This is a genomic window from Acinetobacter sp. NIPH 2100, assembly GCF_000369805.1.
GTDB lineage: Bacteria > Pseudomonadota > Gammaproteobacteria > Pseudomonadales > Moraxellaceae > Acinetobacter.
In genome coordinates this window covers 3,207,021-3,264,691 of record NZ_KB850224.1, presented here as the reverse complement: position 1 = coordinate 3,264,691, position 57,671 = coordinate 3,207,021, and the positions used below count along the sequence as shown (strand labels likewise).

General features: G+C 41.6%; 54 protein-coding genes and 1 riboswitch (1 of these 55 only partly in view). Of the genes, 28 read left to right on the top strand and 26 right to left on the bottom strand.

Translation table 11 applies throughout. The annotated features are described in order from the left end of the window. Window positions 1-59, bottom strand: partial view of a hypothetical protein gene (locus F887_RS03015; RefSeq protein WP_005296727.1) — the 5' portion only. 316 nt of this gene lie to the left of the window's left edge; the window shows 59 of its 375 coding nt (coding positions 1-59); the start codon lies at window positions 57-59; its stop codon lies beyond the left edge, outside the window. Window positions 60-190: 131 nt separating this feature from the next. Between F887_RS03015 and baeS the strand changes: the two genes are divergently transcribed. Together baeS and F887_RS03025 are read left to right on the top strand one after the other, a co-directional pair. Then, window positions 191-1,861 (top strand): sensor histidine kinase efflux regulator BaeS, encoded by a 1,671-nt coding sequence (gene baeS / locus F887_RS03020; protein ID WP_005296726.1) that lies wholly within the window; start codon window positions 191-193, stop codon window positions 1,859-1,861. Between the two features lie 45 nt (window positions 1,862-1,906). After that, a complete protein-coding gene (locus F887_RS03025; RefSeq protein ID WP_005149936.1) occupies window positions 1,907-2,593 on the top strand; it encodes a response regulator in 687 nt (228 codons plus the stop codon). Window positions 2,594-3,382: 789 nt separating this feature from the next. On the opposite strand, the gene F887_RS03030 is transcribed toward F887_RS03025, so the two are convergent. The 3 genes from F887_RS03030 to F887_RS03040 form a co-directional block, all read right to left on the bottom strand. Continuing rightward, complete coding sequence (locus F887_RS03030; RefSeq protein WP_005296723.1) at window positions 3,383-3,964, bottom strand: L,D-transpeptidase family protein; 582 nt, start codon at window positions 3,962-3,964, stop codon at window positions 3,383-3,385. 71 nt (window positions 3,965-4,035) lie between these two features. Next, window positions 4,036-5,478 (bottom strand): protein adenylyltransferase SelO, encoded by a 1,443-nt coding sequence (locus F887_RS03035; RefSeq protein ID WP_032862979.1) that lies wholly within the window; start codon window positions 5,476-5,478, stop codon window positions 4,036-4,038. Window positions 5,479-5,613: 135 nt separating this feature from the next. After that, window positions 5,614-6,783, bottom strand: coding sequence for an acyl-CoA desaturase (locus tag F887_RS03040; protein ID WP_005206167.1), 1,170 nt, complete (start codon window positions 6,781-6,783; stop codon window positions 5,614-5,616). Between the two features lie 211 nt (window positions 6,784-6,994). Between F887_RS03040 and F887_RS03045 the strand changes: the two genes are divergently transcribed. Further along, entirely contained in the window at window positions 6,995-7,522 is a 528-nt protein-coding gene (locus F887_RS03045) for an META domain-containing protein (protein WP_005296717.1), read from the top strand. A gap of 33 nt (window positions 7,523-7,555) precedes the next feature. On the opposite strand, the gene F887_RS03050 is transcribed toward F887_RS03045, so the two are convergent. The 3 genes from F887_RS03050 to F887_RS03060 form a co-directional block, all read right to left on the bottom strand. Then, a complete protein-coding gene (locus F887_RS03050; protein ID WP_005296715.1) occupies window positions 7,556-8,272 on the bottom strand; it encodes a glycerophosphodiester phosphodiesterase in 717 nt (238 codons plus the stop codon). Between the two features lie 22 nt (window positions 8,273-8,294). Continuing rightward, window positions 8,295-8,882: a cob(I)yrinic acid a,c-diamide adenosyltransferase gene (locus F887_RS03055; protein WP_005296712.1), complete on the bottom strand. Its 588-nt coding sequence runs from the start codon at window positions 8,880-8,882 to the stop codon at window positions 8,295-8,297. 103 nt (window positions 8,883-8,985) lie between these two features. After that, window positions 8,986-10,833, bottom strand: a complete 1,848-nt coding sequence (locus F887_RS03060; RefSeq protein ID WP_005296709.1) for a TonB-dependent receptor plug domain-containing protein — start codon at window positions 10,831-10,833, stop codon at window positions 8,986-8,988. A 36-nt stretch (window positions 10,834-10,869) separates the two neighbouring features. Next, a riboswitch (cobalamin riboswitch) is annotated at window positions 10,870-11,084 on the bottom strand. A 119-nt stretch (window positions 11,085-11,203) separates the two neighbouring features. Between F887_RS03060 and F887_RS03065 the strand changes: the two genes are divergently transcribed. Genes F887_RS03065 through F887_RS03075 form a run of 3 tightly spaced genes read left to right on the top strand, consistent with a single transcriptional unit; the run spans window position 11,204 to window position 13,610 of the window. After that, a complete protein-coding gene (locus tag F887_RS03065) occupies window positions 11,204-11,863 on the top strand; it encodes a phosphoribosylanthranilate isomerase (protein WP_005296707.1) in 660 nt (219 codons plus the stop codon). Beyond that, window positions 11,844-13,088, top strand: a complete 1,245-nt coding sequence (gene trpB, locus F887_RS03070) for a tryptophan synthase subunit beta (RefSeq protein WP_005296704.1) — start codon at window positions 11,844-11,846, stop codon at window positions 13,086-13,088. Before F887_RS03065 ends, trpB begins: the two co-directional genes overlap by 20 nt. Before the next feature lie 9 nt (window positions 13,089-13,097). Then, complete coding sequence (locus tag F887_RS03075; protein WP_005296701.1) at window positions 13,098-13,610, top strand: DUF1543 domain-containing protein; 513 nt, start codon at window positions 13,098-13,100, stop codon at window positions 13,608-13,610. Window positions 13,611-13,671: 61 nt separating this feature from the next. On the opposite strand, the gene F887_RS03080 is transcribed toward F887_RS03075, so the two are convergent. Further along, window positions 13,672-15,450: a bifunctional metallophosphatase/5'-nucleotidase gene (locus F887_RS03080; RefSeq protein WP_005296698.1), complete on the bottom strand. Its 1,779-nt coding sequence runs from the start codon at window positions 15,448-15,450 to the stop codon at window positions 13,672-13,674. A 214-nt stretch (window positions 15,451-15,664) separates the two neighbouring features. Between F887_RS03080 and F887_RS03085 the strand changes: the two genes are divergently transcribed. Next, entirely contained in the window at window positions 15,665-16,660 is a 996-nt protein-coding gene (locus F887_RS03085; RefSeq protein WP_005296695.1) for a DUF2804 domain-containing protein, read from the top strand. Window positions 16,661-16,715: 55 nt separating this feature from the next. On the opposite strand, the gene F887_RS03090 is transcribed toward F887_RS03085, so the two are convergent. Further along, the gene (locus tag F887_RS03090; RefSeq protein WP_005296693.1) at window positions 16,716-17,591 is read right to left on the bottom strand and encodes a metal-dependent hydrolase; all 876 of its coding nucleotides are present in this window, start codon (window positions 17,589-17,591) and stop codon (window positions 16,716-16,718) included. Between the two features lie 116 nt (window positions 17,592-17,707). Here F887_RS03090 and F887_RS03095 point away from each other — a divergent pair, with 116 nt between their 5' ends. Beyond that, window positions 17,708-18,730: an AraC family transcriptional regulator gene (locus F887_RS03095; RefSeq protein WP_005296691.1), complete on the top strand. Its 1,023-nt coding sequence runs from the start codon at window positions 17,708-17,710 to the stop codon at window positions 18,728-18,730. A 268-nt stretch (window positions 18,731-18,998) separates the two neighbouring features. Here F887_RS03095 and F887_RS03100 read toward each other — a convergent pair whose 3' ends face one another. Beyond that, entirely contained in the window at window positions 18,999-20,330 is a 1,332-nt protein-coding gene (locus F887_RS03100) for a Na+/H+ antiporter NhaC family protein (RefSeq protein ID WP_005296688.1), read from the bottom strand. Between the two features lie 275 nt (window positions 20,331-20,605). Here F887_RS03100 and trpA point away from each other — a divergent pair, with 275 nt between their 5' ends. The 5 genes from trpA to F887_RS03125 all read left to right on the top strand — a co-directional run bounded on the left by trpA (window position 20,606) and on the right by F887_RS03125 (window position 25,679). Next, a complete protein-coding gene (gene trpA, locus F887_RS03105) occupies window positions 20,606-21,409 on the top strand; it encodes a tryptophan synthase subunit alpha (RefSeq protein ID WP_005149961.1) in 804 nt (267 codons plus the stop codon). Continuing rightward, window positions 21,406-22,302, top strand: a complete 897-nt coding sequence (gene accD, locus F887_RS03110; RefSeq protein WP_005296685.1) for an acetyl-CoA carboxylase, carboxyltransferase subunit beta — start codon at window positions 21,406-21,408, stop codon at window positions 22,300-22,302. The genes trpA and accD overlap by 4 nt, the downstream gene beginning before the upstream one ends. Then, window positions 22,299-23,585, top strand: coding sequence for a bifunctional tetrahydrofolate synthase/dihydrofolate synthase (folC, locus tag F887_RS03115; RefSeq protein WP_005296683.1), 1,287 nt, complete (start codon window positions 22,299-22,301; stop codon window positions 23,583-23,585). The genes accD and folC overlap by 4 nt, the downstream gene beginning before the upstream one ends. After that, complete coding sequence (locus F887_RS03120) at window positions 23,576-24,652, top strand: SPOR domain-containing protein (RefSeq protein ID WP_005149969.1); 1,077 nt, start codon at window positions 23,576-23,578, stop codon at window positions 24,650-24,652. The genes folC and F887_RS03120 overlap by 10 nt, the downstream gene beginning before the upstream one ends. A gap of 91 nt (window positions 24,653-24,743) precedes the next feature. Continuing rightward, on the top strand, window positions 24,744-25,679 hold the full coding sequence (locus F887_RS03125; protein ID WP_032863179.1) for a DUF6929 family protein: 936 nt from the start codon (window positions 24,744-24,746) through the stop codon (window positions 25,677-25,679). A gap of 136 nt (window positions 25,680-25,815) precedes the next feature. On the opposite strand, the gene F887_RS03130 is transcribed toward F887_RS03125, so the two are convergent. The 3 genes from F887_RS03130 to F887_RS03140 all read right to left on the bottom strand — a co-directional run bounded on the left by F887_RS03130 (window position 25,816) and on the right by F887_RS03140 (window position 28,230). Further along, window positions 25,816-26,400 carry a dual specificity protein phosphatase family protein gene (locus F887_RS03130; RefSeq protein ID WP_005149973.1) on the bottom strand — a complete coding sequence of 195 codons (585 nt, stop codon included), beginning with the start codon at window positions 26,398-26,400 and terminating at the stop codon, window positions 25,816-25,818. Further along, window positions 26,397-27,215, bottom strand: coding sequence for an MBL fold metallo-hydrolase (locus F887_RS03135; protein ID WP_005296678.1), 819 nt, complete (start codon window positions 27,213-27,215; stop codon window positions 26,397-26,399). The genes F887_RS03130 and F887_RS03135 overlap by 4 nt, the downstream gene beginning before the upstream one ends. Window positions 27,216-27,594: 379 nt before the next feature. Continuing rightward, entirely contained in the window at window positions 27,595-28,230 is a 636-nt protein-coding gene (locus F887_RS03140) for a peroxiredoxin (RefSeq protein ID WP_005296677.1), read from the bottom strand. Window positions 28,231-28,592: 362 nt separating this feature from the next. Between F887_RS03140 and secA the strand changes: the two genes are divergently transcribed. Together secA and F887_RS03150 are read left to right on the top strand one after the other, a co-directional pair. After that, window positions 28,593-31,316 carry a preprotein translocase subunit SecA gene (secA, locus tag F887_RS03145; protein ID WP_005296675.1) on the top strand — a complete coding sequence of 908 codons (2,724 nt, stop codon included), beginning with the start codon at window positions 28,593-28,595 and terminating at the stop codon, window positions 31,314-31,316. 146 nt (window positions 31,317-31,462) lie between these two features. Next, entirely contained in the window at window positions 31,463-31,867 is a 405-nt protein-coding gene (locus F887_RS03150; protein ID WP_005296673.1) for a thioredoxin domain-containing protein, read from the top strand. Between the two features lie 64 nt (window positions 31,868-31,931). Here the strand turns inward: F887_RS03150 and lpxO are convergent, their stop codons facing one another. The 3 genes from lpxO to trhA form a co-directional block, all read right to left on the bottom strand. Then, window positions 31,932-32,837 (bottom strand): lipid A hydroxylase LpxO, encoded by a 906-nt coding sequence (gene lpxO / locus F887_RS03155; protein ID WP_005296671.1) that lies wholly within the window; start codon window positions 32,835-32,837, stop codon window positions 31,932-31,934. 163 nt (window positions 32,838-33,000) lie between these two features. Beyond that, window positions 33,001-34,311, bottom strand: a complete 1,311-nt coding sequence (locus F887_RS03160) for an MFS transporter (protein WP_005296669.1) — start codon at window positions 34,309-34,311, stop codon at window positions 33,001-33,003. A gap of 101 nt (window positions 34,312-34,412) precedes the next feature. Then, entirely contained in the window at window positions 34,413-35,054 is a 642-nt protein-coding gene (gene trhA, locus F887_RS03165) for a PAQR family membrane homeostasis protein TrhA (protein ID WP_005296668.1), read from the bottom strand. A 101-nt stretch (window positions 35,055-35,155) separates the two neighbouring features. Between trhA and F887_RS03170 the strand changes: the two genes are divergently transcribed. Both F887_RS03170 and F887_RS03175 read left to right on the top strand, forming a co-directional pair. Further along, window positions 35,156-36,373, top strand: a complete 1,218-nt coding sequence (locus tag F887_RS03170) for a class I SAM-dependent methyltransferase (protein ID WP_005296666.1) — start codon at window positions 35,156-35,158, stop codon at window positions 36,371-36,373. Window positions 36,374-36,390: 17 nt separating this feature from the next. Beyond that, window positions 36,391-36,819, top strand: coding sequence for a GNAT family N-acetyltransferase (locus tag F887_RS03175; RefSeq protein WP_005296663.1), 429 nt, complete (start codon window positions 36,391-36,393; stop codon window positions 36,817-36,819). 14 nt (window positions 36,820-36,833) lie between these two features. On the opposite strand, the gene F887_RS03180 is transcribed toward F887_RS03175, so the two are convergent. The 5 genes from F887_RS03180 to F887_RS03200 all read right to left on the bottom strand — a co-directional run bounded on the left by F887_RS03180 (window position 36,834) and on the right by F887_RS03200 (window position 41,936). After that, entirely contained in the window at window positions 36,834-37,070 is a 237-nt protein-coding gene (locus F887_RS03180) for a hypothetical protein (protein WP_005296662.1), read from the bottom strand. A gap of 202 nt (window positions 37,071-37,272) precedes the next feature. Beyond that, window positions 37,273-38,127 (bottom strand): patatin-like phospholipase family protein, encoded by an 855-nt coding sequence (locus F887_RS03185; protein ID WP_005296660.1) that lies wholly within the window; start codon window positions 38,125-38,127, stop codon window positions 37,273-37,275. A gap of 65 nt (window positions 38,128-38,192) precedes the next feature. Next, complete coding sequence (locus tag F887_RS03190) at window positions 38,193-38,417, bottom strand: hypothetical protein (protein ID WP_005296658.1); 225 nt, start codon at window positions 38,415-38,417, stop codon at window positions 38,193-38,195. A gap of 167 nt (window positions 38,418-38,584) precedes the next feature. Further along, window positions 38,585-40,720, bottom strand: a complete 2,136-nt coding sequence (locus F887_RS03195) for a 3-hydroxyacyl-CoA dehydrogenase NAD-binding domain-containing protein (protein ID WP_005296655.1) — start codon at window positions 40,718-40,720, stop codon at window positions 38,585-38,587. 10 nt (window positions 40,721-40,730) lie between these two features. Then, complete coding sequence (locus F887_RS03200) at window positions 40,731-41,936, bottom strand: acetyl-CoA C-acetyltransferase (RefSeq protein ID WP_005296653.1); 1,206 nt, start codon at window positions 41,934-41,936, stop codon at window positions 40,731-40,733. Between the two features lie 226 nt (window positions 41,937-42,162). Here F887_RS03200 and F887_RS03205 point away from each other — a divergent pair, with 226 nt between their 5' ends. From F887_RS03205 to F887_RS03215, 3 genes are all read left to right on the top strand, one after another. Beyond that, window positions 42,163-43,260 carry an agmatine deiminase family protein gene (locus F887_RS03205; protein ID WP_032863178.1) on the top strand — a complete coding sequence of 366 codons (1,098 nt, stop codon included), beginning with the start codon at window positions 42,163-42,165 and terminating at the stop codon, window positions 43,258-43,260. A gap of 67 nt (window positions 43,261-43,327) precedes the next feature. Then, entirely contained in the window at window positions 43,328-43,873 is a 546-nt protein-coding gene (locus tag F887_RS03210) for a P-loop NTPase family protein (protein WP_005296648.1), read from the top strand. Further along, a complete protein-coding gene (locus tag F887_RS03215; RefSeq protein WP_005296645.1) occupies window positions 43,870-44,298 on the top strand; it encodes an NUDIX hydrolase in 429 nt (142 codons plus the stop codon). Before F887_RS03210 ends, F887_RS03215 begins: the two co-directional genes overlap by 4 nt. A 14-nt stretch (window positions 44,299-44,312) precedes the next feature. Here F887_RS03215 and F887_RS03220 read toward each other — a convergent pair whose 3' ends face one another. Next, window positions 44,313-44,783 (bottom strand): GNAT family N-acetyltransferase, encoded by a 471-nt coding sequence (locus F887_RS03220; protein ID WP_005296642.1) that lies wholly within the window; start codon window positions 44,781-44,783, stop codon window positions 44,313-44,315. 92 nt (window positions 44,784-44,875) lie between these two features. Then, on the bottom strand, window positions 44,876-45,889 hold the full coding sequence (locus tag F887_RS03225) for an AraC family transcriptional regulator (protein WP_004652394.1): 1,014 nt from the start codon (window positions 45,887-45,889) through the stop codon (window positions 44,876-44,878). Between the two features lie 213 nt (window positions 45,890-46,102). Between F887_RS03225 and F887_RS03230 the strand changes: the two genes are divergently transcribed. The 7 genes from F887_RS03230 (at window position 46,103) to F887_RS03260 (ending at window position 54,300) form a co-directional block, all read left to right on the top strand. Beyond that, a complete protein-coding gene (locus tag F887_RS03230; RefSeq protein ID WP_005296640.1) occupies window positions 46,103-47,221 on the top strand; it encodes a CaiB/BaiF CoA transferase family protein in 1,119 nt (372 codons plus the stop codon). Between the two features lie 144 nt (window positions 47,222-47,365). Beyond that, entirely contained in the window at window positions 47,366-48,589 is a 1,224-nt protein-coding gene (locus tag F887_RS03235) for a carbohydrate porin (protein WP_171067490.1), read from the top strand. 140 nt (window positions 48,590-48,729) lie between these two features. Continuing rightward, on the top strand, window positions 48,730-51,135 hold the full coding sequence (locus F887_RS03240) for a glucose/quinate/shikimate family membrane-bound PQQ-dependent dehydrogenase (protein ID WP_005296636.1): 2,406 nt from the start codon (window positions 48,730-48,732) through the stop codon (window positions 51,133-51,135). Between the two features lie 173 nt (window positions 51,136-51,308). After that, window positions 51,309-52,952, top strand: coding sequence for a nitrite/sulfite reductase (locus F887_RS03245; RefSeq protein ID WP_005296633.1), 1,644 nt, complete (start codon window positions 51,309-51,311; stop codon window positions 52,950-52,952). Then, a complete protein-coding gene (locus F887_RS03250) occupies window positions 52,945-53,430 on the top strand; it encodes a DUF934 domain-containing protein (RefSeq protein WP_005296630.1) in 486 nt (161 codons plus the stop codon). The genes F887_RS03245 and F887_RS03250 overlap by 8 nt, the downstream gene beginning before the upstream one ends. 79 nt (window positions 53,431-53,509) lie before the next feature. Then, entirely contained in the window at window positions 53,510-53,950 is a 441-nt protein-coding gene (locus tag F887_RS03255; RefSeq protein WP_005296628.1) for a hypothetical protein, read from the top strand. Then, a complete protein-coding gene (locus F887_RS03260) occupies window positions 53,947-54,300 on the top strand; it encodes a DMT family transporter (protein WP_005296626.1) in 354 nt (117 codons plus the stop codon). The genes F887_RS03255 and F887_RS03260 overlap by 4 nt, the downstream gene beginning before the upstream one ends. A gap of 54 nt (window positions 54,301-54,354) precedes the next feature. Here F887_RS03260 and F887_RS03265 read toward each other — a convergent pair whose 3' ends face one another. The 3 genes from F887_RS03265 to F887_RS03275 all read right to left on the bottom strand — a co-directional run bounded on the left by F887_RS03265 (window position 54,355) and on the right by F887_RS03275 (window position 56,734). Further along, window positions 54,355-54,798, bottom strand: coding sequence for a VOC family protein (locus tag F887_RS03265; protein WP_005296624.1), 444 nt, complete (start codon window positions 54,796-54,798; stop codon window positions 54,355-54,357). A gap of 134 nt (window positions 54,799-54,932) precedes the next feature. Next, a complete protein-coding gene (locus tag F887_RS03270) occupies window positions 54,933-56,108 on the bottom strand; it encodes a thiolase family protein (protein ID WP_005296622.1) in 1,176 nt (391 codons plus the stop codon). Between the two features lie 110 nt (window positions 56,109-56,218). Further along, complete coding sequence (locus tag F887_RS03275; protein WP_005296619.1) at window positions 56,219-56,734, bottom strand: GspH/FimT family pseudopilin; 516 nt, start codon at window positions 56,732-56,734, stop codon at window positions 56,219-56,221. A gap of 365 nt (window positions 56,735-57,099) precedes the next feature. Between F887_RS03275 and F887_RS03280 the strand changes: the two genes are divergently transcribed. Then, window positions 57,100-57,671: outer membrane beta-barrel protein (locus tag F887_RS03280; protein WP_005296617.1), on the top strand; the 572-nt coding region annotated here is incomplete at its 3' end.

Sequence of the window (57,671 nt, the reverse complement as noted above, 5' to 3'; positions counted from 1 at the left end):
GCCAAGCCTAAAACAGAACCGAGTAGGGTGGTCATCATTACGATTTTTGTCTTGTTCATTGTTTTATCCAGCATTGTCAGTGTTGATTTGATGGTTAAAGATTAGATAATAAAGATGAAGAAACAATGGAGAGTTTTTTTCGACCATGTTGGTTACAATCCACAAATAGAACACTATTGAGAATCTGCTTTTGAATGTTCGTCGCGTACCTTTAGCCTTACGTTTGTTTTTAACGGTATTACTTACGACCTTGTTAATCGCTACGATTAGCTTGGGGGTGTTGCATTGGACCATGCAAAAGAACTTTGCACGTTATGTGGCCGATGTCGAAATGCAGAAACTGGACCGTTTAATTGCGAATTTAGGCAATGTCTATACGGTTTACCATGACTGGGGTAATGCGATTCAGGCACAGATTCTACAAATTGAGGGAAGTGCAGCCCCTGACGACTATGATCGATTGTCACAATGGTGGCTGCGTCGTCAGTATGATATTGCCTTACAGCAACGTTATTTTAATGACCATACCTTGTTAAGCCTGTCTCCAACCTTGGCGCAAAATAATGTCGAAATCAAAAATCGCCAAATCTTTAATGATGAAGAATTAAAAATTCTGAAACAGAATTTGCCTTCAGAATATCAGCCCTTTGAAGGTTTGCGTTTTCCTTTAAGTCAAAGTCAATTCCGTTTAAAGAAAGAGAGTAATGACGCTAAGCAAGAAAACAAACTGAATACCCCTGCAGAACATGGCAAAAAGCGTTTTGTCTCGATTCCTGATCGGTTGGGCCTAAGCTCGCGTTTGTCTTTATATGATGAAAAACAGCAGTTTATTGTGGGTGAACCTGCAACGGATCAAATTGCCTTCCGTCCAATTATCGTAGGGCAAAAGGTGGTTGGCTATTTAGGCTTGAAGCCTGTTTTAGATCAGGATGATGCATCGAGTATTAATTTCTTTAGCAATCAGAAACGTTATTTACTTTTGGTCTATGCACTTACGGTACTTTCAAGTCTGGTTGCTGCCTTGCTAATGGCGACTTATTTTAAAAAACCGATTCAGCGTTTGCTGAACGCAACTCGCGAACTCACGCGCGGTAATTATCAGCATCAAGTGAAGATCAGACGGAATGATGAATTAGGTGATTTGTCCAATCAGCTCAACCATTTGGCTGATATCTTGCATCATCATGAAGAATCGCGCCGTCAGTGGGTATCTGATACCTCACATGAATTAAAAACACCATTGGCGGTCTTGCAGGCACAGATCGAGGCGATGCAGGATGGCATTCGTAAAGCCACACCTGAACATCTCGATTCCATGATGCGTCAGGTCAGCAGCCTGAAAAAGTTGACTCAGGACTTGGCTGATTTGGCACAAGCTGATGCACAACAACTGAAGTGCTATTTTGCTGATGTCAACCCGTGGGATGTCGTGCTGCAAGAAGTTGAAAACTTTAGATCTACATTTGAGCAAAACCAACTCGAGGTAACATTGTCTGGAGAAGGTGCTGTCCTATCTTTAGACCGAGATCGTTTTAAACAGATTATTGTCAATTTGCTGGGTAACTGTGTTCGCTATACCGAGCAAGGTGGAAAAATACAGATTCACACTCAACAAAATGAGCAACAATGGATAATGTATGTGGATGATAGTCCATTGGGTGTGAATGATGAGCAGCTTTCACGCTTAGGCGAGCGTTTCTATCGTGTCGATGATTCGCGTACTCGAAGTACGGGCGGTACCGGTTTAGGCTTGGCTTTGTCATGTAAACTGGCACAGGCTTTAGGTGGTTCACTGACTTTTGACCATTCACCTTTGGGTGGATTGCGTTGTGTACTGACGTTTCCAAAACAGATTAAATAACTTTTAAATCCTCTTTTAATGGGGATGATGGATAGGATGAAGACCATGAAACATATTATGTTGGTTGAAGATGAAGTTGAACTCGCACAGTTGGTTCGTGACTATTTAGAAGCTGCTGGGTTTGAAGTCAGTATGTTCCATGATGGTCAAGATGCTTATGCTCAGTTTCAGCAACGTAAACCAAGTTTGATGATTTTAGACTTGATGGTCCCACGTATGGATGGTTTGACCATTTGCCGTAAAGTACGTGAGCAGTCTGATCTGCCGATCATTATGGTCACCGCTCGTACTGAGGAAATTGACCGCGTCTTAGGCTTAAATATGGGCGCAGATGACTATATCTGTAAGCCATTTAGTCCAAAAGAATTGGTTGCCCGTGTGCAAGCTGTTTTACGTCGTTTGGAGCGTAAAGCTGAGCCTGAACAAAATGATTTGTTCCGTATTGATAAAGCACAACAACGGATTTGGTATCAACAAAAAGCATTGACGTTGACACCAACCGAATTCCGTTTGCTGGAGTTGTTTTTAGAACATTTAGGTCAGGTGTATTCACGTGCACAATTGCTTGATCATATCAATCCAGATAGCTTTGATGTTGCGGACCGTGTGATTGACAGTCATATTAAAAACCTGCGCCGTAAAATTACTGAAGCTGCGGATACGGGTAATCGCCATGAGTGGATTCAAGCAGTTTATGGGGTTGGATATCGCTTCGAATATCCTGATGAGTAATTGAGTTTACGTTATCCTGTGATCGCCCTTGCGCAGCTACAATACCGCTCATATCCAAGAAAATGTGGAACAGTTTCTACAGATGAACTTATCTCTTTCCCTTCGTATAGAGAGGCTGATATGAGATGAGTTTTGATGAGGATAAAGGGTGAAGCATTGCAAAAAATTTTATCCTGTGGATAACCCTTGCGCTGCTTTAGTCGCTCTTGCGCCGCTACAGCGCGGCTCATATCCAAGAAAATGTGGAACAGTTTCTATAGATAAACTTATCTCTTTTTCCGTCGTATTGAGAGGCTGATATGAGATGAGTTTTGGTGACGATAAAAGGTTAAGCACTGTAAAATTTTTTATCCTGTGGATAACCCTTGCGCTGCTTTAGTCGCCCTTGCGCCGCTACAATACGGCTCATATCCAAGAAAATGTGGAACAGTTTCTACAGATGAACTTATCTCTTTCCCTTCCTATAGAGAGGCTGACATGAGATGAGTTCTGATGAGAGTAAAGGGTGGAGCACTGCAAAAAGTTTTATCCTGTGGATAACCACAGCGTTATCCACAGAAAATGTGGATAGTTTCGCAAAGATTTTGTAGAAATTATCCGCTGTTAGGTTGTTCAGTGAAAAATTGACATCTTATCCATCCAAAAATATTACATTACTTTACAAAAGGTTGTGATGATCTTGGGAGCCTAATTGAGATCAATTCTCTTTATATAACTTATCCCCTGCATAAGCCTTGCTCGGTTTAATCACCGACTTTATCCGCAAAGCCAGCCTAAACGTTTAACTCATTATGGATGAATAATAATAGAGGTATGATCAGAGACCAATTGCCATATCTCATCCATATCAGAATTGGTCACCGCAATACAACCTAAGGTCCAGTCTTTACGTGGCATATAGCCTGCACTTGTAGGTATCGAGGTTACTTGTGTTGGCACACTGCCATGAATCATGACATCGCCCCCTGCCGAACGCTGATGTTGTTTCGCATAAGCTCTATCTTCTTGGTTGGGATAGGAGATGTGCAAAGACTTGTAATACGCGCTCTGTGGATTGCGCCAATCAATAGAATAAACACCTTCCGGGGTTTTACCATCACCTTCAAACTGTTTATGTCCGATGGGATCAAAGCCTAACCGCATGGGATAGCTGCGAATGACTTCCTGTTGATGTTTCAATTGCAGAATGCGCTTGCTTTTAAAGACTTCAATTGATGTGACGGGTTTGCTTTGTTTTAGTTGCTGGATTTCTTCGGCTGAAAGCGCTTTGTGGGGGGAGGTCAGGGTCGGCAAAAATTTACCATATTGGTAAAAAGCCAACCCCAATAAAATTACCGGAATCGCAGCTACAACAAGTAATCCAATTTTCATTATTTTCTTCTTTTAAAATGAATACGCCCTGAGTCGCGATAGCGTTGCAAGGGAGCCAAAACGATTCAAAATTAAGATGAACAACTCACCATGACCTCAGGTACATCGCTTGGTAAAGGTGTGGTATCTTGTTCCGTTTCTAAATTAGGTTGCTTTTGATAAGGCTGATTCAATAGCTTAAATAGCCGATCAACCTCACTAAAATCACCACGCTCTGCACGCTCAATAGCCTTCTGTGCCATATGATTGCGCAGAATATACTGTGGATTGACTTGCTGCATGGTTCGATTTAATTCATCAGTATCTTGATGCTGTCGGATGTTTTGATAGCGTGTCAGGAAATCATCAAATTGCTGTACATGAATACAATCATCTCTCAATGCCTTGTAATCCTGCTGTTGCAAGCGAAGAAAACTCTGGGTGTAATCCAGTTGTTCAGTTTGCAAAATTCCAAGAAAGGCAAAACTACAATCAAGACTGTCTTTATGAAATTCTGGTAGCCCCATTTTTTGGCATAGACCTTGGCCATAATGATGCAAGAAGCTGGGTTCAAATTTTTCTAAACATGCGGCTAAATCGAGTTTAAATTGTTCTTTATCCTCAACTGATGCCAAAGGAATCAAATTATTTAGCCATGTCCATAGATTCCAGTGTCCGATACTCGGCTGGTTTTGATAGGTATAACGACCTTGGTAATCGGAATGGTTGTTGATCCAATTTGGGCGGAATCGCTCCATAAACCCGTACGGGCCAAAGTCCAGTGTTGAGCCAGTAATGTTTAAATTGTCGGTATTCATGACGCCATGGGCAAAACCAACCAGTTGCCATTTGGCAATCATGATGGCGGTTCGCTCAATCACGGCTTCAGCAAAAGCGAGTATTGGGTTTTCAGCATCTAAACATTGCGGATAATGCCATTCGATACATTTTTGGGTGAAATCAGCTAAGAGCTCAGGTGCGTATTGATTGATCCATTCAAAATGACCGAAACGAATATGACATTCGGAAGTACGTAATAGCATTGCACCCAGTTCTAAGGTTTCGCGCTGTACGCCCTGAGTCGAGGTTGTGAAACCCACTGCATGACTGGATGCAACGCCCAAAGCATTTAATGCATGTCCCGCTAAATATTCACGAATCACGGAACGTAGCACAGCACGACCATCACCCATGCGTGAATAGGGGGTAGAGCCTGCACCTTTTAGATGGAGATCGATGGTTTCACCGTGCTGATTCAGGATTTGCCCGATCAATAAACCTCGACCATCACCGAGTTGTCCCGCCCATTGTCCAAATTGATGCCCTGCATAAACCATGGCGAGAGGAGGAAACTCAGCAAAGGTTTTTTGTCCGCTACAGATTTCAACCCAGTTGGCTTTATCTTCGTCGCTCCACTGCAATTCATTGGCGAGTGCTTCATTAAAATGACCTGCTTTGGCACCACGCAACGGACTTGGCTGTTGTTGGTGATAGAGCTTGGAATTGAGGGAAGCATAGCGAGGATTGAATTGCATAACTGAAACATCGTGTCGAGCTGAATCATGACTATAGCAAATATAACGGTGAAAGAGTGAATCGTTGGGAGCAGGGAACACGATCTGCAGACCTAAAAAATGGCCTCTAAAGAGACCATTTTTCACAACTATCTTTTATTCAGAAACAGGCGCTTTTTTGATGTTGCGCATCAAGGTTTCTAAACATTCACGGTGGTGACTTAAGCGATGTTCAAGCAATTGGAAATCAACTTTAAGTTTGTGATCCATTTGATGGATTTTTTCAGCCATCGCTGCTTTTTTCGCTTGAAGCTCTTGTTCTTTTAACTTTGCCCAATCATTTAAGGTATGGGTGAAAGCTTCATATTCTTGTGCAATGCGTTGTTTCATTTGCACGATGTCGGTATTTACATCATGACCATAAATCGCCAAGTCACGTTCAGCATATTTAAACTTCATCGCAAGTTCAGCTTTCTTGATATTGAAGCTTGGAATACGACGTAAATTTTTAGCTAAGCCTAGCTTTGAACTGGTCCAAATCAACCATTTGGTTGGGTCATATTGCCACCATTTCACTCCATTACGATAGTCGTATTGGAAAATGTGGTGGTAGTTATGGTAGCCCTCACCCCAAGTGAAAATAGCCAAGACAAAGTTGTCACGCGCCGTATTTTCATCGGTATAAGGACGTTTGCCCCACATATGACACAGTGAGTTGATGAAGAAGGTGACATGATGGCTGATGATCAAACGTAATAAACCACCGAGTAGGATTACACCCCAGATATCGCCAGTTGCCCAACCAATTAAGCCTAATACACCCACGTGAACTGCGATCACCATTGGGACATAGTAGTTGTGTTGGAACATCACTAATTTATCATTCATCAAATCAGGTGCATTTTTAAAATCTGGTTTAGATGGAGAGTGATCGCGAATCATCCAACCTAAATGTGCATACCAAAAGCCACGTTTGATTGAATACGGGTCTTCATCAACATCATCGACATGGCGGTGATGGGTACGATGACCTGAAGCCCAGAACAGAATACTGTTTTGAACAGCAAAGGTGCCGCCAATCATGAGTAAAATTTTAAGCGGTAATGCCGCTTCATAAGCACGGTGTGCCCAAAGACGGTGATAACCTGCTGTAATTCCTAGGCTACTAAGTGCCAATAGGAAAATCATACTCACCCATGCACTTACACTAAAATCATAATAATAGGCGTACAAAGGAATTAATATAGCAGCAAGAATTGGTGTTCCAATTAAGGTAATGCTAGCAGTCCAGTTAATGGGTGCTTTTTTGAGTGGGGCGGAAGTCATATCCGTCAGCGCTCCTAAAAACCTTGTTTGCACAAGATAATAAAACTAAACGAGATAGCAAAACCAATCATGACGATATATTGCTATTTTATCACCGATATTAGCATGTCCAAATCAAATAGCACTAGCATTATTCTACAGTTGTATCGAAAGAACAGTAACAGAATTCATTTGTACAATTAATCAATGAATTAAAAGGTGAAATAAATCAATGTCTGAGCAAATTATCGTGAAAAATCCTATTTTTTCTTTGAAGGCATTTTTTAACAAAACTTTAATATTCTCTGCAGCAATCATGCTTGCTGCCTGCCAAAGTCAGCCGAAACCCGTACAAAAAAACACCTTGCAGCCCAAGCGAGTAACTCAGCCACCGGCAATGCAAGTGCGTAAGAGTATAGATGGTGTTCAGGATGTCGAATGGCAGATTACAACGATTCAGGGCAAGCGAGCATTGTTCTTTAACCAGTATCCGAGTTTCTTGCTCAACTCTGTCTCAAAAATGGTGACGGGTCATACAGGCTGCAACAATATTTATGGTCGTTATAAGTATGATTTTGCTCAACGTAAACTGGATTTTGATGTGATGGCACAACATCAAAGCTGTAATCGCGCTTTGGCGCAAGAGGCAGATTTGATGGATGCGATTCAACGGGTTGAACGTTTTCAGTTAGATGGCGCAAATTTATATTTATTAGATGCGAAAGGGCTACGTCTCATTCAGGCACAACGTAAAAAGTAACATAAAAAAGGCGGAATTTATTCCGCCTTTTTCTTACTTCAAATGCTGTAGCATCGTGGTGGGTAGATCGGTAATTAAACCCTGAATACCCAATTGCTGTAGGTGCTTGGCACGTTCAACTTCATTGACCGTCCAGACGCTGATTTCAAGATCTGCCTGCTGGGTACGTTGAATGATTTCATCTGTCGCCAGTGCATCTCCCCAACCAATTTGACAGCAGCCATATTGCTGGGCAAGTTCAATCGCATATTCCCCAATTGGAATTTCAACCAGCAACCCACGCTTAAAATGACTTTGATGACGCTGTAACGCAGCCAAAATTTTGATATCAAAACTGGTAATGGTTACCGTTTTTTCAAAGCCCTTCAAATCGTGATGTAACTGATGAATTAAGCGTTCAGCTGCGGTATCATCTGTAACCGCTTTGACTTCTACTTCAATATGCTCAAAGTCAGTAAGGCAATTCAAAACATGCGGCAGGCTCGGTGTGTACTCTTCAAAAGCCCATGCTTGCCATTGATGGCGATGATCGAATTGCTGAGCTTCGAATAAACTACAGCTTTCAACCTGTTGCGATCGGCCAGCGGTACGGACAAAGTCATCATCATGAATGACCACCAATTGACCATCTTTCAATTGTCGCACATCAAATTCGACTGCACGCACACCTAAATCGTGCAAATAGCGAAAACCACCTAAAGTGTTCTCAGGCGCTTCACCACGTGCACCACGATGACCAATAATTCGCATTCATTTCTGCCTTATTGAAAAGTTATGCTTGATCGATACTGTCGTTAATATTTTTTTGCCAAAGTACTTCGCTACCCCCTTCAGCACGTTGTAGAGCACGTGAGGCAACAAATAACCAGTCTGACAAGCGATTGAGTAATTGTAATGCGGTTGCCTGAATGTTTTGGTCGCGATTATGTACTGATAATAAAGCACGTTCAGCACGACGACACACTGCACGGGCTTGATGTGCATAGCTGCATGCCAAACTACCTGATGGCAAAATGAAATCTTTCAGCATCGGTAAAGATTCATTCATGTGATCAATTTCTTTTTCCAGAAACTCGACGCATACAGGTTGAAGTAAGTGATAATTTGGAATACACACTTCGCCGCCTAAGTCGAACAGCCAATGTTGAATAAGACTTAAGCTTTTATCCCACTCAGCTTTATTTTCAACTTGGCTGGCACTGATTTGTGCACGCAGTACACCAATGGTTGCATTGAGTTCATCGACATCACCTAGCGCAGCAATACGTAAATCATCTTTGGCAACACGTGAGCCATCTCCCAGACCTGTCGTGCCTGAGTCACCTGTACGTGTATAGATTTTACTTAAACGATGTCCCATAGTTCTGTTTCTCTGATCCTGAAAATAAAAAGGGGATAATGTCGGTCAGAACATTACCCCGAAACTGGAGTTAAGAAAATATTTTTATTATGTTAGCGCGTGATTAATAACGGAATGTGACACCCGCAGAAGCTAGGCGACCGCTGGCGATGTAATAAGATTTTACTTCATTGTTCCAAGCAGTTGGGTAAATAGTATCAGTCAAATTGATGATATTGCTAAAGACTTTAACATTTGGGGTGATTTGCCAATATGCATTGACATCCAGACTGACATGTCCTGCAATATCTTGTAAATCTTTTGACTTGCCTTTTGCCTCCATCGCTGTGGAGAAACCATAAACACCATTATCCCAACCTGTGCTTAAACTAAAGTTTTGGCGTGAACGGTTTGGTAAGTCTTGATCGGTTTTATCATCTTTAGGACGAATATAAGCATATTCACCATTTATAAACCAATGGTTGTAGTTCCATTTTAAACCAAGTTCTGTGCCTGTTAATGTTGCTTTATCAATGTTATAGAATTTATAACCTGTTTTAGCCGATGAGACTTGTAAATCATCGATTTTGGTTTGATAAACCGAGCCGTAGACTTGCAATCCAGCATTTAACTGTTGATCAAAGCCAAGTTCATAACTGATACTTTCTTCAGGTTTTAAATTAGGATTTCCACCCCACCAAGACGGTTCAGTGATGAGTTGTCCGACAATAGGGGCTTTAAATGCCGTACCAATATTGGCATAAATACTGGTTTGAGGAGCAACTTGGAATCGTCCTGCCAATTGTCCAACAGTATGTGTACCAAATTGATGATTATCTTCAACTCGGATACCTGCTTGTGTACTGATACCATTTTGTTGATATTGGTGTTGTAAATAATAGCCGATCGTCTCGTTGTGATCTTTAAATGTACTGTCACCCACATAAGCTACCGCTTTCTCAGCGGTTGTATCGTTATATTCTATCCCTGCCAAAATATTTTGTGATGGCGTAAACTTCCATTGAATATTAGAATCAACTTCTTGTTGCTTGGTCTTTACAATAGAAGGAAAGGCTGCTTGACCTACACTATTATATTGATCATCAAATTGCGATAAGCGAGTATTTAAAATCACATTATCATTTAAGTTCATACGAGCTTTGACATTATATAAACGATTTACAAAATCATAACCCTGTGCCGCACCATAAGAAAAATAATCACCATGTCCTTTATTTTCTTTAGCTTCTGCTGAAAAAGCATATTGCTCTTGTTCTACACCAACTTTTGCAGCATAACCTTTTTGATCATAACTGGCTTTACGGTCTTCATTGCTGATATTTTTATCACCATCCGTTTCAAAGCGTTGCCCACGAAGTTGGGCATAGTAGCCATCTTGTGCAAGATCGATGCCTAAAATAGATTTATAGGTGTTTTTCTCACCTGCTTCAATGGTGGTGAAAATTTGATTTTTTTGCGGTGTTTTTGAAATCAGTTGAATCACACCGCCAATTGCGTCTGTTCCGTATTGTACAGAGGCTGCGCCTTTTAACACTTCGATTCTTTCAATATCTGTTAGATCAAATAAATGTAAGTTTGTTCCTGTGACAGTTGCAATATTTGAACGCATTCCATCTTGCAAAAATAAAGTTTGCGATGGATTTGCCCCACGAATTGAAACAGATGCAGTTTGTCCAAACCCTCCAGTTTGTTTGACATTTAAACTGGCTTCTTGAGTTAAAATTTGAGGCAGTGTTTTTAGTGATGATTGAGCAATATTCTTTTCATCAATCACAGAAATACGAGCAGGTACGTTTTTAATTGCTTCAGGTGTTTTTGATGCCGTAACAACAATCGTATCTAGCGCCGCAGTTTTATCGCTTGATTGATCTTGAGCAAAAGCAGGTGAAGAAAACCCCATCGCAATAGCGATAGCACCAACTAAACGAGTCGGTTGAAAAGCAATAGACATGATGTCGCTCCAGACATTCACCCTTCGTGAATGATAATGTGGAAATACGCAACAAGCAGGTCTCCGGACTCCACTATAATCATCAAATAAATGATGTTACTCATCATCTTCCCACATCATACCGATGCAGTGATTTGGCGTTGAGCTGAGATGAGTGATTCGGTGTTACCGTTGCGAGGGCAGTGTTGGAATTCCACCAACTTCCCTATAAGCAAAAGAATTTGCTTTAGACTTGTTGCAAGATTACGCAAAGTATAAAGTGATAACGTTTTTTAAACAATTGCATTTCAGAATGAACTTTGCCCAAAGTGGGCCAAATTGCATTACAATGCGAGAGTTTCAAAAATATTCAGTTTAAATTGGACAGCTCATGCGCCAAAACCAGATGCGAACTCGCGCCAAGATTTGTGGAATTACCCGAGTACAAGATATTCATGCAGTTGTACAATCAGGTGCAGATGCAATCGGTTTTGTATTTTTTCCGCCAAGTCCACGTCATGTCAGCATTGAACACGCTCAAATATTGGCACAACAAGTTCCTCCTTATGTACAGTTGGTAGGCTTATTTGTAAACGCAAGCGCTGAAGAAATTCAAACGGTGCTTGATTCAGTTCCTTTGGATGTATTACAACTACATGGCGATGAAACGCCAGAACAATGCCAATTCATTGCAGCACAATGCAAACGCCGTTGGTATAAGGCTATTCAGGTTAAACCCGATTTAGATGTTGTGGCTGAAATCCAGCGCTATCAAGCAGCGGGCGCCAGTGCAGTTTTATTAGATGCATGGCATCCTGAGCTAAAAGGCGGTACAGGGCATCGCTTTGATTGGGAGCAATTTCCCCAACTCAATATTCCACTAATTTTGGCAGGCGGATTAACCCCTGAAAATGTGAGTGAAGCTATTGATACTACAGCCGCTTTTGCTGTGGATGTCAGCGGAGGCGTCGAATCCGCAAAAGGTATAAAAGACCAACAACTCATTGAAAAATTTATGCAAGGAGTCCAACGTGGATCAGCAAAACTCTAATCAAGAAAATCAGGTTATTGATTACACCCAGTTTCCAGATGCGCAAGGGCATTTCGGTATTCATGGTGGACGTTTTGTATCAGAAACGCTGATGGCTGCACTTGAAGACCTCGAAAGTCTTTATGGTCGTATGAAGAATGATGCTCAATTCTTGGCAGAGTTTGATCGTGATCTTGCGTTCTATGTTGGTCGTCCTAGTCCGCTTTATTATGCTGAGCGATGGTCTCAGCACCTCGGCGGTGCGCAAATTTACCTGAAACGTGAAGACTTAAACCATACGGGTTCGCACAAGGTCAATAACACCATTGGTCAGGCTTTATTGGCAAAGCTTTCAGGTAAGAAGCGCATCATCGCGGAAACAGGAGCAGGTCAGCACGGTGTGGCGACGGCTACCATTGCAGCACGTTTGGGGATGGAATGTGTGGTGTACATGGGCGCTGAAGACGTGAAACGTCAGGCTATGAATGTATATCGTATGCGTTTGTTGGGTGCGACGGTTGTACCAGTACAAAGTGGTTCAAAAACATTGAAAGATGCCATGAACGAAGCGATGCGCGATTGGGTCACCAATGTCGATAGTACCTATTATGTGATTGGTACTGTTGCCGGTCCACATCCATATCCACAACTCGTTCGTGATTTCCAGTCGATTATTGGTCGTGAAGCTCGCCAGCAAATCCAAGATCAAGCAGGACGTTTGCCTGATGCTTTAGTGGCGTGTGTCGGTGGAGGTTCAAATGCGATGGGCTTGTTCTATCCATTCCTGAATGATCAGGATGTGAAAATGTACGGTGTTGAAGCGGCAGGTTATGGCATTGAAACGGGGAAACACTCAGCGCCATTAAATGCAGGACATGTGGGTGTGTTACATGGTAACCGTACGTATTTGATGTCGGATGAGCAAGGCCAGATCATTGAAACACATAGTATTTCAGCTGGTTTGGACTATCCAGGTGTAGGTCCTGAGCACAGTTTCTTAAAAGATATGAACCGTGTGGAATATGTGCCAATCAATGATGATGAAGCCTTACAAGGTTTCCGTGATCTCACTCAAATCGAAGGGATTATTCCTGCGCTTGAAAGCTCACATGCGATGGCTTATGTCACTAAGCTGGCACCAACCATGTCGAAAGATCAAATCATTATTGCCACGGTTTCAGGTCGTGGTGATAAAGATTTAATGACGGTTGCACGCATTGATGGCGTTGAAATGGTCGAGATGTAAGCTGTTCCTATGCCAAGTTTGTTTATGGTGATGTTGGGTGGCCGACATGCCAAAGCCAATATGGAAGTACATGATGTGGTGATGGCGATTGGTGAGACATTGCCAGAGCTTACACCACAGTTGAAACAGGCTTGGTTTGGTGAACTCAAAGGTTTACATATTGATGCTTGGGCTCAGCTTACGGGTGTGCAATCGCAAGGTGCGAATTATCAAATTCAGTTCTCAGACGCTGCACCATCAGCGTCTGATGCAAAACTATATTTAATAAATTTGGGTGGATATACACCAGATGCATTTGGTGAGTTACATCGCTATCATCTTGTCGTTGCGTCTGATGCTGTGACTGCAAAACAGTTAGGTAAACAATTTATCGAGCAACACTGGGATAAGCCGCATACGGATCGTGTCGTAGATGTCGACGACTGCATTCCGATAGATCATATTGCAGGACGTTATATCCATTTAGTTCAAGGTGAGTTTAGTCCGATGATTTGGGAAAATACCTATCTGACTTTGGATTAATCCAATATGAAATGAAAATAGGGAAGCAGTGGCTTCCCTATTTTTTTATTATGGATACAGCTTATGGCAGTAATTTGATTCGATCTGTTTTTGGTGCAGTTAATGGAGAATACTGAGACACATATTTTTCTAGTGCATCAATATCTTGTCCACCACCGACAGGATTTTTACCTTCTTTTAATACCGTAAAGTTATCACCGCCATCGGCAAGGAAACTGTTCACCGTAACACGATAAACCTTCGTATCATTTAAAGCTTGTCCTGCAACTAAAATATTGCTGGCACGCGGTGACGTCGAATTGTCTTTCTTATAGGAATAACTGAACTCTTTGGATGGCTGTAAGATACGTACCGTGGCTGTATTGGCGCCAGACCATTGCTGTTCTAACACATCGCGAATCTGTTTGCCTGTTAGGCTGAGAGTCACAATCGAATTGCCAAATGGCTGTACTGTAAAGACATCACCAAAAGTGATCTGATTACTGCTGTTCACCAATAAGTCGGCACGAACACCACCCGGATTCATCAGGGTAAAGTCTGAACCTTGATTACTCGCAGTTAAAGCCATGGCTTGTTGTGCATCGGCAATTAAATTACCGAGTGCGCTTTCACCACTTTCTGTTGCATTACGATTAATGACACCATTGGCTGTACCAACGACACGTGCCGAAATGGTGGTGACAGCTTGGCGATATTTATCAAGGATCGCTTCAATGCTTGGCGTTTTATTAAACTTCTCATATAGATCCGTTAAGTTCACTGTGGTTGAGCCAGAGGTATAGGCTTCACTTTGAATCGGAACTTGTTTGGCATCCTTTTTAATGACATTACCCGTTTTGCCGTCCAGTTCTAATTGGATGTTGGTAATCGCCGTGCCATATTGTCCCGCAGACGTTAGTAAGAACGGTTTTTGTGGATTCTTGGTTGAGTAATCACAAATATAAGATTGGTGCGTATGACCAGAAACGACCACATCAACCGCAGGATCTAAACGATCAAGGATCCCGAGTAACGGACCGCTGAGACCATCACAGGTTTTTTTATTAAATTTGGTACTTGGTGCAACACCTTCATGCACCACCACCACAATCGCTTCAATGCCTTGTTTCTTTAACTCTGGAATTAAGGCATTCACCGTATCCGCTTCATCATTAAAGTTGACATCTTTAATACCCGCAGCCGACACAATGCTCGGCGTCGCTTTCAACGTCATGCCAATAAAGGCAACAGGAATGCCACCATAGGTTTTGACTTTATAAGCAGGGAATAATGTTTTGTTTGGATCCGTCTTCATCGAGACATTGGCAGCCAAGAAATTGAATTTAGCGCCAGGAAATTCTTTATTAATTTGACACGGTTTCGCACTGGTATATTGCTGACAGCCACCATTTTGCAAACGACGAAGTTCATCGGTTCCACGGTCGAATTCATGATTACCCACCGCATTGAAATCAATCTGGATATCGTTCATGGTTTCGATGGTCGGCTCATCTAAAAACAGTGATGAAGTGAGGGGGGAGGCGCTAATCAAGTCACCTGCAGAAACCACAGCATTGTTGGGGTATTGGGAGCGTAACTTTTTTATCGCATCTGCAAAGTAACTGACCCCACCAACAGGAATACGTACTGTTTTACTACTATCGCTTGGATCATCTGCTTCGATAAAGCGTTTTGGTGGCTCCAGATTACCGTGAAAATCATTGAAAGCGAGGATATTGATACTTTGGTTTTTGCGTTCTGGCGTTGGTACTTCGTTATTATTATTGTCATCATTACACGCCGTTAAAGACAGCATCATGAGACAGAGTACATTTGCTTTTAATAATTGTTGAGTCATCATGGTTTTTTGATCGAGTGGTATAAGATTGTTTTTAAAATAAAACTTCTGTATGAATTTTTGATGAAATGATGAGCTAAAAAAGTTCGTTAGGAGCTTGGCTTATTCGGATAAAAGGTGAAGTACGAGGTATTTAAAAATATAAAAATAGTAGTAAATTTGATCACTTACCGTCTATTATGGGCATAGATGCGACCTAGCAATCATGGAATATAAAATGGATTTGATACAAGCCAATGGTCAACCTCGTTATGGACGTTTTGATCAAGTACCTTCGCGGATTAACTTGGAGGACTATATCTATAAAACGCCTTATGGACAGATACTCAAAGGTTGGCGCAAACAGCTTAAATATAAGAAGTTTAAATTCTGTGGTTTGCAACATGAGCATTACAGCATTGGCGTGGCGATTGTTGATTTATCTTGGGCAGGACATGGTTTCTTTTATGTTTATGATCATCAAACCCAGAAAGTGATTGAGTGGAATGCGATTCAGCCACTGGCATTCAAAACACAGCTTGATGAGCAACCATTATTTAGTCAAAGCTATTTTAAGAAATCAGCCTATCAATTCGATATGCAACATGCCAATGGCGTGCGTTATATCCAAGTGACTAAACATGGTGAAATTCAGTTAAAAGCACGGATTTTTTGCGCAGGTACCGATGCACTCAGTTTATGTAGTCCGACGGGGATTAATGGTTGGACCTATACCCAGAAGCAAACCACGCTGGCAGTTGAAGGGTTCTTTATCAGTCCTGATCAACAACAGATTGAATTCAATGCGCATAGCCTTGCAGCATTAGACGATACCTGTGGTTTTTTGCGACCTGAAACGGCTTGGTTTTGGCTATCTTGCCAGTTTCGTGATGCGCAGGATCGGCGTATTGGCCTTAACCTTGCTTCAGGTGTGAATGAAAGTTTTGGTAATGAAAATGCTTTGTGGGTGAATGGACGTTTGTATCCACTGACGGATGTTCTATTTGAACAGCAAAATGAAAACACATGGTCGATTCGTTCTTTGGGGGGATGTTTAAATCTAGTAGTGGAAACAGGTTGGTGTCGTTTTGAGAATATTAACTTGCGTTTGATTGGCAGTCAGTTTAATCAATGGCAGGCCAAAGTCAGTGGGACGATTGCGCATGAACAGGTCGAATTAGTGTCATTAGATAGCCAATATGGTTTGTTAGAACAACATTACGCGAAGTGGTAACAACGGAAATAAAAAATCCCCTCAATCGAAAGGGGATTTTTTTATGGGCAATGAACTAAATTCCTGCTTGCCAAAAAGCTTCACCCGCAGCAATAGGATCATTGGTTTTAGCCAAAGTATCAATCCAGACATCGTATTGGCGAATCACTGGGTGTTGATTTGGATGGAAATCTTTTTTAAACCAGTCGCTATATTGTGCTCTTTTTGCAGTCAAAATACCGTTACGACCAAAGAACCACGGTAAACCTTTACGTGCCATATCAAAACGTTGTCTCAAGTTGAAACCATCTGTTTTGAGCATCACATCTGTACGATACAAGGTAAAACCAAACATCATCACTGTGGTAAAGACCAAGGCAAAGCGACGGGTTGCTTCGGGCACTTCACCAACTTCGCGCATCACATCAAATGCCACATCACGATGTTCCATTTCTTCAATCGCATGCCAAGCAAAAAGTGCGCGAACAAAAGGATCTGCTTCTGCTAAAGTTTCCTTTTTACTATAAAACGTATCTGCCATCAGTGCGGTTAAATGCTCGGCTGCTGCGGTCATGGCAATGTTGTATTGGGGAGAGCGATTGTTAAGTTCAAATCTAAAAATTTTCTTTAAGCGAGTGGTGAATTGATCCACAGGCATGCCTTGATCTTTCATGACCTGATTCATTTTGTCATGTGCAATGCCATGCTGTGCTTCCTGACGGATAAAATCAGCGACACGTTCCTGTAAGTCTGGATCATCAATTTTGTCACGGAATAAACGGACAGATTCAATAAAATAACGTTCGCCATCAGGGAAGGTTAGGCTGAGTGCATCAAACATACGGGTGCGGAACGGGTCTCCCCCAAACCAGAAGCGTGGTGCTTGATCGAGATGGAAGTCCAACTTTGTTCTCACCACAGGATCAACTTGATAGGAAACATGTGCATTCATCTTGACTATTCCTTGTTTTTCTTCATGAACTCAGTATGAAAAAACTCCGATGAAATGTTTTGACAGTTACAGCCAAGTTTTATACAAATAACGACAGATCAGGATGAGATTGGCGTATGTCAGTTAAAATAATCATTGGATATTTGCGATTGTTTAATCGTGTTTTACAACAGGAACAAATTGATTTGTCTAAAGTTGTTGCGCCTGAACTTTGGCAAGCCTTTCAAGCCTGTTTAGAAAATCCAGATGAAAAAGACTTTGATGTTGAACGCTATGCCTTATTGCTACAGGCTGCTCAGCCACACTTTACTCGTCCAATTACGTTGGTACTGGCGGAACATGCCAACTTACAAGATTTGGGGTTAATGGGCTATTTGGCATCGACCAGTATTGATCTACAGCAAGCCCTGCAATTATTACAACGTTATTATTCTTTGGTGTTTAAACAGACCAATTTAGAGCAGCTCGATGTACAACAATTTTCTGAATATATTCAAATCGTTTGGAGTGCATCCTACAGTGATTATCGGGAAATGTATGAGTTGAATCTGGCCTTGATCTTTAAAATTTCACAATCGATTGTGCAAGATGCTTTGGTTCCCCCTCAGATGATTCAATTTGGTTATGCACCGCATACTGCGCTTTATCATTTTGAAAAATTTTATGGTTGTCCGATTCAAATTCAGCAGGGGCAATATGCCATCCGCTTTTCCAATCAAATTTTAAAGGCAAAAAGTATTGCCGCGGATCAGCAATTGAACCATGTGTTATCCACTCAGGCACAACAGTCATTGAACAGTGTCAGTTCTTTTGAGGTTCAGCAGCAGCAGTTTCGTCAGAAGATACATAGCTTTATTGATCAAGGTTTAGTGCAGCAGGAAGAGGTGTTGCAAAGTTATGTCGCCAAACGTCTGCATTGTTCGGAGCGGACTTTACAACGTCAGCTTAAAGCCTATGAACTGAATTTTCAGGATGTGCTGGATCAGTATCGTTTGGAGCAAAGTAAGCTGTATTTGCAACAAGGTAAGTCTTTTTCAGAGATTGCAGAGCGGCTTAATTATGCAGATCAGAGTGCGTTTGGAAGGGCATTTAAGCGTTGGACAGGAATTACTCCCAAGCAGTTTTTAAAATCTCTGTAGATTTAAAATGAATCTTTTCACTAGATCCTTATTTAAATGGGGGAGGCTCAACGGAGTCATGTTGTATTCTCATCTAATTATTGGATAAACCTTAGGTTCGACCTACTTTTGTTTTGGCAAAAGTAGGCAAACCATTGTCATTCACATGAGGAGCGATTGAAGCTCCGCAAGGTTCACTTCCTCATTCTTGCGCTTCACCAAAGCTTTAGTCGCTTTGGCTTGCTCAGGTTGTGAACGACATTTTCGAGTCTCATATTCGTACAGGATTTTAACGTGTTTTTAGGCGTGGATAATTAAAGACGATGGCAAGGACTGCGCAAATCGCAAGAATCCAGCAATAGTAGATATTGCCAATCAATTCAACGGGTGAGAGTTTGGCAATTGAACAGGCAAGTAGTAACTGCGCGCCGTAGGGAATAATCCCCTGAATGACACAAGAAAAAATATCGAGGAATGCTGCACTACGTTTGGGGTCAACGCCATATTCTTTTGCCACTTCACGTGCCATATCGCCAGAGAGAATAATTGCAACGGTATTATTGGCCACAAATAAATTCGAGAAGACCACCAGAAAACTGATACCGAATTCACCTGCACGTTGTTTGCCGAATTTAAACAGGCGAGTAATGGCATAGATACGTTGAATCAACCACTGCAAACCGCCTTCTTTTTGCATCAAAGTTGATAATCCGCCCAGTAACATGGAAAGTAATGCCACCTCAAACATGCCAACAAAACCATCATAAATCGCGCTATTTAACTTGAGTAAGTCAAAGTCTGGCTTTTCAATCAGTCCCATCAAGCCCGATAAAATCACACCGATCATCAGCACTGCCAGAACATGTAAACGGGTAAAAGCAAGAAAAAATACAGCCAAATAGGGCAGAATCAGCCAGATATCATAAGGGGTTGATTGAATTGCCTCCGCTTGATGGCTCATTGAAATATAAACCATTAAAGTAATGATAGCCGCGGGGAATGCAATCCAGACATTAACTCTAAATTTATCTCGAAGTTCAACATTTTGGCTACGTGTTGCCGCAATCGTGGTGTCGGAGATCATCGATAAATTATCGCCAAACATGGCACCACCAACCACAGCACCAATCGCATAGATAGGTGCAATATCAGTGGCTTGGGCGAAACCAAAGGCAATCGGTGCACAGGCTGCTATGGTGCCCATAGAGGTTCCCATTGCGGTTGCAATAAATGCTGCAATGATAAACAGCATAGGCAACACATATTCAGCTGAAATCAGTGAGAGTCCGAGCTGTACGGTTGCATCGACACTGCCAATCGCACTGGATACACTGGCAAAAGCCCCTGCCAGCATAAAGACCATAAACATTAAGATTAGATTGGGATGGCTGGCACCGTGTAAGAATTCTTCAATTGCTGCATTGAGTTTTTGTTTGTATAGCAACATCGCCAGAATCACGGCTGGAATCGCGGCCACGGGTGCTTTGACCTGATAAAAGGCAAATTCTGTTCCGATTATTGAATGATAGACACCACTCCCGAGAAAGATGATCAAAAATACCAATAGCGGTAGCAAAGCAAGAGCATTGCTTTGTACTTTTTCCTGAAGGTGGGCAGACATAAAAATAAAAAGAAAACTTAAAAATTGCGGCTAGTATAAAGGAGCTTGGCGTATTTCTAAAATGCAGTGTGATCAGGCCAAAATTAGGAAGCTTTGATCATTGAGAAAAAACTCAAAATATAGATAAATGTAGCAAGGCTGTTGTAAGTAGCAAGATTCACTGTCTCAATCACGTCAAACTCTGTTCAATGAACAAAAAATAGCGTTACAATGCAGTGTTTTTGTATGACTACAAACAACTCCTTAATTTATATAAATCAGGAAAGCATAATCCTATGTCACGTCTTGCCACTCGTTTTGAACAGCTTAAATCTCAGCAACGTAAAGCGCTTGTTTCTTATGTGATGGCAGGTGATCCGCATCCGCAGGTAACTGTTCCACTGCTTCATCAAATGGTTGAAGCAGGTGTTGATGTGATTGAATTGGGTCTCCCATTCTCTGACCCGATGGCGGATGGCCCTGTGATTGCTTTAGCTGCTGAGCGTGCTTTGGCAGGTGGAACCAATACCCTTGATGCATTGGATATGGTGAAAACCTTTCGTGAAAAAGATCAAACAACACCAGTGGTACTGATGGGATATTTAAATCCTGTTGAAGTGATTGGTTATGAAAAGTTTGTTGCTTATGCGAAAGACTGTGGTGTTGATGGTGTCCTTTTGGTGGATTTACCACCAGAAGAATCGAAGCAATTAGGTGAAGTTCTTAAACAAAATGGAATGGATCAGATCTTCTTGCTTGCGCCAACTTCAACCGACCAGCGTATTCAGCATGTGGTGAATCAAGCCAGTGGCTTTGTTTACTATGTGTCATTAAAGGGTGTGACAGGTGCAGCAACTTTAGATACTTCTGAAGCAGCAGCACGTATTGCAAAAATTAAGTCTAAGACTAATGTGCCAGTGGGCGTCGGTTTTGGAATTAGTGATGCTGCGTCTGCAAAAGCGATGGGTCAAGTTGCCGATGCCGTTATTGTAGGAAGTGCTTTCGTTAAATCTTTTGCGACATTGCCAGCGGATGAAGCTGCGCAACAGACGGTGAATAAAGTGAAGGAGCTTCGAGCGGCGCTCGATGAGTTAGTATGAGTCAAGAGTTAACGTCAGGGAAGGTTCTTAACCCTTCAACACCTTGGACTGATCGTCATGTCCCTGGTATTCAGGTTGCAGATCAACAGCAGATATTTAAATCGACTTTTACTGAGCCTACGATTGAATGTCCTGAGTGTCATGCACTGGTAACGCGTACGGCAATGTCATTTAATGCCTATGTGTGTCCTCAATGTGATGAACACTTACGTATGCGTGCCCGTGATCGTTTGAACTGGTTCTTTGATCAAGTGAATGGTGAGTTGGGGCAAGAATTTAGTGCCAAAGACCCATTAAAATTTGTTGATAGCAAGCCTTACCCAGATCGTATGCGTGAGGCGCAAGATAAAACGGGTGAAACTGAAGCACTTGTGGTGATGCAAGGTTCACTCAAAGGTTTGGACTTGATTGCTTGTGCATTTGACTTCGACTTTATGGGTGGTTCAATGGGAACCGTCGTTGGTGACCGTTTTGTACAAGCGGCTGAACGTGCAATCGCATTGCATCAACCGATGATCTGTTTTGCTGCTTCTGGTGGTGCGCGTATGCAGGAAGGCATGTTGTCTTTGATGCAAATGGCACGTACAGCAGCTGCAATCCAGAAGATGAAAGAAGCACGTGTTCCTTATCTGGTGGTATTAACCCATCCTGTGTATGGCGGTGTGACTGCATCATTGGCGATGTTGGGTGATGTGCATATTGCTGAACCGAAAGCCATGATTGGTTTTGCAGGCAAGCGTGTGATTGAGCAAACCGTACGTGAAAAACTGGAAGAACCGTTCCAGCGTGCAGAATATTTGCTTGATCATGGTGTGGTCGATCAGATCGTTCATCGTCATGCATTACGTGATACTGTATACAGACTTGTCGCTAAGCTGATGAATTTACCTTGAAACCACTCGCTCCACATTCAACAGATACATTAACAACATGGCTCGATTATTGGGGCCATGTTCATGTTACAGGCATTGATTTAGGTTTAGAACGTGTCATTCCCGTTGCTGAAAAGCTCGGTGTGATGCAGCCTCAAGCGAAGGTGTTTACCGTCGCTGGGACCAATGGTAAAGGTTCAACCACCACGACCTTGGCTGCGATTTTAAATGCGCAGGGCTATAAGGTTGGCTTATATCAATCACCGCATATTTATCGCTTTAATGAACGGGTAAAGCTGGCGGGTGCTGAGGTTGATGATCGAAGTCTGGTTGATGCTTTTGTTCTGGTTGATCAAGCACGACGTGAATGTGGTTTAAGTTTATCTTTTTTTGAAGCAACCACTTTGGCTGCTTTTGTTATTTTTAAACAACAACAATGTGATGTTTGGGTACTTGAAGTCGGTCTTGGTGGTCGTCTCGATGTGGTCAATGTCATTGATCCTGATGTCGCAGTGATTACCAATATTGGTTTAGACCATGTGGATTGGCTCGGTGATACGGTCGAAAAAATTGCATTTGAAAAAGCAGGGATTATTCGTCCGAATATTCCTGTGATTTTTGCCGGTCAACAAACATTACCACAAGCGATTCAAGATAAAGTGGCTGAAACTCAGGCCCAGTTATATGCGTTGAATCGTGATTATTTTTATCAGTTGAATGATGATGGCCAAACATGGTCATTTGCGTCTTCTGGAACCACATTACAACTGCCTATGGGACAGCTTGCGCTGGATAATATGTCTACCGCAGTTGCCGCTGTATTGGTGAGTGGTGTTGAGGTTTCGCAAGCAGCGATTGCAACGGGTATTCAGCAAGCACGCTTACAAGGCCGTTTTGAAATACGACAAATCCAAGATAAAACCGTGATTTTTGATGCTGGGCATAATGCGCATGGCGTCGAATTTTTATTGAAGCAGTTGCGAAAATTCTTAAAATACAATAAACAGTACACAGACGTTGTTGCAGTATTTTCTATGTTGGCAGATAAAGACATTGCTTCTGTCACCGATTTACTAAAAACAACAGTAAAAGATTGGTTTATTGCTAACTTAGATGTGCCTAGAGCCGCACCAGTGCAACAGATACATAATGCATTGCAAGGGCAACAGGTATACGAGTTTGGCAGTATCCAGCAAGCGTTTGACACTGTGCTGAAACAAAGTAATAACAATCAGCTGATTTTAGTCTGTGGTTCGTTTCATACCTTAGAAGCGGTCTGGGAGTATTTAGAAGAATGTCGATGAATAACAAACAACGTTGGATGGGCGGCGTTGTTCTACTCGGTGGTGGTGTTTTATTAGCTGCATTGCTGTTAAAGGGCAATGATGAAATTGAACAAGATCACACGCAAGCTCCAGTTACTCATCCGATTCCCAAAACTGAGTCTAAACCGAAAACTGCACAGCCAGCACAAGACAGTGAAATGGTGTCATTACAACCATTGGCTGTTGATGTGGAAACAGAAAAGCGTTTATTGGAAGAGCAGCGTCGTTCACGTGAAAAAGCAGTCGCTGAACAAGAAGCACGTGCAGCTGAATTCTTAAAGATGCAGCAACAGGCTGAAGCCGCAGCGGCACGTAAAGCCGCGGAAGAATACGCAGCGATTAATGCGCGTCGTACAGCAGCGCAAGAAAGTTCGGATAATATTCCGCCAGAATTGGTTGAAGACGAAAAAGCCAAGGCTCAACGACTTGCGGATGAAAAGCGTAAAGCGGATGAAAAGAAGCGCGCTGAACAGCAAAAAACAGATCAACAAAAGTCTGATGCCGATAAGAAATTAGCGGAAGATAAACGTAAAGCCGAAGCTGACAAAAAAGCAGCAGAAGACAAACGTAAGGCCGAAGCTGACAAAAAAGCAGCAGAAGATAAGCGTAAAGCAGAAGCCGCAGACAAGAAAGCCGCTGAAGATAAACGCAAAGCCGAAGCTGACAAAAAGGCAGCAGAAGATAAGCGTAAAGCTGAAGCTGACAAAAAAGCAGCTGATGAGAAAAAACGTAAAGCTGACGAAGATAGCAAGAAGAAAGCTGAAGCTGAGAAAGCACGCGATCTGATGGAAAATGGCGATAAAAAGTGGATGGTACAAGTGGCTTTGGCTGCAAACCAAGCCAATGCAGACGCCGTTGTATCAAAATTACGTGCCAAGGGCTACAAGGTAACGACCAGTCAGACCTCGAAAGGGATTCGTATTATGGTTGGACCAGCCAAAGATCGTGATACCGCAGATAACACGCGTAAGAAAATCACAACGGATGAAAGCTTAAATATGAAATCTGCTTGGGTGATTGATTGGGTTCCGCTTGACCAGCGATAAATGCTGATCTTCCCCTAGACAAATTTGAACAATCTCGCAGGCGTTAATCACCCTGCGAGTATTCTATTGAATAGGGGGAAGCAACGTGAACATACCTACTGATGTTCGGATATTAGAACAGTTTATTTTTGAACATGGTTCTGCGATTAGTGCACTATCTGGTGTTGCTTGCGTGGGTGAAGACATTTATTTTGTGGGTGATGATGTTCGTTACTTACTCAAAACCAATCGAAACAATAGCTTGTTCAGTGCAACGGTTTTTGAAAAAGTCCCGTTATCTGAATCGTCTGAACCCATACCGCTAATTGCGTTAAGTAAAGAAAAAAAACCTGATTTTGAAGCATTAACCTGTCTCATCTTTAATGAACAGCCGCAATTATTGATTATGGGGTCGGGTTCTACAGAAAATCGGAAACAAGCATTACTTTATAATCCATCTAATAATCAAATCAGCATTTTTCTGGATGCCGTTGATTATCACTTTTTAGAAAACAGCATTGAATTAACGGGTGGGGCTGATCTCAATATAGAAGCAGTATGTTCAGACCATCGTCATCTCTATATCTTTCAACGTGGCAATATTAATCGCCATCATGGTGTTTTAGTCTTTGATTTAGCCAAAATGCAACAAGGGAAATCGTTAGAAAATGCACTTATCAACTCGCTTAGTCTCAACTTACCTGAGATTGAGGGGGCTGCGAGTGGGATTTCCGATGCCTATTTTTTTGTGGATAAAAATCTAATTGTTGCCACGGCTGCGGTTGAGCAAACATTAAATACCTATGATGATGGTGAGGTGTTAGGTAGTTTTATTTTGCTGTTTTCGCCAGATGGTCAAGCGTTATCCAGTCATTTGATTCAGGATGCAGAAGGTAAAACGCGACCATTGAAAGTTGAAGGGATTACTTGGCTAGAGTCGCGATCTGATGGCGAAGTATTTTTATTGGTGACCGACAGTGATGGTGGTGATTCCGAAGTTTTGAAGGTATTGCTGGCTCATTCGGCTTTTGAAAAATCAGATGTTTAAATGAAAAGTACTGGATGGTTATGCAATTTTGAGCAATATGCTTTGCAGGCTGCTCGATAATAACTGGATAAGTTCGTTGGCTTAATAAGCTCTATTTCTTCGTAAATAGAGCTTCATCTACAATAAATCCAATATTTTAACGAGATGGGTTCGACAGTTGCTGTTGAATCCATTTTACGTTTTCAGGGGTAAATAAGTGATCGATATTTTTCCAGATTACATGGAAGCCATATCCGCCTTGTTTCATCTCTTTTACTGCATCTTCTATAGACCAGTTTTCAAAGATAATACGATACATGGCAATGGTTGCACCGGTGCGGTCAGATCCATGATAGCAATGCACTAAAATTTTATGATTCTTTTGTTTGGCAGTTTGAATGGCCTGCATCGTATGTAACAGGTCTTCACGATTAATCGCCCAGGTATAAATCGGAATATGCACAAGATTAAAGGGTTGATCTTTTAAAACCTTAGCATCTTCGTTCCTGGCGCGTAAATTAATCACTGTATCGATTTGATACTGCTTTAACGTTGGGATTAATGCATTGCTAGGCTGATCACTGCGGAACACATCATTACTGATTTGATAAAAATTATGCGTATTGGAGATCAGTGTGCCCCAGTTTTTGGGACGTTGCTCATCATCCAAACTTGGGTGTTTCATACACCCGCCAAGTGTTAAGGTTGAAACAAGAGCAACGGTAATGAGTGTTTTTTTCATAGGCTTGACTGATAACGATTGAATTCGACTGGATCGTGCGCACAAATTAACTCAATGCTTGGCTCATGTTGAGCGAGATATTGTAACTGTTTCAGGTTTTGCAGACGTAGTTGGTTGTCTTCGGCCAATAATCGCTCAGTCAGGTCTAGCGCTCTGAGTTTATTTTTCGGATTGAGTTCTAAATGGGTGTAATAAGCATCACCACAGAATAAAACCCAGCCATCAGACTTCTTAATGGCAATACCACAATGTCCAGCTGTGTGTCCTATCATGGGAATCATCAGGATTTCATCTTGAAATAGAGCCAATCCTTTAACTTTTTGTAGATTAAACCAAGATTCGCCCTCGCTATGTTCGGCAAAGTTCCAGTATTGATGTTGTTTAAATTGCTCGGTTTTATAACGAAGCCTGCCTTTGGCGGTAAGCGATTGTGTGGCATTAAACTCTGCGGCTAAAAGGTGCACTGTGGCATTGGGAAAATCGGAAATTCCGCCTGCATGGTCAAAATCCAGATGGGTCACAAAAATATGTTTTACATCATTGGGATTAAACCCGAGTTGTTGAATTTGTTGGATGGCGGTGAGTTTTAAATTCGGGACAATTGAGCCAAACTGTTTGAGTAAACGGCCCAAGCGTTGTTCCGTGTGCAAATAGTCTTGAAGCCCTAAGCCAGTATCAATTAAGACTAAGCCACGATCAGTTTCAATCAATAGACAATGGCAGACCAGATGCGCTTTCCAGCCTTTTTGCCCAAACAACGGCGCGCAAGTCGGGCAGAAACTGCCACAATGCAGATGATGGATATTGTAGATCATGATGCTTTTTTTATTGTGTGGCGGATCGAATTATTTTTATAACCGATTGATTCATAAATACCAAAACAATTTTAGCTTGGATATAAAAAAGCCTATCTAGGGGATAGGCTGAGATGCATGTTATTCAGTTTGAATATTATTTTATTATGACTTTGTTCTATCTTTTACGTACTCCGTTTGTCTTGTACAGCCTTACTCACAGCATAGCTGTTCGTCTTCTTACGGAGCTTTAGTCGCTTCTCAGGAACGAGCGTTGCTCGTCTCTATTGCTACGCGCTTCGCTTGTCTTGCACTGCGATTAAAGCATACGCTTTAATCTCTTAATTCACAGCATAGCTGTTCATCTTGCGTTTCGGAACGAGCGTTGCTCGTTTGATCCTCACTCAGGCTGGGGGGTTAATCTTAAATAAGGTTTAACTGCTTTATAGCCTTTCGGGAAGCGTTGTTTGATTTCTTCCTCATCTTTCAATGAAGGAACAATGACCACATCTTCACCATGTTGCCAGTTCGCAGGGGTTGCCACTTTATGCTTGTCTGTTAATTGCAGTGAATCAACCACACGCAATACTTCATTAAAGTTACGACCTGTTGAGGCTGGATAAGTAATAATCAAGCGAACTTTTTTATTTGGATCAATAATTACCAAAGAGCGTACTGTTAGGGTTTCGCTAGCATTTGGATGGATAAAATCATAGAGCTCAGACACTTTACGGTCTTTATCCGCAATGATTGGAAAATTAACAGTCGTATTCTGTGTTTCGTTAATGTCCTGAATCCAGCTGTGATGTGATTCAACATCATCAACCGAAAGTGCAATCGCTTTGACACCACGCTTGCTAAATTCATCTTTGAGTTTTGCAGTGAAGCCAAGCTCTGTGGTGCAGACAGGCGTAAAGTCTGCTGGGTGTGAAAATAAAATCCCCCAACCATCACCTAAAAATTCATAAAAATCAATGTTGCCTTCACTTGATTGTTGCTGGAAATTCGGGGCGATATCGCCTAAACGTAGTGTCATGATCAGTCCTCAATACATTCTTTATGTTTTTGTCTGTATCCAATATGCAGCATCTACTTTATAAATAAAAAGATTGTTTTTTCATTTTGTTATGAGTTTTTGAGATATTGAGTGGTGACTATGCTAAAAAATGATCAGAAATACACATTCAAATCGATGTAAGTTCAGGGCAAATTTGCTACATTAACGCTCTTTGGTTGTGTAATGTCAGAATCGCCTCGCAGATTTTTTTACCTGTTTGGATGCAAAGCACTTGTAGTTCTTATTTCTGACTCCATAATAACAGCTAAGAAAAAATTAACCGACCTAGGGTTTGTTGAATTAGACAAACCTTATAACAAACAGGATTAGAGAGTTTATTCATGTTGGCAAGTCTGATCGGAGGTATCTTCGGTACAAAAAATGAGCGTGAGCTCAAACGCATGCGTAAAATTGTTGAACAAATCAATGCGCTTGAACCGACGATATCTGCTCTTAACGATGCAGACCTCTCTGCAAAAACTCCAGAATTCAAACAACGTTTTAATAATGGCGAAAGTTTAGATAAATTATTACCAGAAGCTTTTGCGGTGTGCCGTGAAGCAGCAAAACGTGTCATGGGCATGCGTCATTATGACGTGCAGCTCATCGGTGGTATTACCTTACACGAAGGTAAAATTGCTGAAATGCGTACAGGTGAAGGTAAAACCCTGATGGGTACTTTGGCTTGTTACCTCAATGCATTAAGTGGTAACGGTGTTCACGTGATTACCGTGAATGATTACTTGGCACAACGTGATGCTGAGTTGAACCGTCCGTTATTCGAATTCTTAGGTCTCAGTATTGGCGTGATTTACTCCATGCAGATGCCTGATGAAAAAGCACAAGCCTATATCGCTGATATCACCTATGGTACCAACAATGAGTTTGGTTTCGATTATCTACGTGACAACATGGTGTTTTCTCTACAAGAGAAAAAACAACGTGGTTTAAGCTATGCCATTATTGATGAAGTTGACTCAATTTTAATTGATGAAGCGCGTACACCATTGATCATTTCTGGTCAAAGTGAAGATTCATCGCAGCTTTATCAACTGATTAACAGTATTCCTCCAACGTTGCGCCCTCAAAAAGAAGAGAAAGTGGCTGATGGCGGACATTTTTGGGTGGACGAGAAACAACGTTCAGTTGAAATGACTGAAGTGGGTTATGAAACGGTTGAGCAGAAACTCATTGAAATGGGGCTGTTGGCTGAAGGTGAAAGCCTGTATTCAGCAACCAATTTGAATTTGGTTCACCATGTCACTGCTGCGATTCGTGCGCATTATCTCTATCAAAAGAATGTGCACTACATCATTGGTGTGAATCCACAGACTCAAAAAGAAGAAGTCATTATTGTGGATGAGAGCACGGGGCGTACCATGCCTGGTCGTCGTTGGTCAGAAGGTTTGCACCAAGCGGTTGAAGCCAAAGAAAACATGGAAATTCAACCTGAAAACCAAACGCTTGCAACCACAACTTTCCAGAATTATTTCCGTTTGTATAAAAAGCTTTCAGGTATGACTGGTACTGCCGATACCGAAGCTTCGGAAATGAAAGAAATCTATGGTTTAGATGTCGTGATTATTCCGACACACCGTCCAATGGTACGTGTTGATCATAACGACTTAATTTATTTAAACCGTAATGGTAAATACACTGCGATTATTGAAGAAATTACCAATATTCGTCAGCAAGGTGTTGCACCGATCTTGATTGGTACGGCAACCATTGAAGCGAGTGAAATCCTTTCTTCTAAGCTATTACAAGCAGGTATCCATCACGAAGTTCTGAATGCGAAGCAGCATGAGCGTGAGGCGGATATTATTGCGCAAGCTGGTAGTCCAAATGCCGTGACCATTGCAACCAACATGGCGGGTCGTGGTACGGATATTTTGCTGGGTGGTAACTGGAAAGCTAAACTTGCCAAAATTGAAAACCCAACCCCTGAAGATGAAGCACGTTTACAAGCGCAATGGGAAAAAGATCACGAAGACGTTTTAAGTTCGGGTGGTTTACATATCATTGGTTCTGAGCGTCATGAATCTCGTCGTATTGATAATCAGTTGCGTGGTCGTGCAGGTCGTCAAGGTGACCCAGGTGTATCGCGTTTCTATTTATCACTTGAAGATGATTTGATGCGTATCTTCGCGGGTGATCGTGTGGTTGCCATGATGCGTGCAATGGGCTTACAAGAAAGTGAAGCCATTGAACACAAAATGGTCAGTCGTTCAATCGAGAATGCACAACGTAAAGTTGAAGCTCGTAACTTTGATATTCGTAAGAACCTCTTGAAGTATGACGATGTCAACAACGAACAACGTAAGATCATTTACTCGCAACGTGATGATGTCTTGGCTGAAAGCTCACTTCAAGACTATATCGAAGAAATGCATCAGGAAGTGGTGAAAGGGTTAATCGCCAACTTTATCCCACCAGAATCAATCCATGATCAATGGGATATTGAAGGCCTAGAAAATGCATTGCATGCTGATTTAGGCATTGAATTACCTGTACAGCAATGGTTAGACCAAGATCGTCGTTTAGATGAAGAAGGTTTAGTGGCGCGTATTTCTGATGAAGTAATTGCGCGTTATCGTCAACGCCGTGAACAAATGGGGGATGAGTCAGCAGCAATGCTTGAGCGTCACTTCATGTTGAATTCACTTGATCGTCATTGGAAAGATCATTTGGCTGCGATGGATTATCTACGTCAAGGGATTCACTTACGTGGCTATGCGCAGAAAAATCCTGAACAAGAATACAAGAAAGAAGCGTTCAACTTATTTGTAAATATGTTGGGTGTAATTAAATCTGATGTGGTGACTGATTTATCTCGTGTGCATGTACCGACTGCAGAAGAGCTAGCTGAATTAGAAGCACAGCAGCAACGTCAAGCTGAATCTATGCGTTTGTCTTTCGAGCATGATGATGTGGATGGCTTAACGGGTGAAGTCACTGTTTCTGAAGAAGTTGTTGACCATACATTCCCAGTACCAGAAAGTCGTAATGCGCCATGTCCATGTGGCTCTGGCTTAAAGTACAAGCAATGTCACGGTAAAATCTAAGTTTCGACTTAGATTAAGCTGAAATAAAAAGCAGAGCATTGGTCTCTGCTTTTTTTACGAGAATTTACTTGAGTCGAGGCACGCTTTGTAGTTTCATTATTGGACTTATAGATCTTGATTGAGTTCGCATTAAAAGCGGGAAGACAATGAAAAAACCATTACAACTTTTAATTTTGGCAAGTGCGGCGGTATCTGGTTTTGCATTTGCAGATGAAGCGCCACAAACCACGACTGTCGATAAAGTATTGGCAGCCAAAGGTACCAATACCGCTGAAGCGCAAATAAAACGCGAAGTGACGACTGTCGTGAGTCCACGTACTGGTATTCGCTATACACTAGGTGATACAGGTAATCGCCCAATCGTATTGCAAACGGCGGCTATCGCACCTGCAAACTCTGCCAATATCAATCGTATTGTGGCATCGAACCCTGCATTATCAGCACAAAGCCAAGAGAAAGCCAAGGTTGCTTTAATTGGTGAAACGGCGGTTCAAGCTGCCAATGCTGCAGCTGCACAAACAGCAAGTACACAGATCGCAAAAGCAAATTAATCACGATTTGTTTAAAAGAAAAAAGAGATGCACTAGGCATCTCTTTTTTTATAGCACGATTGGGTTATAGAAAACTTGGTAATAAAATTAAGCCAATCAACACAGCAAATAACAACCACTTAGACACATAGTACAATGGGCGGTTACGCTCTTTTAAACCGCGGCCATAGTGATGCACTGCATAACCATATTTGAAAATACGGTTGATAAAACCAGTTTTGTCCTGATCATCATTGGGTGAGCTGGCTGCCGACATTACATTACGCCCGAACCAATAATTCAATTTTTGTGCCCAGCCCCATTTCATCGGGCGTTCGATATCGCAGAACAAGATAATACGGGTTTCATCGGTCTTGTTTTCAGCCCAATGTACAAAGGTTTCATCAAACACGGTTGCTTCGCCATCTCGCCAGCTATAACGCTCTTGATCGACTTCAATAAAACAATCATCGCTATTTGGCGTGACCAGACCCAAGTGATAACGCACTGAGCCTGCATAAGGATCACGATGCTTGCCTAAATAACTGCCAGAAGGGAGTTCGGTAAACATTGCTGCTTTGACGGAAGGAATGCTTTCCAGTAGGGCCACTGTTTTTGGGCACAGTTGCTGAGCTGAAGGATGGCTGTCTTGATACCATTTCAGATAAAAACGTTTCCATCCACGTTTAAAGAAGGTGTTAAAACCTGCATCATTATTTTTTTCAGACGCTTTAATTTGATTTTGCAGTTGAATTGCTTCTTCTCGAATCACTTGCCAATTTTCTTGCAACGGTTTCAGTTCAGGGAACTGTGCCACATCGAAGAAAGGTTGGTTCGGCAATTTAGAAAAACCCGTCATGAACATGTTCACGGGTGCTAAAAATGTCGAATGGTCAAATAATTGTCGAGATGCTTTTAATCGTTCCTTACCTCGAAAATAGGTATATAAAAAGCTGATTAAAAATACGGCAACGATAATCACTGCGTACATAACACAATCGTCTAAAGAAAAATGAAGGCGGTTATTTTAGCATAAAAAATATTTGGAAGAATGCTGTTATAAAAGCAACTTTATAAGATAAAAACTATGGGATTGAATGGTATTTCAGATGATCTGAGCAAGTGTTTTGCACAGACCATCTGAACAATAATGCTTAGATTTGGTTATTCACATCATCATTTTTGGTTTCGCGCATCAGTAAGAAGGCAATTAAAGAGAGGATAGAAGCCAAGCTAAGATATAAGCCGACCGCACCCAGACCATAGCTTTCTGCGAGTTTAGTTGCAATATAAGGCGCAAAAGAGGCACCAAAAATACCAGCCAAGTTAAAAGTCAGTGCTGAACCGGTATAGCGAACTGAGGTTGGAAAGATTTCAGATAAGACGGTGCCAATTGGTCCATAGGTTAAGCCCATGATGGAAAGACCAATACATAAGAACAAGAACACCAGAATCGGACTACCTGAACCTAATAGCGGTGCAAAACACAATCCGAACAGGGCTGAAAGAATACAAACCACGATCGAGGTGTTTTTACGGCCAAACTTCTCGGCAAAAATTGCAGATAGTGGAATAAAGGCAGCAAAACAGAGCGTTGCAACTAGTTGTAACACCAAGAAGTCACCACGTGCATAACCAAGTTTTGTGGTTCCCCAGTTCAAGGCAAACACGGTAGTGAGGTAAAACACCACAAAGGTACAGATCGCTGCAATGGTCCCAAGCACCAACATTGGAAAATGTTTAGTCATCACTTCTTTAAAAGGGACATTCACTTCTTTCTGTTTATTTAATACCTTTTGGAAGGCGGGTGTTTCATGCAGCTTTAAACGGATGTATAAACCGACCAACACCAAGACTGCACTTGCAATAAATGGAATACGCCATCCCCAAGTCATAAATGCTTGTTCAGACATAAAAGCATTGAGTAACAGGAATGAGCCAGTCGCAAGAATAAAACCGATTGGTGCACCGAGTTGCGGGAACATGCCATACCAAGCACGTTTGCCTTCTGGTGCGTTCTCAGTCGCCAGTAAGACTGCGCCACTCCATTCACCACCTAAGCCCAAACCTTGTCCTAAACGGCACAGGGCAAGCAACAACGGAGCTGCTAGACCAATTTGTGCATAGGTTGGTAATAGACCAATACAAACCGTAGAAATACCCATGGTGAGCAAGGCGGCAACCAATGTGGCTTTACGTCCGATGCGATCACCGAGATGCCCAAAAATCGCTGCGCCAATCGGGCGGGCAATAAAGGCGATTGCAAAGGTTGCAAGCGACTTGAGTACTGCTGCGCCGTCACTACTTTCAGGGAAAAATAAATGTGGAAAAATCAGCACAGCTGCTGTGGCATAAATATAAAAGTCGAAAAACTCAATGGTAGTACCGACAAGGCTGGCAAATAATACTCGTACTTTTGAATTGCTGGCCACTTCAGTGGTGGCAGTCGTAGTGCTTGACGACATACAAGACCTTCATGTTATTCATTCAAGAAACAGAAGACTGTCTTGAAAAATTCCTTTTGAATGTGCAGTCTTACCCTGAAAACTTAATGTTATATATGAATTTATAATACATAACAGTAGATTGCCAAAAAGTGTAATCCTGCCCCTAATAGCACAAAAACATGCCAAATTGCGTGGGTATATCTTACCTTTTTTAAGGCATAAAACAATGTGCCGATGGTATAGGCCAAGCCGCCTGCAATCAGCAGTTGTACAGCATCTTTAGAAAGGTAACGCTGCATATCATCCATGACTAAAACAGCCAACCATCCCATGACTAAATAAGCCGCTAAAGAAATCTTTTGGAAACGGTGAATAAACACCAATTTAAAGAGTGTGCCGATCAATGCGATTGACCATAATGCAATGAGTAAATAATGTGCTTTGGCGGTTGGAATCGCGATACTTAAAAATGGAGTATAGGTGCCTGCGATGAGATAATAGATCGCAGTATGATCCAGTTTTTTATACCAATATCGCTTACGTTCATCCACAGCAAAGTGATACAGCATCGAACTCGCAAGCAAGAGGACTAGACTAAAACCATAGACCCATAAACTGATCCATTGTCCCAATGGCAAATGCTGACCTTTAATAATCATGAAGATCGAGGCAATTAAAGCCAGTGCAGCACCGATACCATGACTATAGGCATTAATCAGTTCTTCTTTCGGGTCATAGTCCAGCAATGTTTTTGTGTTCATCAAGCGTTCAGATTGAATAAAAATACAACTGTATCGTAATGCAATTTCCCTTTTAAAGTAAGACGCTTTAAAATTTAGTTTCTATTTGTTAGGTTTTCATTATGTTTGCGCCGAAATTTTCTTTTGAACAAGAACAGCAGTTTTTCTTGGATATCCAGCAATCTATTAAAAATAAAAGCTTTGATCGCCTTATTCTGAGTCAGTATAAAGGTGAAATGGCACAATTAGAAAAGATAACGTTTCGTGTGATTGAACTGCAAGGACAAGCCATGCTGTCTGGTTTGTATCACCATACCACGCAAGATGTGACCAAAAACCATACGATTGATGAAGGTCTGGAAAAAATTGCTGAGTTATTGAACCAGTGTAAACAGGCCAATCTATTTAGCTTGCACCAAGATATTCAGCTCAAGAAGAATAAAAAGAAGGCGATGCTAAATAGCCAGAAAAAACAGGTATCTACTGCCAAAACAGAACAACAGCAACATGATCGTGAAAAGCAGCGTTATGTACAACAGCAGAGTCCATTTCTAAAGTATCTGGGGATTACTGATGAAAAAGGACAAATTATTCCAAGTATGGCGCGTAAGTGGAAACAGATTAATAAATTTATTGAAATCTTTTCGCATGCTTATGAACAGATTGATGCTTCACAGCAAGAATTGAATATTGTGGATTTTGGTTCGGGTAAAGGCTATCTCACTTTTGCGCTATATGATTATTTACAAGCACAGCATAAAACGCCTTTAATTACGGGTGTTGAGTTACGTTCAAACTTGGTTGAGTTTTGTCAGAATGTTGCTGATCAAGCTGGTTTCAGCCATCTCGACTTTTTTGAAGGTGATGTACGTAGTTATCAGCCAGAAAAACTGGATGTCATGATTGCGTTGCATGCCTGTGATATTGCCACTGATTTTGCCATTCATACGGGTATCCGCTTAAATGCCTCGATGATTATGTGCGCACCATGCTGCCATAAAGAACTACGTCCACAATTACAAAGTCCTGAAGTTTTACAGCCGATGCTTCAGTTTGGCATTCACGCAGGGCAGCAGGCAGAAATGTTGACTGATACCTTGCGTGCTTTGTTGCTGAAAGCCTATGGCTATGAAACCAAAGTATTCGAGTTTGTATCTTTGGAACATACCAGCAAAAATAAAATGATTTTGGCGACTAAACGTAAACAGATGCAGCAGCCTGATGCAAAGATTATGCAGCAAATTCAAGCTTTGAAAGCCATGTATGGTATTGAAAAGCAGAGTCTGGAATTATTATTACAAGATCAAATGCCGATCGAAAATATAGGCTGTAAGTGTTAATGATGTCCGAGGAACATATGCTTCGAGTTGAACGAGGAAGTTGGGATCAATTACAGCAACCTGCAAAATTGATTCGAGAAAAGGTTTTTATTGCTGAGCAGGGTATTGCAGAAGCAGACGAATGGGATGAGCAAGATGCGATTTCTCAGCATTTTGTCATCTTCGATCAAGATCAGCCAGTTGCGACAGCGCGTTTATTGCAAAATAATAGTGTTGGGCGTGTTGCTGTGCTGCAAACCTATCGTGGGCAAGGCATTGGTCAAATGATAATGTTAGACATTATTGACTACGCACGACAACAGTACCGACCTTTCCTGTATTTGTCCTCACAAGTACACGCGATTTCTTTTTATGAGCAATTGGGATTTATGGTACAAGGCGATGAGTATGATGAATGTGGCATCCCCCATATAGAAATGCAGATGCCAATCAGGGTGGAAATTTAAACCCATTAGGTTATTTATGGATGCTGTTCAGTGACCGCTTCTGATGTTGCTGAACCTGTGTCCTGTTGAGACAGTTCTTTTTGCTGTTGTGCCTTACGCTGTGCACCTGGCATGTAGTCAGGCTCTTGGGTCATAGCCAAATAGAAAAAGCTTAAAAAGATGGTACTGAGCACCCCGACAATAATCACAAATTTCCATCCCAATACTGTTTCTTCATTTGAATCTTTTTGTGGGGATGGTTGGTTACTCATTATAAATTCCAAAAATAACAAAATATAAAGCTAGATTTTGCGCCTTTTTAGCAGAACTTGCCAAGAGGGGATGCTGAATTCTTCATTATTTTAAGCTCAAGCGTGTTTTGAATTGGAGGTACGTTCCACTGCGTTTCGACATGGTGAACACAGCCAAGAAGAAACCTACCCATCACTGATTATCGTAATGGTTTAGCTGGAACTAGAGATTGTTCCAGTCTTCAATCGCCTTAAATCCTGTTTCTATCCCGACATCATAGCTGTAGCGGATTTTCGCTTTGTTTTTTGAAAGCCGACCTGCCATGTTTTTTAAATCAGGTGGACAAACCTCCAAAATTTTTTGTTCCGATGCAGATCGCACAAATGCGACAGAATCATTGTAGCGTTGTGTTCGGGTCAATAGGCTTTGTGCAAAGCCCCGTTGTTGCTTAAACAAGTATTTTGCAAGGAACTGATCACCTTTGCTGGTGGCTTTATAATAATTTTTAGGACGTGTTCTAAGCACCATTAACTTGGAAACATCATGTTGTTGTGCGGCCCAATGGATGGGTAAAGCATCTGCTACACCGCCATCAAAATAGGGTTCACCAAAGACATCAACCGCTTGACGAGTGAGTACTGGAATAGAGCTGGATGCTCTTAAACCATCAAGAATGTTATCTCTAGATGCTTTGATATAGGCTGCTTCGCCCGAGAGCGCATGCGTAAGCACCATGTAAAATTCAGGATGATTGGCAAATAAATGCTCTTGATTAAGTGGATTTTCCTGCTCAACAGCGTCCCACATCCATTTTAAATCCAGTAAGTCACCACCTTTAAAAAAGCGGCCATAATGGATGAATTCAGAGCGGAGAGAATGATCTAAATAGATCTGGAGAATACGACCTTGTTGCGCTGCCAGATAACTTGCAACATTGGTGGAGCCAGAAGAAACACCAACACAGAGGTCAAAGGGATTAAATTGTTGCTGTAAAAATGCATCTAACACACCACAGGTGAATGCACCGCGCATTCCACCGCCTTCAACGACCAGTGCCTGACGATTTTGTTGAAGCATTGAATATCTCGAATAACATGATAAATCCATGTTAAACAGGATTTATCATGTTTGACAATAACACTTTAGTGATTGTGCTGATGTGCTTCTGGAGCGTTTGTTTCTGAGCTCAGTGAAGATTGTGACATTTCAGCAGGGGTTGCTGCTTTCTTTTGGTTCATCGGCATATAGTCTGGTTCATTGTTAATCGCCAAATAGAAAATCACCATAAACAAAAAACTAAGAATAGTGGTGATAATTAATGCTTTCCAACCCCAAGGTGAAGTTTCTGGACAGAGTTTTTCAGACATAATAGATTTCCCAATGATGCAAAAAATAAAGCAGAATTCTGCAACTTATAGCATAAATTGTGATGTATTACTCAGATGTTTTGCTGTGATTTTGTCGAGAAAACAAAAAAGCCCGTACAGACAAGGAGTTCCATACGGGCTTCTATGTGAGGCGTTAAAGAAAGAAATTATTGAATAATTTCTTTCTTATCAGCTTTTTCTTTCAATAATTGTGGCGGAGTGAAACGTTCGCCATACTGAGCCGCTAACTGTTGTGCACGTTGCAATGATTTTTCAATCCCATTTTGATTCAGGAATTGAATCGCTCCACCAGTCCAAGGTGCAAAACCAATTCCAAAAATCGAACCGACATTGGCATCAATCACAGACTCTAAAACACCTTCTTCATAGCAGCGTAAGGTATCAAGCGCTTGTACAAATAGGAAGCGATCAATCATGTCCTGTTCAGAAATGCTGTTCTCTTTCTGCCAACGATTCAGTCCATCCCATAAGTGCTTTTTACCATTTTCAGGATAGTCATAGAAGCCTGCACCCGCAGCCTTACCTTTACGATTAAGCTCATGAATCATGGAGTGTACCACTTCATCTACTGGGGTTTTTGGTAAATCTTTACCTTCTGCTTGCAGCGCTTTGCGGGTTTCACCAGCCACATGCTCAGTCAGTGTTAAAGAGACTTCATCCTGAATCGCGAGTGGGCCAACGGGCATACCTGCTTTTAATGCTGCCATTTCAATTTTGGCAGGATGTACACCTTCTGCGAGTAAACGCATACCTTCTTGAATAAAAGTACCGAATACACGGCTGGTAAAGAAACCACGGCTGTCATTGACCACGATAGGCGTCTTGGCAATTTGTTGAACAAAGTCATAGGCTTTAGCCAATGTGTCGGCAGAGGTTTCTTTGCCCTTGATAATTTCAACCAATTGCATTTTATCCACTGGGCTAAAGAAATGTAGTCCAATGAATTTCTTGGTATCTTTACTTGCCGCGGCTAAGCCCGTGATGGGTAATGTAGACGTATTCGATGCAAAGATGCCACCTTCCGCCAAGTACTGCTCAGCCTCTTGCGTGACTTTGGCTTTTAGTTCTTGATTCTCAAATACCGCTTCAATAATCAAATCACAGCCTTGTAGATCTGCGGCATCTGCTGTTGCTGTAATCAGCGATAACACTTGATCACGTTTTTCAGCCGTCATACGACCTTGTGAAACACGTTTATCGAGAAGCTTTTGCGAATAAGCTTTACCTTTTTCTGCATTTTCAACGGATACATCTTTAAGTACCACAGGGATGCCTTTGATCGCGGTTGAGTAGGCGATACCCGCACCCATCATGCCTGCACCCAATACACCCACTTTGCTGGCTTGCCATTTCGCAACATCAGCAGGACGACTCGCACCTGATTTGATTGCATTCAGACCATGCCAGAAGGTACCGATCATATTCTTGGAAACTTGACCCACAGTAAGCTGGGTGAAGTAACGCGATTCGATACGCAAAGCGGTATCGACATCAACTTGTGCACCTTCAACAGCGGCAGCCATAATTGCCTCTGGCGCAGGGTAGCAACCTTTGGTCTTGTCGCGCAGCATCGCAGGAGCAATGGCAAGCACTTGAGCCACAGCAGGTGTTTTCGGATCGCCACCTGGAATCTTGTAACCTTTGACATCGAATGGTTGTTGCGACTTCGGATTGGCTTTGACCCAAGCAATCGCTTTGTCTAAAAGCTCTTGTTCGTTCTCAGCAGTGTCATGTACCAAACCCAGTGATTTTGCTTTATCGACACCAAATTGCTTACCTTCCATCAAGAATGGAAATGCATTCTGCAAACCAAGCAAGCGAACCATACGGACGATACCACCACCGCCTGGCAACAAACCTAAAGTCACTTCTGGTAAACCAAACTTGGTTTTTGGATCGTTAATGGCAATACGATAATGACAGCCTAAAGCGATCTCCCAACCGCCACCGAGCGCCGTACCATTTAATGCGGCAACCACGGGAACACCTAGTGTTTCAATCGTACGTAAATCACCTTTGAGCTCTTCAATCATTTTGAAAAACTCAGTGGCATGTTCTGGTTGAACTTGGATTAACTCATCCAAGTCACCGCCTGCAAAGAAAGTTTTCTTGGCAGAACGGAAAATAATGCCTTTCAGATCCGTTTCAGCTTTGAGCTTTTGACTGACTTCTTGTAGAGAAGTACGGAATTCTGCATTCATGGTGTTGGCAGATTGACCCGACGAATCAAGGGTAAGAATTACAATATTGTCAGCGTTTTTTTCGTATTTAATAGCGCTCATGTTGTGCTCCTTACACCAACTCAATAATGGTGGCGATCCCCATTCCACCACCCACACATAATGTGGCTAAGCCACGTTTTTTTCCTTGACGCTCTAACTCATCAAGTAAAGTTCCTAAAATCATGGCACCCGTAGCACCCAATGGATGACCCATGGCAATTGCACCGCCATTGACATTGACTTTCTCGGCAGGAACTTTGAGCTCATTGATAAAGCGCATCACGACTGCGGCAAAGGCTTCATTGACTTCAAATAGGTCAATATCATCAATCGTCAGGCCTGCTTTAGCCAAGGCTTTACGCGCAGCAGGGGCAGGGCCTGTCAGCATGATGGTTGGGTCTGTACCAACCAAGGCAGTTGCCAGTACTTTGGCACGTGGTTTTAAGCCTTGCTCTTTGACTGCTTTTTCAGAAGCCAATAACACCACAGCCGCGCCATCAACGATACCTGATGAGTTGCCTGCATGATGTACATGGTTAATTTTTTGCGCTTCAGGATATTTCTGCAGTGCGACGGCATCGAAGCCCATTTGTCCCATCATTTCGAAGCTGGCATTCAGTTTTGCCAAGCCTTCAACGGTGGTAGTACCTCGAATAAATTCATCTTTTTCTAAAATCAGCACCCCAGAATGATCTTTAACAGGTACCACTGATTTGTCGAAATAACCGTTGGCTTGAGCCGCGGCTGCTTTTTGTTGTGAACCGACCGCAAAAGCATCGACATCTTCGCGGCTATAGCCATCTAAAGTTGCAATGAGGTCTGCACCGACACCTTGTGGCACAAAAGAAGATTTTAAGTTGGTTTCAGGATCAAGTGCCCAAGGACCACCATCAGAACCCATTGCAATACGTGACATTGATTCAACGCCACCTGCGACAACGACATCTTCCCAACCTGAACGGACTTTTTGTGCCGCCAAATTGACGGCTTCTAAACCAGATGCACAGAAACGGTTGATTTGAACGCCTGCAACATCATCATTCCAACCTGCTGCAATCGCTGCGGTTTTGGCAATATCACCACCTTGGTCAGCAATCGGCGTGACGCAACCCAAAACGATATCATCCACTTTTGACGTGTCGAGTTGGTGGCGTTGTTGTAATTCATTCAATAATGATGTGAGTAAAGTAATCGGTTTGACTTCATGCAGTGAGCCATCTTTTTTTCCTTTTCCGCGTGGCGTGCGAATGGCATCAATAATGTAGGCCTCGCTCATAGGTTTTCCTTGTATCACCTTAAAATTGTTGTTTATCGAGTGTACTCAATTTAAGTGTCAGTGCAATGATGATAAACATTGGCAAGTTTGATGTTTTTCGCCAATTTGATTGATTAATATGCTGATCAAGCACATACCTAATTTGAGTGTTTTTCTGTGTGACTTGCTCAGTCTTCGATTAGACTAGTGCTTGGAAATGATTGACAGAAAAGATGGGCAAAACGACATGATAAAATTAAAGCGTCACTATGCCGTTATGGCATTGATCCTGTCACTTTTTGGATGTGATTCATCTGGACAGAATGTAGAAAATAAAAATGTAGCTGAGGATAAAAACAAGATGAGTCAAACGTATTCAAATCAAGTTGCTGACGACAAAATGTTGTTAGTGTTATCTGCACCTTCTGTACATGATCCATATTATAAATCTGCGTTTCAACGGATTGTCAATTTTCAGATTGATTATGCCAAGTCGATTTTGGGCAATGATAACGTGGTGATTTTAGTGGATAAAGACACTAAGCCTTATTTCGCGGGCAAAGTTCCAGAAGATATTTTGCTGGTGGAGGATGTGCGTGATATCTGGATGCGCGACTTCACTACAGTCAATCCAATCAAACCCGTGCAATTTACCTATACTTGGGCTTCAATGACGCAGAAGCAGAGTAAAGACGTACAAAAAAGTTTTAACCGTTTTGTAGATCATTATCAGATTCAAAGAACTAAGACCGATTTAATGCTGGATGGTGGTAATCTGGTGGATGATTATGCAGGACGCGTGATTACGACCACCCGTTTTATGGAAGATAATGAACTTAGCTACAATGAGGCTAAACAAGAGTTAAGAGCCACTTTGGGTGCGAAAGAGGTTGCTATTCTAGAGCCTGATGAAGAGGTGCTGGCACATTCGGATGGTATGGTCAGTTGGGTGGATAAAAATACACTGTTGGTCAATGACTATTCCAAAACACCTGCATTTAGAACAACAGTAATGGATGAGTTGAAAGCTTCATTTCCAACTGCGAAAATTGTCGAAGTTCCTGTTGAATATAAAACCAATCCAAAAGGTGAGTGGGAAGGCTTTGAATCGGCATGTGGTGTTAATCTGAATGCTACAGTCACGCATAACAATATTTATGTACCGACTTTTAATATGCCGCATGATCAAAAAGCATTAACGATCATCAAGCAAAACACCAGCAAGAAAGTGATTCCTGTAAATGCGGAATCCGTTTGTCCAATGGGTGGCAGTGTACGTTGTCTTACTTGGCAGGTGACAGGGGCGAATGCAGTGAAACTTATCCAAGCAGCAAGAGATAAGTGACAGATGTGTCATTATTTAAATAGGAAGATAAGAAATATTGAGTGCTTAGGAATAATGTCGGGAAGTCATGAAATTTATTAATGTTGTAGGGACCTCTGCTTCTGGAAAAACAACCTTTGCCCGTCAACTCGCTAAAAAGCTAGGATTGTCTTACATTGAAATGGATGATTTATTTTGGCTGGATGATTGGCAAGAAACACCTGATCAGGAGTTTTTTGCTAAATTACAAAGTCAAATTGATCAGGCACCTAGAGGATGGGTACTTGATGGTAATTATTCTCGAACACTGGATTTAAAGCTTAAATATATTGATACGGTTATCTGGCTGGATTATTCATTTTCATTAAACCTATATCGTTCAGTTAAACGAGCAATTAGTCGAGCAGTGACACAAAAAAGATTATGGGCAAATTCCAATAATAGAGAAAATTTTAAGACCAGTTTTCTGTCTAAGGACTCTATTATTTTATGGATGATCACCCATCATGCCAAAAATCGTAAGAAATATTCTGACTTAATGCAAAATCCAGCGTATCAACATATTCATTTTATTCGTCTGACGTCACCTCAGCAGACTGCTAGATTTTTAAAGCAGATGGCGGCGACACCATGACAGCCATTAAAACCAAAGCACTCTGTATTTTTCGATACCAAGATAAGGTTTTACTGTCACAAGGCTATGACCCAAGTACAGATGAAACTTATTTTAGGCCAATTGGCGGGGGGATTGAGTTTGGAGAAACCTCTAGACAGGCGGTTGAGCGAGAAGTTTTTGAAGAAATTGATCAACAGATGACTGATGCAAAACTTTTGTGCGTATTAGAAAACTTATTTAGTTTTGATGGTCAACCAGGCCATGAAATTGTATTTGTATATGAAGCCAAATTTATGGATGAAACTCTGTATAAACAGCCAGAAATACAGGGTAGGGAAAGTACTGGATTAAGCTATATCGCTCGGTGGTTGAGTGAAGAGCAGATCACATTAAAGCAATATCCTGTTTATCCAAAAGGAATTGAGTACTGGCTATTTAAGTAATTGTTTATTTAGTTTCATACTGAATTATTCGATAAAGATAAGTGAAAGAATTGGTTATATGGTGATTCAGTATATTCTGCAAACGCCTCACCTTGAACAAAACCAAATTGCTTATAAAGGCCAATCGCAGCATCAAAGTGAGCATCTTTTCCTGTTTCTAAACTCACTCGTTGATATTGACGCTGTTGAGCAACTTTCAGTAAATACTCCAGTAACTGCTTTGCGACACCTTGCCGTAAATGGTCGGGATGAGTCCGCATTGATTTGAGCTCAGCATGTTGAGGTGTCAGTTCTTGAATCGCGCCACAACCAAGAAGTAGATCGTTATTCCAAAGGGTATAAAAACTTATAGAATCGTCTTGGAGATGGGAGAGGTCTAACGCAAAACTATGTTCAATAGGTGTGTTTTGATGCAGGCCATGTAAATGAATATGAATCAAATTTTGCACTTGAGGGTGGGAGAAGTCGCCTTTTTTAATAATCATTGTCGTTCAAGCTCATTGCTGAATTATGCTTGATTATTACCATATTTAAAAAGTAGTGTTCAACTTATAAATTGAACACTACATTGCCATTATTAGTTGTGATGACCGTGTAATTGGCGATATAGACCAGGGGTAACACCTGTCCATTTTTTAAAGGCACGGTGGAAAGTACTGGTTTCACTAAAGCCCACTTGTTGCGCTACATCTTCAAGCGTCAAGTTTGGTGTGAGTAATAAATGAATTGCCGCATCACGACGCAATGCATCTTTCACGCCTTGATAGCTTTTACCTTCTGCAGCCAAGCGACGACGCAAAGTTTGTGGCGATAAGTACAGCATTGCCGCTACATCGTTGAGTGTTGGCATTTCTTCGCCAATCTGGCTCTTTAATACATCACGAATACGCGAAGTCAGCGAGTTGGTATTTTTGAATTTCACCAAGAGTTGTGCAGGTGCTGCTTTTAAGAATTCTTCTAAAGTCTTTTCGTCTTGACGGATGGGAAGATCAAGATAATCAGCAGCAAAGGTAATTTCGGTACGTGGTGCATCGAATTGCATGACAGGGGCAAAGAACAATGCATCGTATTCATCGGCGTGATTTGGACGTTCATAACCAAAATGAACGCGTTCCAAAGGTAGGCGACGTTCAATTAACCATGATGCCAAACCATGCCAGATCATCAGCATGCTTTCAGTAATGAAATGGTCTGGATCCAACGCTTTAGGAATATGTGGCACTAAGCGAGCTTCATGTTTGTCACGTTCTAAGCTAACCGACCATTCATCTCCAAATAGTTTGTAGAATTGAGATGAAAGTTCGAGTGCCTGTCCGAGTGTTTTGGAATGGATAATCAATTGGCACATGATCGCAAATGTACCCAAGCGACGTGGCTGTACATCGAAACCGACGTGTTCGTCTTGGGTGACCATCCATAACATTTTTACAAAACGGGTGTACTGCTCTGGAGAGATTCGAGCCTTCGGTTGGCGCAGTAACTCTGCTTCTATGCCGACATGTGAAAGTAACGTTTCAACGTCCATGCCTAGGCGTTTAACACCTGTTAAAGCCGCATTCACGAAGTGGATGCTGATCGTATCACGGCTCATATTGAATCCTTCAGTTTCTTTACTATTCACGATAATTGACCTAAATAACCGTCTAAAATATCAAATTGGGCAATTGACAAGAAAAATAATTGCGCCCTGTATACATGTTAAATTGCCGAAACTATCAAGGTAAATGGCTGAACATGACATTGTTTTTGTGTTTATCCACACCTAGTATAAAAGAAAATTTGAACAAATTGAGTAAAAATTATTATGCCATCTGCATTAAAGGGATTGAAAGTCCTAGATTTTTCGACTTTATTACCAGGGCCGTTTGCCAGTATGTATCTTGCAGACATGGGTGCAGAAGTTATCCATGTTGAATCACCGACGCGTCCAGACCTTGTACGGATTATGCCACCCTATGCCAATGGTCAGGCCACTGCGCATAGTTATCTGAATCGGAATAAGCAGTCGATTGCACTTGACCTCAAAGATGCAGCCAATATTGAGCTGATCAAAAATAAAATTTCTGAATTTGATATTGTGTTGGAGCAGTTTCGTCCAGATGTCATGCGCCGTTTGGGTTTGGATTATGAAACGTTAGCGGAGATTAATCCACGTTTAATCTATTGTTCCATTACAGGCTATGGGCAGACAGGAGCTTATAAAGATCGAGCAGGACACGACATTAACTATTTAGCATTGGCAGGAGTATCTGGACATAGTGGTCGTCAGGATGGTGGTCCGCCACCTTTGGGCATTCAAATTGCCGATGTGGCGGGTGGTTCTTTGCATGCGGTGATTGGCATTCTTGCAGCTGTGGTTGAACGTCAACGCAGTGGTCTGGGTCAATATCTTGATATTTCGATGACGGATTGTGTGGCGAGTTTAAATAGTATGGCGGCTTCAGCCAGTCTGGCCGGGCAAACGCCACAAGCACCTGAAGCGGGAATGCTGAATGGTGCAAGTTTCTATGATTATTATCAAACCAAAGATGGCCGCTATTTTTCAGTGGGAAGTTTAGAGCCACAATTCATGGCTGGTTTGGCTGCGGCTTTAGAGTTACCGGTGTTGCTTGCAAAAGGAACCTCATTTGATCCTGAAGATCGCCAAACAGTAAAACAGGCACTGCAAGAAAAGTTCAAAACCCAAGACTTTGCAGCATGGCAGCATTTATTCCAAAGCTTGGATATTTGTGTGGAACCTGTACTCAGTTTGGATGAAGCATTAGTTTCACCTATGGCACAGCAACGCGGTTGGGTGGTTGACGTGCCTGTATCGGAAAATGCATCACAAACTGAGCCTCAGTTGGCCTGTCCAATCAAGTTTTCCCGTTCGCAAATGAAGTATGACTTTATTGGTCAGAGCTTAGGTGAGGGCAAATGGTAGAAAATATGTGCGACTAATCACTGATTGTTAAAATATTGTACAGATTGTTAACATTTTGAATAAGTTGTAATTTAAAAATGAGAGTAACCTTTTATACACAATAACATAAAAGGTTACGTAAACATGACAATCTCTAAATCTTTGATTGTTTCTTGTTTATCCGTTCTATCATTGAGTCTTTTCACACAACATACTCAAGCAGCTTCTTCCGCATTTGACCCAAATGGTCAATGGCTGTTTGGTGATTGGAACGGTCAACGCACTGCGTTGCAAGAACAGGGTTACAAATTTTCTGCTGATTACACTGGTGAATTTGCAGGGGTTTTAGATTCTAAACAACACTCAAGCCATGGCAGTGAGTTCACTGGACAACTGGCGTTGGGCACACACTTTGACCTAAATAAAATTTTAGGTTGGCAAGATACTGAGGCGCAGATCACTGTTACTTATCGTGATGGTCAGTCTTTGTCACAAACCGCAGATGGCTTACAAGGTCACCAAAGTTCTGTACAAGAAGTATGGGGCCGTGGCCAAACTTGGCGTTTAACCGATCTATGGATCAAAAAGAAATTTTTAGATCAAGCTTTAGATATTAAAGTCGGTCGTTTCGGTGAAGGTGAAGACTTCAACAGCTTTGACTGTGACTTCCAGAACTTGGCCTTATGTGGCTCGCAAGTAGGTAACTGGGTGGGTGACCAATGGTACAACTGGCCCGTCAGCCAGTGGGCATTGCGTGTCAAATATAACTTGCAGCCAGATCTTTATGCACAAATCGGGGCATATGAATATAACCCTGAGAACTTACAGCGTGGCAAAGGTTTTAATCTAAGTACTGATGGCTCGCATGGTGCAATTATTCCTGCGGAAGTAGTGTGGACACCTAAACTGGGTGCACTCTCTCTGCCTGGTGAATATCGCTTTGGTTACTACTACAGCACAGCGGATGCCGCAGAAATTGAGAACCCTGCCAAGACTGGACATAAACAGGGTGGCTGGTTTACAGCGAAACAACAGCTGACCCGTCATGATGGTCAGTCTGATCGTGGTTTGACTGGTTTTGTCAATGTCACTGTGCATGATTCAAAAACCAATGCTGTTAAAGATATGCAAAATGTCGGTTTAGTTTATAAAGGCTTACTTGATCAACGTCCGCAAGATGAACTTGCTTTGGGCGTTGCACGAATTCATGCCAATGACAAAAACAATGGTCTTTTGGATGAGGAATACAACACAGAGTTGTATTACGGTATCCACGCCACCAACTGGTTGACGATTCGTCCAAATATTCAATACGTCCATCATGTGGGTGCGTTGAAAGATGGCGATAAGACTTGGGTTGGCGGTATTAAGTTCCAAACGATTTTCTAATTTCGATACTTGAGCAATTTTGCAGATTAAGTTCATTACATGGGCTGCATCTGCAAAGTTGCTGTGATTTGAACTCGACCATTAAATCGATAAGTCATCTTTTTAGTGGATCCAAAATATAAAAGATGCAAGGTGATCTTATGAATCAATCTGCTTCAAAATCTGGGCTTAGAACATTGACGGTGATCATTATCGCCCTCATTGCATTGTTCTTGCTCGTTGGCGGTATCTGGCTCGCAGCGATTGGCGGGTCTTTTTATTATGTGATCGCAGGCGTACTGTTGCTGATTGTGGCAGTACAACTCTATAAACGTGCCTCAGGTCCATTATGGGTCTATGCCGCATTGATGTTAGGTAGTGTGGTTTGGGGTGTTTGGGAAGTTGGTACTGACTTCTGGGCACTGGCACCACGTCTTGATATCCTTGGAATTTTAGGTTTGTGGTTATTGATCCCAGCGGTAACGCGTGGCATTGATAACCTCACTTCGAGTAAGGTGGCATTATCATCAACCTTGGCAATTGCCATTGTGGTGATGGTGTACTCGATCTTTAATGATCCACAAGAAATCAATGGTGTGATTCAGACCCCTCAACCAGCACAAGCGAAAGCAGTGGATGGCATTGCCCCTGAAGATTGGCCTGCATATGGTCGTAGTCAGGGTGGTGAGCGTTATTCTCCATTGACACAGATCAACGATAAAAATGTCAAAGATCTTAAAGTGGCTTGGACATTACGTACGGGTGATTTCAGAACTGAAAATGATTCTGGTGAAACCACCAACCAAGTCACGCCAATCAAAATCGGTAATAACATGTTTATGTGTACGCCACATCAACATTTAATTTCGATTGACCCTGCAACAGGGAAGGAAAAATGGCGTTTTGATCCAAAACTCAAAACCGATAAAACCTTCCAACATTTAACTTGTCGTGGTGTGATGTACTACGATGCTGCCAACACCACTGAATTTGCAACCAGTTTGCAGGCGAAGAAGTCGAGCTCAACCGAGTGCCCACGTAAAGTCTTTGTTCCTGTGAATGATGGTCGTTTGGTGGCGGTGAATGCAGATACAGGTAAAGCATGTTCTGACTTTGGTCAAAATGGTGAAGTGAACTTGCAAGAGTTCATGCCGTATGCATATCCGGGTGGCTATAACCCAACCTCACCAGGTGTGGTTTCTGGCACAACTGTGGTGATTGCGGGTTCAGTGACAGATAACCATTCGAATAAAGAGCCATCAGGCGTGATTCGTGGTTATGACGTGAACACCGGTAAATTGTTGTGGGTGTTTGATACAGGCGCAGCTGATCCAAATGCGATGCCAGGTCAAGATACACAGTTTGTTCATAACTCACCAAATGCTTGGGCGCCGCTTGCCTATGATCCTAAACTGGATATCGTTTATGTCCCAACAGGTGTGGGTACGCCAGATATCTGGGGTGGTGATCGTACCGAGTTGAAAGAGCGTTATGCCAACTCAATGCTGGCGATTAATGCGACCACGGGTAAATTGGTATGGCATTTCCAAACCACACATCATGATTTGTGGGATATGGACGTACCATCGCAACCCTCATTGGCGGATATTCAGGATAAATCAGGCCAAACAGTTCCTGCAATTTATGTGCTGACTAAAACGGGGAATGCCTTTGTTTTAGACCGTCGTAATGGTCAGGCGATTGTTCCAATCAATGAAAAACCAGTTCCACAAACGGTGAAATGGGGCCCACAAACCAAAGGCGAGTTCTATTCAAAAACTCAACCATTCTCTGACCTGAATTTAGCACCGAAAGATAAATTAACTGATAAAGACATGTGGGGTGCCACAATGTTTGATCAGTTAATGTGTCGTGTGAAATTTAAACGTCTGAACTACGATGGTATTTATACCCCGCCTTCTGAAAACGGTACTTTAGTTTTCCCAGGTAACTTAGGTGTATTTGAGTGGGGCGGTATGTCGGTGAATGCGGATCGTCAAGTTGCGGTGATGAACCCGATTGGCTTGCCATTCGTTAGTCGCTTGATTCCTGCTGATCCAAACCGTCAACCTGTTGCACGTGGTGCTGGTACAGAACAGGGTATGCAACCGATGTATGGTACGCCATATGGTGTTGATATCAGCCCATTCCTGTCTCCATTCGGTTTGCCATGTAAACAACCGGGTTGGGGTTTCGTTGCTGGTGTGGACTTAAAAACACATGAAGTGGTTTGGAAAAAACGTATTGGTACAATTCGTGACAGCTTGCCGCAATTGTTCCAATTACCGCCAGTGAAAATTGGTGTGCCGGGTCTAGGTGGTTCTATTTCGACTGCGGGTAATGTGATGTTCGTTGGTGCAACACAAGATAACTATATTCGTGCATTCAATGTTTCAAATGGTGACAAGTTATGGGAAGCACGTTTACCAGCAGGTGGACAAGCAACACCAATGACTTATGAAGCCAATGGCAAACAATATGTGGTGATTATGGCGGGTGGACACGGTTCATTCGGTACCAAAATGGGTGATTATCTCGTGGCTTATGCATTGCCAGATAAGAACTAATTTCATTTAGAAATTGATTGAAAAAGCTCAGATTGGTCTGGGCTTTTTCTTTTTGTGGCAATTAGATAGGCTTATCAATAAAACCGTTATTAAATATGCAAAAAAAGCATTTTGTTGATGAATAAAAGCTCGCTATGCTAGTCGCCTTTATAATGAATGACTAGCCATACGCCATGTATTTATATACGGATTTCGATCAACAACTGATTAACCAACGTGTTGCTCAGTTTCGCGATCAAACAGAACGCTATTTAGCAGGAAAATTAACAGAAGACGAATATCGTCCACTACGTTTGCAAAATGGTTTATACGTGCAACGCTATGCGCCTATGCTTCGTATTGCTGTGCCGTATGGCTTGATGAATACTAAACAACTCAGAAAAATTGCTGAAATTGCGACAGAGTATGATCGTGGTTATGCTCACGTTTCTACCCGTCAAAATATTCAGTTGAACTGGCCTGCATTAGAAAATGTACCTGATATCCTTGCTGAGCTGGCGACGGTACAAATGCACGCAGTACAAACCTCAGGTAACTGTATCCGTAATACAACCACTGACCAGTTTGCAGGTGTTGTTGCCGGCGAGATTGCCGATCCACGTCCAACCTGTGAATTGATTCGTCAGTGGAGTACGTTCCACCCTGAATTTGCCTTCTTGCCACGTAAGTTCAAAATTGCAGTTTCTGCATTGGAAGAAAAAGATCGTGCTGCAACGGCATTCCACGATATCGGTGTATATCTGGTTCGTAATGATGCGGGCGAAATGGGCTATAAAATCATGGTGGGTGGTGGTCTAGGCCGTACTCCAATCATTGGTAGTGTGATCCGTGAGTTTTTACCACGCGAAGATTTAATTGCTTATTTAGAAGCGACATTACGTGTTTATAACTTACATGGCCGTCGTGATAATAAATACAAAGCACGTATCAAAATTTTGGTGAAAGCATTAACACCAGAAGTGTTTGCACAAAAAGTGGAAGCTGAATTTGAGCATACGCGTGAAGCATTGAAGATTCAGCCTGAGATCTTGAAAAAATTAGATGAAGAATTTACACCATTTGATTATCAAGATTTAGAAGATCAGGACTTTACGGCTTTATTTGCTGAGTATCCTAAATTCAAACAATGGTTCAACGTTAATACCAATGCACATAAAGTGAAAGGCTATCGTATCGTCACGATTTCTTTGAAACGTGCGGGTATTGCACCAGGTGATGTCACCACTGAAGAAATGAATTTAATTGCTGATTTGGCAGATAAATATACTTTCGGTGAGTTCCGTACGACGCACGAACAGAACATTTCCTTGGTTGATGTACCACAGAAAGATTTATTCGAATTGTGGCAAACGCTCGAACATAGCGACATGGCACGTGCGCATATCGGCTTTATTACCGATATTATCTGTTGCCCTGGTGGTGATTTCTGCTCATTGGCCAATGCGAAATCGATTCCAATTTCAGAAGCAATCAGCCGTCGTTTTGATGATCTAGATACCATCTATAACTTAGGTGAACTGGATTTGAATATTTCGGGTTGTATGAATGCTTGTGGTCACCACCATGTCGGCAATATCGGTATTCTTGGTGTTGATAAGAAAGGCGCAGAATTCTATCAAATTACTTTAGGTGGTCATGCAGATCATGATGCATCTTTGGGTGATATTTTAGGACCGTCATTTGCAGCCGACGTTGTGCCAGATGTGATTGATGAAATCTTGAATACTTACCTCGATTTACGTACAGAAGGTGAGCGTTTCATTGATACGTATCGCCGTGTTGGTATTCAACCATTTAAGGAGCGTGCTTATGCTTAATACAACGCTACAAGTGCTCTCTAAAGATGGCACAATTGCAGACAATACTTATCAAGTCATTGCTGAAGATGGCGTGCTTCCACAAGGTGATGTGGTTGTAACAACTGAACAGTTGGATCAATTGGCAAATGTACAAGGCAAAAAAGCGCTTTACCTCACAGTCAATGATTCTCCTGAAACACATCAATTTCCATTGAATGAGCTTGATGCCATTTTTATTGAGTTTACTGGTTTCAATGATGGCCGTGGTTATTCATTTGCTGCGTTATTACGTCGCCAAGGGTACCAAGGTGAATTGCGTGCGGTCGGTGATATCTTTAAGGATGTTTTAAATTATTTAAAACGTTCTGGCTTTGATACATTTGTGGTGAAAGAAGGTAAAGATATTCATGAAGCTGCTGCTGGGCTTCAAGATTTCACCAATCCTTATCAAGCTTCAACAGCAGTACCTAAAGCAAGCTATCAGACTGGCGCATAAGTCGCTATAGATCAAAAAAGCTGAACTACGGTTCAGCTTTTTTATGCTAAAGTTAAATTTTAACAACTCATAGAAGAATATGAATTTTAAAGAGATTATTGATGTCTTACAAAGTTCAAGAAAAATAGTCGTTACTTTGACAATTTCTTGTATGCTTATACTATTACAAGAAAAATATATTAGTTTATTTAATGTTGAGAGCAAAATAAAAAGTGCTACTTTTATTATATTGTTTCTTGGGCTTATTTTTTTATTGTGCGACTTTGTGGAGTATCTAAAAACAAAATATTCTGTTGCTCAAAGTTATAAAGTCACAAAAGAAGAGTACGAGGTTTTAAAAACTATCGGTCATCACTCAACTGAAATAATTTCTTTGAATAAGGATATTAATCCAACCACTTTACTTGAACTACGTTATATATTAGATAATCTTGTAGAAAAAGAACTGGTAGGACAAGGATTTAATGATGAATATTGGCTTACGAGAAAAGGTCGTAAAGTTCTAATGAAATATAGATGATTACATTATTTTCAAAAATAAATCCTGGGGTGGTGTGGTTACTCTTTGCGATCGCAACGGATGTACTTTCGACATTTTACTCGGCAAAGGCTAATGGACTGGTCAATAAGCTTGATCAAGGTATTGCTCTAGTTTTATATATTATCTCTTTTACTTGCGCTGCTATCGCCTTGAAATATATGCAGGCTGGGATTTTATATGTGCTTTGGTCGGGGATTGGTGTTATTGCAACAGCCGCATTAGCGAAGGTGCTTTTAGGGCAGCATATTGATTTAGCTGGCTGGGTTGGTATTGGCTTTATTACCGTTGGGCTTATGATTATCGCGCAGTATTCCAATATTGATGTGTAGTACTTCCTAGAAATAACCATGTACTTCTAGGAAGTATTATTTGATTAATTTAGCTTACCCATCTAACTGGCAATTGATCATCCATTTGATCCCGAACTGATCAGTGAAAGCACCATAGAGTGCACCCCAGAAGGTTTTTTCTAGCGGCATTTCAATTTGACCATTTGCAGATAGACTGTCGAATAGCCTTTGCGCTTCATCCAATTCATCTGGGTCTAGGTTAATTGAAATATAGTGGTTATTACCTTGCGTAAAGATACTGTTCTGTGCACAAAATTGATCATTGACATCCGAAGCCATCAGTACAGTGAACTCATTGATTGGTAAAGAGACATGTAAAATGAGGTTCTTATCTGCATCCGAAAGGGTAATCCCTTCGGTTGGTGGCATATCACCATAACGGCTGATCATGGCAAATTCACCGCCAAAAACGGATTTATAAAAATTGAATGCTTGTTCTGTTTGTCCTTTAAAATTTAGATAATGATTGAGTTGCATGATGTACTCCTTGTTGTTTTTTTATACACAGCATAACTTATCGATATTTTGACTATAGGTGCATTATTTTTTGTAATCCCGAAAAATAAAAAATCCTGCATCAAGCAGGATTTTTTAAATAAATTGAAAAATATTTAGATCAATTCAATCGCAACAGCTGTTGCTTCGCCACCACCGATACACAATGCAGCAACGCCTTTTTTACCGCCCGTACGTTTAAGTGCATGAATGAGTGTAAGAATGATACGAGAGCCTGTGGAACCAACTGGGTGACCCAGTGCGCAAGCACCGCCATTGATATTCACTTTTTCAGCGTCTAATTTAAAGTCATCGATAGGGCACATGGTGACCATGGCAAAGGCCTCATTGATTTCCCAAAGATCAACCTCTTCAGCATCCCAACCTGCCTTTTTCAATACTTTCTCGATTGCGCCGACTGGTGCAATCGTAAATTCAGAAGGGTGTTGTGAGTTTGAAGCAGTTGCAAGAATTTTTGCTAAAGGCTGTAAACCACGTTGTGCGGCAACATCACTTGAGGTTAATACCAGTGCAGAAGCACCATCAGAAATTGAACTCGCATTGGCAGCGGTAATAGTACCGTCTTTAGCAAAAGCAGGTTTTAATGATGGAATCTTGTCGATTTTTGCACTTAAAGGTTGTTCATCTTGGTCAACAACCACATCACCTTTACGGGTCGAAACTGTTACAGGAGTGATTTCATCTTTGAAGTAACCTTCAGTAATCGCTTTTTGCGCACGTTGTAATGAACGAATAGCAAAGTCATCCATTTGTTCGCGTGTATAGCTGCGTTTATTTGCCATATCTTGAGCAAATGAACCCATTAAGCGACCTGTTTCTGCATCTTCTAAGCCATCAAGGAACATGTGATCTTTAATTTCACCATGACCCATACGGTAGCCAGCACGCGCTTTCGGTAATACATATGGCGCATTGGTCATTGATTCCATACCACCAGCAACAACGATCTCCGCACTACCTGCTTTAATCATGTCTGCTGCTTGCATCACTGCTTTCATGCCAGAACCACAAAGTTTGTTAATGGTCACTGCACCTGTTGAATCTGGTAAACCTGCTTTGCGCATGGCTTGACGCGCTGGACCTTGTTTTAAGCCTGCTGGTAAAACACAACCCATGATGACTTCTTCTACATCAGTTGGTTGTAGACCAGAACGCGCAATTGCTTCTTTAATGGTAACTGCACCTAATTCTGGTGCAGTTACACCAGATAATGCACCTTGGAAGCCGCCCATTGCTGTACGCGCGCCATTAACAATTACGATATCAGTCATGCTGTGTCTCCACACTTATAATTTATAAAAATGTTCCAAACTTAAGCAGTATAGTAAAAAAAGGATTGGAATAAAGGGTTTTAACTATTTTAGGCTAGACTGAAGAGTTTTTAGCAAGATGAAATCTTCTCTGTACGAGTATTGCCCATCCTGCTTAAAACGATTTTAGTATGATACTGTGGCGATTCTGAACAGTAGATAAAACTTCCATTAGAAGCGAAGGGTAGGCCGTTTTCTGCCTGAAATATAAGATAGTTAGGTGATCGTCCAAAAGATTTAAAATTGAGCTCACCATATTTGATATTGAGCGCAGTAGTAAAGAGTAAAATTTCGCCAGAATCACGACGCTGATTTCGGTTGGTATCAATAAATCCGATAAAGCCCTTATTCCAATCTTTATGACAGTTCTCAAAATCTGAACTTGGGCACAGCATCACATTTTTATGATAAAGTTGTGCATCAGTTTTTGCTTTTTGTATATGAATTGTGAGGGTTCTTTTGACGGAATTCACTTCATTTGAGATCATCATTTCACGAAAGTAGGGTATCGCAAGTGTACATAGAATAGCCAAGATGCCAATGGTGATGATGAGTTCAATTAAGGTAAAGCCAGAAGCTTTAAACATATTTTACCTATCTATTTTTATTAACTTTTTTATTAACAGCATGTTAAATGCAAATTTTATCTTGCTCATGAATTTAATTAAAGAATAAGTTAAGATAAACTAAAACATAAGCTCTAGAACAGTAATTCATTCATATACATGAAGGGAATTGAAAATTTACTGAACTACAACGGAAATTGTAAGAAATTTTGTCAATAATTTACGAGGTTAAAGTTATCAAGCACTTGGAAAATTCGTCAAGTGTTTGTATGATTCAAAGTGAAGTGAATGGCTTAAAATAATGCTGTAGAACATTATTGTTCTAGGGGCGAAAAATCATAGGCTTAGCTTACACAACAAACAATTGTTATCTCTGGAGGATATCCATGAAATTGAGTCGTATTGCACTTGCTATGCTTGTTGCTGCTCCTTTAGCTGCTGCGAATGCGGGCGTAACAGTAACTCCGTTAATGCTTGGTTACACATTCCAAGACACTAAACATAATAATGGCGATAAGCATTTAACAAATGGTCCTGAGCTTCAGGACGATTTATTTGTTGGTGCTGCGTTAGGTATCGAATTAACCCCATGGTTAGGTTTCGAAGCTGAATATAACCAAGTTAAAGGTGATGTTGATGCTGCAGCTGCAAATGCTGAATACAAGCAACAACAAATCAACGGTAACTTCTATGTTACTTCTGACTTGATCACTAAAAACTACGACAGCAAAATCAAGCCATATGTATTATTGGGTGCTGGTCACTACAAATATACATTTGATGATGTAAACCGTGGTACTCGTGGTAATAAAGAAGAAGGTACTTTAGGTAATGCTGGTTTTGGTGCTTTCTGGCGTTTAAACGATGCTTTATCTCTTCGTACAGAAGCTCGTGGTACGTATAACATCGATGAAGACTTCTGGAACTATACAGCGCTTGCTGGCTTAAACGTAGTTCT

Excerpts from the sequence above, each read along its gene's own strand:
- F887_RS03275 (WP_005296619.1), bottom strand. The coding sequence starts at position 56,734 with ATGTTTAAAGCTTCTGGCTTTACCTTAATTGAACTCATCATCACCATT.
- F887_RS03260 (WP_005296626.1), top strand. The coding sequence starts at position 53,947 with ATGATTACATTATTTTCAAAAATAAATCCTGGGGTGGTGTGGTTACTC.
- F887_RS03255 (WP_005296628.1), top strand. The coding sequence starts at position 53,510 with ATGAATTTTAAAGAGATTATTGATGTCTTACAAAGTTCAAGAAAAATA.
- F887_RS03220 (WP_005296642.1), bottom strand. The coding sequence starts at position 44,783 with ATGATTATTAAAAAAGGCGACTTCTCCCACCCTCAAGTGCAAAATTTG.
- F887_RS03225 (WP_004652394.1), bottom strand. The coding sequence starts at position 45,889 with ATGAGCCGTGATACGATCAGCATCCACTTCGTGAATGCGGCTTTAACA.
- F887_RS03245 (WP_005296633.1), top strand. The coding sequence starts at position 51,309 with ATGTATTTATATACGGATTTCGATCAACAACTGATTAACCAACGTGTT.
- accD (WP_005296685.1), top strand. The coding sequence starts at position 21,406 with ATGAGTCAAGAGTTAACGTCAGGGAAGGTTCTTAACCCTTCAACACCT.
- trpA (WP_005149961.1), top strand. The coding sequence starts at position 20,606 with ATGTCACGTCTTGCCACTCGTTTTGAACAGCTTAAATCTCAGCAACGT.
- F887_RS03035 (WP_032862979.1), bottom strand. The coding sequence starts at position 5,478 with ATGCAATTCAATCCTCGCTATGCTTCCCTCAATTCCAAGCTCTATCAC.
- F887_RS03215 (WP_005296645.1), top strand. The coding sequence starts at position 43,870 with ATGACAGCCATTAAAACCAAAGCACTCTGTATTTTTCGATACCAAGAT.
- F887_RS03170 (WP_005296666.1), top strand. The coding sequence starts at position 35,156 with ATGTTTGCGCCGAAATTTTCTTTTGAACAAGAACAGCAGTTTTTCTTG.
- F887_RS03050 (WP_005296715.1), bottom strand. The coding sequence starts at position 8,272 with ATGCGAATTATTGGTCATCGTGGTGCACGTGGTGAAGCGCCTGAGAAC.
- F887_RS03205 (WP_032863178.1), top strand. The coding sequence starts at position 42,163 with ATGATAAAATTAAAGCGTCACTATGCCGTTATGGCATTGATCCTGTCA.
- secA (WP_005296675.1), top strand. The coding sequence starts at position 28,593 with ATGTTGGCAAGTCTGATCGGAGGTATCTTCGGTACAAAAAATGAGCGT.
- F887_RS03180 (WP_005296662.1), bottom strand. The coding sequence starts at position 37,070 with ATGAGTAACCAACCATCCCCACAAAAAGATTCAAATGAAGAAACAGTA.
- F887_RS03240 (WP_005296636.1), top strand. The coding sequence starts at position 48,730 with ATGAATCAATCTGCTTCAAAATCTGGGCTTAGAACATTGACGGTGATC.
- trhA (WP_005296668.1), bottom strand. The coding sequence starts at position 35,054 with ATGAACACAAAAACATTGCTGGACTATGACCCGAAAGAAGAACTGATT.
- F887_RS03100 (WP_005296688.1), bottom strand. The coding sequence starts at position 20,330 with ATGTCTGCCCACCTTCAGGAAAAAGTACAAAGCAATGCTCTTGCTTTG.
- F887_RS03200 (WP_005296653.1), bottom strand. The coding sequence starts at position 41,936 with ATGAGCGAGGCCTACATTATTGATGCCATTCGCACGCCACGCGGAAAA.
- F887_RS03190 (WP_005296658.1), bottom strand. The coding sequence starts at position 38,417 with ATGTCTGAAAAACTCTGTCCAGAAACTTCACCTTGGGGTTGGAAAGCA.
- F887_RS03265 (WP_005296624.1), bottom strand. The coding sequence starts at position 54,798 with ATGCAACTCAATCATTATCTAAATTTTAAAGGACAAACAGAACAAGCA.
- F887_RS03175 (WP_005296663.1), top strand. The coding sequence starts at position 36,391 with ATGCTTCGAGTTGAACGAGGAAGTTGGGATCAATTACAGCAACCTGCA.
- F887_RS03140 (WP_005296677.1), bottom strand. The coding sequence starts at position 28,230 with ATGACACTACGTTTAGGCGATATCGCCCCGAATTTCCAGCAACAATCA.
- F887_RS03060 (WP_005296709.1), bottom strand. The coding sequence starts at position 10,833 with ATGTCTATTGCTTTTCAACCGACTCGTTTAGTTGGTGCTATCGCTATT.
- F887_RS03250 (WP_005296630.1), top strand. The coding sequence starts at position 52,945 with ATGCTTAATACAACGCTACAAGTGCTCTCTAAAGATGGCACAATTGCA.
- lpxO (WP_005296671.1), bottom strand. The coding sequence starts at position 32,837 with ATGTACGCAGTGATTATCGTTGCCGTATTTTTAATCAGCTTTTTATAT.
- F887_RS03045 (WP_005296717.1), top strand. The coding sequence starts at position 6,995 with ATGTCTGAGCAAATTATCGTGAAAAATCCTATTTTTTCTTTGAAGGCA.
- F887_RS03135 (WP_005296678.1), bottom strand. The coding sequence starts at position 27,215 with ATGATCTACAATATCCATCATCTGCATTGTGGCAGTTTCTGCCCGACT.
- F887_RS03185 (WP_005296660.1), bottom strand. The coding sequence starts at position 38,127 with ATGCTTCAACAAAATCGTCAGGCACTGGTCGTTGAAGGCGGTGGAATG.
- F887_RS03030 (WP_005296723.1), bottom strand. The coding sequence starts at position 3,964 with ATGAAAATTGGATTACTTGTTGTAGCTGCGATTCCGGTAATTTTATTG.
- F887_RS03080 (WP_005296698.1), bottom strand. The coding sequence starts at position 15,450 with ATGATGACTCAACAATTATTAAAAGCAAATGTACTCTGTCTCATGATG.
- F887_RS03040 (WP_005206167.1), bottom strand. The coding sequence starts at position 6,783 with ATGACTTCCGCCCCACTCAAAAAAGCACCCATTAACTGGACTGCTAGC.
- F887_RS03160 (WP_005296669.1), bottom strand. The coding sequence starts at position 34,311 with ATGTCGTCAAGCACTACGACTGCCACCACTGAAGTGGCCAGCAATTCA.
- F887_RS03075 (WP_005296701.1), top strand. The coding sequence starts at position 13,098 with ATGCCAAGTTTGTTTATGGTGATGTTGGGTGGCCGACATGCCAAAGCC.
- F887_RS03270 (WP_005296622.1), bottom strand. The coding sequence starts at position 56,108 with ATGACTGATATCGTAATTGTTAATGGCGCGCGTACAGCAATGGGCGGC.
- F887_RS03120 (WP_005149969.1), top strand. The coding sequence starts at position 23,576 with ATGTCGATGAATAACAAACAACGTTGGATGGGCGGCGTTGTTCTACTC.
- F887_RS03090 (WP_005296693.1), bottom strand. The coding sequence starts at position 17,591 with ATGAATGCACATGTTTCCTATCAAGTTGATCCTGTGGTGAGAACAAAG.
- F887_RS03095 (WP_005296691.1), top strand. The coding sequence starts at position 17,708 with ATGTCAGTTAAAATAATCATTGGATATTTGCGATTGTTTAATCGTGTT.
- F887_RS03195 (WP_005296655.1), bottom strand. The coding sequence starts at position 40,720 with ATGAGCGCTATTAAATACGAAAAAAACGCTGACAATATTGTAATTCTT.
- F887_RS03055 (WP_005296712.1), bottom strand. The coding sequence starts at position 8,882 with ATGGGACATCGTTTAAGTAAAATCTATACACGTACAGGTGACTCAGGC.
- F887_RS03085 (WP_005296695.1), top strand. The coding sequence starts at position 15,665 with ATGGATTTGATACAAGCCAATGGTCAACCTCGTTATGGACGTTTTGAT.
- F887_RS03130 (WP_005149973.1), bottom strand. The coding sequence starts at position 26,400 with ATGAAAAAAACACTCATTACCGTTGCTCTTGTTTCAACCTTAACACTT.
- F887_RS03210 (WP_005296648.1), top strand. The coding sequence starts at position 43,328 with ATGAAATTTATTAATGTTGTAGGGACCTCTGCTTCTGGAAAAACAACC.
- F887_RS03150 (WP_005296673.1), top strand. The coding sequence starts at position 31,463 with ATGAAAAAACCATTACAACTTTTAATTTTGGCAAGTGCGGCGGTATCT.
- F887_RS03230 (WP_005296640.1), top strand. The coding sequence starts at position 46,103 with ATGCCATCTGCATTAAAGGGATTGAAAGTCCTAGATTTTTCGACTTTA.
- F887_RS03065 (WP_005296707.1), top strand. The coding sequence starts at position 11,204 with ATGCGCCAAAACCAGATGCGAACTCGCGCCAAGATTTGTGGAATTACC.
- F887_RS03025 (WP_005149936.1), top strand. The coding sequence starts at position 1,907 with ATGAAACATATTATGTTGGTTGAAGATGAAGTTGAACTCGCACAGTTG.